The organism is Thauera sp. 27 (assembly GCF_000310125.2).
Lineage (GTDB): Bacteria > Pseudomonadota > Gammaproteobacteria > Burkholderiales > Rhodocyclaceae > Thauera > Thauera mechernichensis.
Genome location: NZ_AMXB01000028.1, coordinates 1 through 53541 on the forward strand (window position 1 = coordinate 1; position 53541 = coordinate 53541).

General features: G+C 60.1%; 67 protein-coding genes (1 of these 67 only partly in view). 14 read left to right on the top strand and 53 right to left on the bottom strand.

What is annotated here, in order from left to right; all coding sequences use genetic code 11:
• Together B447_RS14740 and B447_RS21875 are read left to right on the top strand one after the other, a co-directional pair.
• The coding region (locus B447_RS14740; RefSeq protein WP_002941983.1) for an RNA-guided endonuclease InsQ/TnpB family protein at positions 1 to 1030 on the top strand (1030 nt) is incomplete at its 5' end.
• Positions 1031 to 1504: 474 nt separating this feature from the next.
• Positions 1505 to 2749, top strand: a complete 1245-nt coding sequence (locus tag B447_RS21875) for a hypothetical protein (RefSeq protein ID WP_002941986.1) — start codon at positions 1505 to 1507, stop codon at positions 2747 to 2749.
• A 74-nt stretch (positions 2750 to 2823) separates the two neighbouring features.
• Here B447_RS21875 and B447_RS14750 read toward each other — a convergent pair whose 3' ends face one another.
• The 9 genes from B447_RS14750 to B447_RS22580 all read right to left on the bottom strand — a co-directional run bounded on the left by B447_RS14750 (position 2824) and on the right by B447_RS22580 (position 7876).
• Positions 2824 to 3021, bottom strand: coding sequence for a hypothetical protein (locus B447_RS14750; protein ID WP_002941989.1), 198 nt, complete (start codon positions 3019 to 3021; stop codon positions 2824 to 2826).
• 72 nt (positions 3022 to 3093) lie between these two features.
• Positions 3094 to 3996, bottom strand: coding sequence for a hypothetical protein (locus B447_RS21880; protein ID WP_002941992.1), 903 nt, complete (start codon positions 3994 to 3996; stop codon positions 3094 to 3096).
• An 84-nt stretch (positions 3997 to 4080) separates the two neighbouring features.
• On the bottom strand, positions 4081 to 4464 hold the full coding sequence (locus tag B447_RS21885; RefSeq protein WP_002941996.1) for a hypothetical protein: 384 nt from the start codon (positions 4462 to 4464) through the stop codon (positions 4081 to 4083).
• A 29-nt stretch (positions 4465 to 4493) separates the two neighbouring features.
• A complete protein-coding gene (locus B447_RS14765; protein WP_157384687.1) occupies positions 4494 to 4712 on the bottom strand; it encodes a hypothetical protein in 219 nt (72 codons plus the stop codon).
• A 529-nt stretch (positions 4713 to 5241) separates the two neighbouring features.
• Positions 5242 to 5517 carry an HU family DNA-binding protein gene (locus tag B447_RS14770; protein WP_002942001.1) on the bottom strand — a complete coding sequence of 92 codons (276 nt, stop codon included), beginning with the start codon at positions 5515 to 5517 and terminating at the stop codon, positions 5242 to 5244.
• 177 nt (positions 5518 to 5694) lie between these two features.
• The gene (locus B447_RS14775) at positions 5695 to 5997 is read right to left on the bottom strand and encodes a hypothetical protein (RefSeq protein WP_002942004.1); all 303 of its coding nucleotides are present in this window, start codon (positions 5995 to 5997) and stop codon (positions 5695 to 5697) included.
• Between the two features lie 12 nt (positions 5998 to 6009).
• Positions 6010 to 6807, bottom strand: a complete 798-nt coding sequence (locus tag B447_RS14780; RefSeq protein WP_002942008.1) for a hypothetical protein — start codon at positions 6805 to 6807, stop codon at positions 6010 to 6012.
• Between the two features lie 217 nt (positions 6808 to 7024).
• Entirely contained in the window at positions 7025 to 7585 is a 561-nt protein-coding gene (locus B447_RS14785) for a glycine zipper 2TM domain-containing protein (protein WP_002942009.1), read from the bottom strand.
• A gap of 120 nt (positions 7586 to 7705) precedes the next feature.
• On the bottom strand, positions 7706 to 7876 hold the full coding sequence (locus B447_RS22580; RefSeq protein ID WP_157384688.1) for a hypothetical protein: 171 nt from the start codon (positions 7874 to 7876) through the stop codon (positions 7706 to 7708).
• Positions 7877 to 7953: 77 nt separating this feature from the next.
• On the opposite strand from B447_RS22580, the gene B447_RS14790 reads away from it, so the two are divergent.
• Positions 7954 to 8235 (top strand): hypothetical protein, encoded by a 282-nt coding sequence (locus B447_RS14790; RefSeq protein WP_157384689.1) that lies wholly within the window; start codon positions 7954 to 7956, stop codon positions 8233 to 8235.
• Between the two features lies 1 nt (position 8236).
• Here B447_RS14790 and B447_RS14795 read toward each other — a convergent pair whose 3' ends face one another.
• A complete protein-coding gene (locus B447_RS14795; protein ID WP_002942020.1) occupies positions 8237 to 8698 on the bottom strand; it encodes a hypothetical protein in 462 nt (153 codons plus the stop codon).
• 1053 nt (positions 8699 to 9751) lie between these two features.
• Between B447_RS14795 and B447_RS22220 the strand changes: the two genes are divergently transcribed.
• Together B447_RS22220 and B447_RS22225 are read left to right on the top strand one after the other, a co-directional pair.
• A complete protein-coding gene (locus B447_RS22220; RefSeq protein WP_083491466.1) occupies positions 9752 to 10390 on the top strand; it encodes a 1-acyl-sn-glycerol-3-phosphate acyltransferase in 639 nt (212 codons plus the stop codon).
• Positions 10387 to 11292: an SLOG family protein gene (locus tag B447_RS22225; protein WP_083491467.1), complete on the top strand. Its 906-nt coding sequence runs from the start codon at positions 10387 to 10389 to the stop codon at positions 11290 to 11292. The genes B447_RS22220 and B447_RS22225 overlap by 4 nt, the downstream gene beginning before the upstream one ends.
• Here the strand turns inward: B447_RS22225 and B447_RS14815 are convergent.
• From B447_RS14815 to B447_RS14825, 3 genes are all read right to left on the bottom strand, one after another.
• Positions 11279 to 11722 carry a hypothetical protein gene (locus B447_RS14815; RefSeq protein ID WP_157384690.1) on the bottom strand — a complete coding sequence of 148 codons (444 nt, stop codon included), beginning with the start codon at positions 11720 to 11722 and terminating at the stop codon, positions 11279 to 11281. The genes B447_RS22225 and B447_RS14815 overlap by 14 nt on opposite strands.
• Positions 11723 to 11819: 97 nt before the next feature.
• Positions 11820 to 12248 (bottom strand): hypothetical protein, encoded by a 429-nt coding sequence (locus tag B447_RS14820; RefSeq protein ID WP_002942032.1) that lies wholly within the window; start codon positions 12246 to 12248, stop codon positions 11820 to 11822.
• Entirely contained in the window at positions 12245 to 13123 is an 879-nt protein-coding gene (locus tag B447_RS14825; RefSeq protein ID WP_002942035.1) for a SprT-like domain-containing protein, read from the bottom strand. The genes B447_RS14820 and B447_RS14825 overlap by 4 nt, the downstream gene beginning before the upstream one ends.
• Positions 13124 to 13325: 202 nt before the next feature.
• Between B447_RS14825 and B447_RS14830 the strand changes: the two genes are divergently transcribed.
• Positions 13326 to 13679 carry an H-NS histone family protein gene (locus tag B447_RS14830; RefSeq protein ID WP_002942037.1) on the top strand — a complete coding sequence of 118 codons (354 nt, stop codon included), beginning with the start codon at positions 13326 to 13328 and terminating at the stop codon, positions 13677 to 13679.
• Between the two features lie 43 nt (positions 13680 to 13722).
• On the opposite strand, the gene B447_RS14835 is transcribed toward B447_RS14830, so the two are convergent.
• The 20 genes from B447_RS14835 to B447_RS14945 form a co-directional block, all read right to left on the bottom strand.
• Positions 13723 to 14502 (bottom strand): EAL domain-containing protein, encoded by a 780-nt coding sequence (locus B447_RS14835; protein ID WP_002942040.1) that lies wholly within the window; start codon positions 14500 to 14502, stop codon positions 13723 to 13725.
• A 458-nt stretch (positions 14503 to 14960) separates the two neighbouring features.
• Positions 14961 to 16619, bottom strand: coding sequence for a single-stranded-DNA-specific exonuclease RecJ (recJ, locus tag B447_RS14840; protein ID WP_269745250.1), 1659 nt, complete (start codon positions 16617 to 16619; stop codon positions 14961 to 14963).
• A gap of 46 nt (positions 16620 to 16665) precedes the next feature.
• On the bottom strand, positions 16666 to 16791 hold the full coding sequence (locus tag B447_RS23005) for a hypothetical protein (RefSeq protein ID WP_269745251.1): 126 nt from the start codon (positions 16789 to 16791) through the stop codon (positions 16666 to 16668).
• 204 nt (positions 16792 to 16995) lie between these two features.
• Positions 16996 to 17463, bottom strand: coding sequence for a thermonuclease family protein (locus B447_RS14845; protein WP_002942047.1), 468 nt, complete (start codon positions 17461 to 17463; stop codon positions 16996 to 16998).
• A 283-nt stretch (positions 17464 to 17746) separates the two neighbouring features.
• Complete coding sequence (locus B447_RS14850) at positions 17747 to 17995, bottom strand: hypothetical protein (protein ID WP_157384691.1); 249 nt, start codon at positions 17993 to 17995, stop codon at positions 17747 to 17749.
• A 1512-nt stretch (positions 17996 to 19507) separates the two neighbouring features.
• On the bottom strand, positions 19508 to 19732 hold the full coding sequence (locus tag B447_RS14860; protein WP_002942052.1) for a zinc ribbon domain-containing protein: 225 nt from the start codon (positions 19730 to 19732) through the stop codon (positions 19508 to 19510).
• A gap of 15 nt (positions 19733 to 19747) precedes the next feature.
• Entirely contained in the window at positions 19748 to 19999 is a 252-nt protein-coding gene (locus B447_RS14865) for a hypothetical protein (RefSeq protein ID WP_002942055.1), read from the bottom strand.
• 11 nt (positions 20000 to 20010) lie between these two features.
• Positions 20011 to 20325: a hypothetical protein gene (locus B447_RS14870; protein WP_002942056.1), complete on the bottom strand. Its 315-nt coding sequence runs from the start codon at positions 20323 to 20325 to the stop codon at positions 20011 to 20013.
• Between the two features lie 214 nt (positions 20326 to 20539).
• Positions 20540 to 20785, bottom strand: coding sequence for a hypothetical protein (locus B447_RS14880; RefSeq protein ID WP_157384692.1), 246 nt, complete (start codon positions 20783 to 20785; stop codon positions 20540 to 20542).
• Positions 20786 to 21150: 365 nt separating this feature from the next.
• The gene (locus tag B447_RS22585; protein WP_157384693.1) at positions 21151 to 21297 is read right to left on the bottom strand and encodes a hypothetical protein; all 147 of its coding nucleotides are present in this window, start codon (positions 21295 to 21297) and stop codon (positions 21151 to 21153) included.
• 139 nt (positions 21298 to 21436) lie between these two features.
• Positions 21437 to 21715: a zinc finger domain-containing protein gene (locus B447_RS14890; protein WP_002942063.1), complete on the bottom strand. Its 279-nt coding sequence runs from the start codon at positions 21713 to 21715 to the stop codon at positions 21437 to 21439.
• A 19-nt stretch (positions 21716 to 21734) separates the two neighbouring features.
• Positions 21735 to 22094, bottom strand: a complete 360-nt coding sequence (locus tag B447_RS14895; protein WP_002942065.1) for a hypothetical protein — start codon at positions 22092 to 22094, stop codon at positions 21735 to 21737.
• Positions 22095 to 22498: 404 nt separating this feature from the next.
• Positions 22499 to 23806 carry an RNA-guided endonuclease InsQ/TnpB family protein gene (locus B447_RS14900; protein WP_002942067.1) on the bottom strand — a complete coding sequence of 436 codons (1308 nt, stop codon included), beginning with the start codon at positions 23804 to 23806 and terminating at the stop codon, positions 22499 to 22501.
• A gap of 602 nt (positions 23807 to 24408) precedes the next feature.
• Positions 24409 to 24810, bottom strand: a complete 402-nt coding sequence (locus tag B447_RS14910) for a hypothetical protein (protein ID WP_002942072.1) — start codon at positions 24808 to 24810, stop codon at positions 24409 to 24411.
• A 69-nt stretch (positions 24811 to 24879) separates the two neighbouring features.
• Positions 24880 to 26082: a DNA cytosine methyltransferase gene (locus tag B447_RS14915; protein WP_198291819.1), complete on the bottom strand. Its 1203-nt coding sequence runs from the start codon at positions 26080 to 26082 to the stop codon at positions 24880 to 24882.
• A 397-nt stretch (positions 26083 to 26479) separates the two neighbouring features.
• Positions 26480 to 26746 (bottom strand): hypothetical protein, encoded by a 267-nt coding sequence (locus B447_RS14920; RefSeq protein ID WP_002942079.1) that lies wholly within the window; start codon positions 26744 to 26746, stop codon positions 26480 to 26482.
• Positions 26747 to 27203: 457 nt separating this feature from the next.
• Complete coding sequence (locus B447_RS14930) at positions 27204 to 27620, bottom strand: hypothetical protein (RefSeq protein ID WP_002942084.1); 417 nt, start codon at positions 27618 to 27620, stop codon at positions 27204 to 27206.
• 78 nt (positions 27621 to 27698) lie between these two features.
• Positions 27699 to 27911 carry a hypothetical protein gene (locus B447_RS14935; RefSeq protein WP_002942087.1) on the bottom strand — a complete coding sequence of 71 codons (213 nt, stop codon included), beginning with the start codon at positions 27909 to 27911 and terminating at the stop codon, positions 27699 to 27701.
• On the bottom strand, positions 27908 to 28453 hold the full coding sequence (locus B447_RS14940; RefSeq protein ID WP_002942093.1) for a hypothetical protein: 546 nt from the start codon (positions 28451 to 28453) through the stop codon (positions 27908 to 27910). The genes B447_RS14935 and B447_RS14940 overlap by 4 nt, the downstream gene beginning before the upstream one ends.
• 78 nt (positions 28454 to 28531) lie before the next feature.
• Complete coding sequence (locus B447_RS14945) at positions 28532 to 29233, bottom strand: hypothetical protein (RefSeq protein ID WP_002942094.1); 702 nt, start codon at positions 29231 to 29233, stop codon at positions 28532 to 28534.
• Positions 29234 to 29396: 163 nt separating this feature from the next.
• Here B447_RS14945 and B447_RS14950 point away from each other — a divergent pair, with 163 nt between their 5' ends.
• A complete protein-coding gene (locus tag B447_RS14950) occupies positions 29397 to 30020 on the top strand; it encodes a hypothetical protein (RefSeq protein ID WP_002942098.1) in 624 nt (207 codons plus the stop codon).
• Positions 29977 to 30618 (top strand): hypothetical protein, encoded by a 642-nt coding sequence (locus B447_RS14955; protein ID WP_002942101.1) that lies wholly within the window; start codon positions 29977 to 29979, stop codon positions 30616 to 30618. The genes B447_RS14950 and B447_RS14955 overlap by 44 nt, the downstream gene beginning before the upstream one ends.
• On the opposite strand, the gene B447_RS21890 is transcribed toward B447_RS14955, so the two are convergent.
• From B447_RS21890 to B447_RS14985, 6 genes are all read right to left on the bottom strand, one after another.
• On the bottom strand, positions 30615 to 31037 hold the full coding sequence (locus B447_RS21890) for a hypothetical protein (RefSeq protein WP_002942104.1): 423 nt from the start codon (positions 31035 to 31037) through the stop codon (positions 30615 to 30617). The genes B447_RS14955 and B447_RS21890 overlap by 4 nt on opposite strands.
• 328 nt (positions 31038 to 31365) lie before the next feature.
• A complete protein-coding gene (locus B447_RS14965; RefSeq protein ID WP_002942107.1) occupies positions 31366 to 31788 on the bottom strand; it encodes a helix-turn-helix transcriptional regulator in 423 nt (140 codons plus the stop codon).
• 232 nt (positions 31789 to 32020) lie between these two features.
• A complete protein-coding gene (locus B447_RS14970) occupies positions 32021 to 33118 on the bottom strand; it encodes a hypothetical protein (protein WP_002942112.1) in 1098 nt (365 codons plus the stop codon).
• A gap of 1 nt (position 33119) precedes the next feature.
• A complete protein-coding gene (locus tag B447_RS14975; RefSeq protein WP_002942115.1) occupies positions 33120 to 33395 on the bottom strand; it encodes a type II toxin-antitoxin system RelE/ParE family toxin in 276 nt (91 codons plus the stop codon).
• Positions 33395 to 33661, bottom strand: coding sequence for a CopG family ribbon-helix-helix protein (locus B447_RS14980; RefSeq protein WP_002942117.1), 267 nt, complete (start codon positions 33659 to 33661; stop codon positions 33395 to 33397). The genes B447_RS14975 and B447_RS14980 overlap by 1 nt, the downstream gene beginning before the upstream one ends.
• A gap of 10 nt (positions 33662 to 33671) precedes the next feature.
• The gene (locus B447_RS14985; protein ID WP_002942118.1) at positions 33672 to 34400 is read right to left on the bottom strand and encodes a GIN domain-containing protein; all 729 of its coding nucleotides are present in this window, start codon (positions 34398 to 34400) and stop codon (positions 33672 to 33674) included.
• A gap of 294 nt (positions 34401 to 34694) precedes the next feature.
• Here B447_RS14985 and B447_RS14990 point away from each other — a divergent pair, with 294 nt between their 5' ends.
• On the top strand, positions 34695 to 36122 hold the full coding sequence (locus B447_RS14990) for an RNA-guided endonuclease InsQ/TnpB family protein (protein ID WP_002942120.1): 1428 nt from the start codon (positions 34695 to 34697) through the stop codon (positions 36120 to 36122).
• On the opposite strand, the gene B447_RS22590 is transcribed toward B447_RS14990, so the two are convergent.
• The 3 genes from B447_RS22590 to B447_RS15000 form a co-directional block, all read right to left on the bottom strand.
• A complete protein-coding gene (locus B447_RS22590) occupies positions 36102 to 36386 on the bottom strand; it encodes a hypothetical protein (protein WP_157384694.1) in 285 nt (94 codons plus the stop codon). The genes B447_RS14990 and B447_RS22590 overlap by 21 nt on opposite strands.
• Complete coding sequence (locus tag B447_RS14995; protein WP_002942122.1) at positions 36373 to 36771, bottom strand: hypothetical protein; 399 nt, start codon at positions 36769 to 36771, stop codon at positions 36373 to 36375. The genes B447_RS22590 and B447_RS14995 overlap by 14 nt, the downstream gene beginning before the upstream one ends.
• A 71-nt stretch (positions 36772 to 36842) precedes the next feature.
• Positions 36843 to 37766 (bottom strand): hypothetical protein, encoded by a 924-nt coding sequence (locus B447_RS15000; RefSeq protein WP_002942124.1) that lies wholly within the window; start codon positions 37764 to 37766, stop codon positions 36843 to 36845.
• 257 nt (positions 37767 to 38023) lie between these two features.
• Between B447_RS15000 and B447_RS15005 the strand changes: the two genes are divergently transcribed.
• A complete protein-coding gene (locus B447_RS15005) occupies positions 38024 to 38893 on the top strand; it encodes an HDOD domain-containing protein (RefSeq protein ID WP_002942125.1) in 870 nt (289 codons plus the stop codon).
• Positions 38894 to 39100: 207 nt separating this feature from the next.
• On the opposite strand, the gene B447_RS15010 is transcribed toward B447_RS15005, so the two are convergent.
• From B447_RS15010 to B447_RS15035, 6 genes are all read right to left on the bottom strand, one after another.
• A complete protein-coding gene (locus tag B447_RS15010; RefSeq protein ID WP_002942127.1) occupies positions 39101 to 39346 on the bottom strand; it encodes a hypothetical protein in 246 nt (81 codons plus the stop codon).
• Entirely contained in the window at positions 39339 to 42515 is a 3177-nt protein-coding gene (locus tag B447_RS15015; RefSeq protein WP_037982906.1) for a helicase-related protein, read from the bottom strand. Before B447_RS15015 ends, B447_RS15010 begins: the two co-directional genes overlap by 8 nt.
• Before the next feature lie 266 nt (positions 42516 to 42781).
• A complete protein-coding gene (locus B447_RS15020; protein WP_002942131.1) occupies positions 42782 to 43012 on the bottom strand; it encodes a hypothetical protein in 231 nt (76 codons plus the stop codon).
• A gap of 209 nt (positions 43013 to 43221) precedes the next feature.
• The gene (locus B447_RS15025) at positions 43222 to 43443 is read right to left on the bottom strand and encodes a hypothetical protein (protein ID WP_002942133.1); all 222 of its coding nucleotides are present in this window, start codon (positions 43441 to 43443) and stop codon (positions 43222 to 43224) included.
• A gap of 79 nt (positions 43444 to 43522) precedes the next feature.
• Positions 43523 to 44497 carry a hypothetical protein gene (locus tag B447_RS15030; RefSeq protein WP_157384695.1) on the bottom strand — a complete coding sequence of 325 codons (975 nt, stop codon included), beginning with the start codon at positions 44495 to 44497 and terminating at the stop codon, positions 43523 to 43525.
• A gap of 1268 nt (positions 44498 to 45765) precedes the next feature.
• Positions 45766 to 45960 (bottom strand): hypothetical protein, encoded by a 195-nt coding sequence (locus B447_RS15035; protein ID WP_002942136.1) that lies wholly within the window; start codon positions 45958 to 45960, stop codon positions 45766 to 45768.
• 235 nt (positions 45961 to 46195) lie between these two features.
• Here B447_RS15035 and B447_RS15040 point away from each other — a divergent pair, with 235 nt between their 5' ends.
• Positions 46196 to 47563 (top strand): replication initiation protein, encoded by a 1368-nt coding sequence (locus B447_RS15040; RefSeq protein ID WP_157384696.1) that lies wholly within the window; start codon positions 46196 to 46198, stop codon positions 47561 to 47563.
• Here the strand turns inward: B447_RS15040 and B447_RS15045 are convergent.
• Both B447_RS15045 and B447_RS15050 read right to left on the bottom strand, forming a co-directional pair.
• A complete protein-coding gene (locus B447_RS15045) occupies positions 47560 to 47910 on the bottom strand; it encodes a hypothetical protein (RefSeq protein ID WP_157384697.1) in 351 nt (116 codons plus the stop codon). The genes B447_RS15040 and B447_RS15045 overlap by 4 nt on opposite strands.
• An 86-nt stretch (positions 47911 to 47996) precedes the next feature.
• Positions 47997 to 48254 (bottom strand): hypothetical protein, encoded by a 258-nt coding sequence (locus B447_RS15050; RefSeq protein WP_002942144.1) that lies wholly within the window; start codon positions 48252 to 48254, stop codon positions 47997 to 47999.
• A gap of 355 nt (positions 48255 to 48609) precedes the next feature.
• Between B447_RS15050 and B447_RS15055 the strand changes: the two genes are divergently transcribed.
• On the top strand, positions 48610 to 49701 hold the full coding sequence (locus B447_RS15055; RefSeq protein ID WP_002942146.1) for an RNA-guided endonuclease InsQ/TnpB family protein: 1092 nt from the start codon (positions 48610 to 48612) through the stop codon (positions 49699 to 49701).
• Here the strand turns inward: B447_RS15055 and B447_RS15060 are convergent.
• The 3 genes from B447_RS15060 to B447_RS15070 all read right to left on the bottom strand — a co-directional run bounded on the left by B447_RS15060 (position 49679) and on the right by B447_RS15070 (position 52230).
• Positions 49679 to 50314 carry a hypothetical protein gene (locus B447_RS15060; protein WP_002942148.1) on the bottom strand — a complete coding sequence of 212 codons (636 nt, stop codon included), beginning with the start codon at positions 50312 to 50314 and terminating at the stop codon, positions 49679 to 49681. The two genes, B447_RS15055 and B447_RS15060, sit on opposite strands and share 23 nt — an antisense overlap.
• On the bottom strand, positions 50307 to 50657 hold the full coding sequence (locus tag B447_RS15065; RefSeq protein ID WP_002942152.1) for a hypothetical protein: 351 nt from the start codon (positions 50655 to 50657) through the stop codon (positions 50307 to 50309). The genes B447_RS15060 and B447_RS15065 overlap by 8 nt, the downstream gene beginning before the upstream one ends.
• A gap of 103 nt (positions 50658 to 50760) precedes the next feature.
• The gene (locus B447_RS15070) at positions 50761 to 52230 is read right to left on the bottom strand and encodes a hypothetical protein (RefSeq protein ID WP_002942155.1); all 1470 of its coding nucleotides are present in this window, start codon (positions 52228 to 52230) and stop codon (positions 50761 to 50763) included.
• Positions 52231 to 52317: 87 nt separating this feature from the next.
• On the opposite strand from B447_RS15070, the gene B447_RS15075 reads away from it, so the two are divergent.
• On the top strand, positions 52318 to 52767 hold the full coding sequence (locus B447_RS15075; protein WP_051018827.1) for a LexA family protein: 450 nt from the start codon (positions 52318 to 52320) through the stop codon (positions 52765 to 52767).
• A gap of 2 nt (positions 52768 to 52769) precedes the next feature.
• On the top strand, positions 52770 to 53541 hold the 5' portion of the coding sequence (locus tag B447_RS15080; RefSeq protein ID WP_002942159.1) for a Y-family DNA polymerase. The gene runs 533 nt beyond the window's last position; only the first 772 of its 1305 coding nucleotides appear in the window; it begins with the start codon at positions 52770 to 52772; its stop codon lies off the right edge, out of view.

Below are 53541 nucleotides of genomic sequence, written 5' to 3' on the forward strand. Positions count from 1 at the left end.
TGGCGCCTTCCAGCGCTTTTTCAGGAAGGAAGGCGGCTACCCGAAGTTCAAGCGCCGCGGCGACCCGATCGGCCTGCGCGAGACCGATGTGAAGTGCTTCTCGGTGGACGCGGCCAACGGGCGCATCCGCTTTCCCAAGGTGGGCTGGTTGCGCTACCGGGCGAGCCGCCCCATCGAGGGACGAGCGATCACGGCCACGCTGCGCGCCGAGGCCGATGGCTGGTACGTGTCGATCGCCTGCGCGTTCGAACCCAAGGCGCTCGAGCGCGGCCCGAAGGCCTGCGGCATCGATCGTGGGGTGGCGAACTTCGCCGCCTTCGACACCGGGCAGCGGATCGCGCCGCTCGATGCGCACAAGCGTGCCGTCCAGTGCTTGCGCCGCTACCAGCGAGCGGTGGCTCGCAAGCTCGAAGCGGCCAAGGTCGCCGCCGGCATCCCGAAGGGCAAACCCTTCCCGAAGGGGTTCCGGCTGCAGCCTTCGAACCGGCTTCGCAAGGCACAAGCCCGGGTGGCGAAGATCCACCAGGGGATCGCCCGCCAACGCGCGGACTTCCTGCACAAGCTCTCGACGCAGATCGCCCGCGAACACGCGCTCGTGTGCCTGGAGGATCTGAGGGTTCGATCGATGAGCGCCTCGGCCGCAGGCTCGCAGGAGGCGCCCGGCAAGCGGGTGCGTCAGAAGGCGGGCCTGAACCGCTCGATCCTCGATCAGGGCTGGACGATGTTCAAGGACCAGCTCGCGTACAAGCTCGAATGGCGCGATGGAGTGCTCGTGCTCGTCCACCCCGCTTACACCTCGCAGCGCTGCCACGCCTGCGCTCACACCCATGCGGACAACCGTAAGGGCGAAGTTTTCCGGTGCCGGTCCTGTGGCCACACCGACCACGCTGACGTCAATGCCGCGAAGAACATTCTGGCCGCGGGACACGCGGTTCTGGCCGGCGACGGCCAAGCGCTCGTGGAGGGAGAGGTGCAGTCAGGCCGCCCGGTGAAGCGAGAACCCACCGAAGGGGTAGGCCATGCGGCCTAGCCCAGCAGGAATCCCCGCCCTTCCCGCTGCGCGGCGAGCGAAGCGAGAGGGCGGGGAGGATGTCAATGGCAACGCCATGGGACCGCGAGCCAAGGATGGATCTGGCGTTGCGATAGTTCGTGAAGCTCGCCTGCCTCGAGGCAAGATCCAGCGCATGCTGGTGGCAACAGCCAGTGGAATTACGGATGGATTTAGCGAGGCGCTTGATACCGACGATCGTCGTCGGACGGATTTCTTTGCCGTTCATGTCAGGTTCCCGGCCCATATCCTGACGTCACCCGTCTACCGCCAACAGAGCCAAAGGGTCACTCATGAAGGCTGAAACCTTGAAGGCAGTGCTGTCAACAGCTTCGGTGAGACGGGTGCCCGGCACCTGCCAAGTGCCGTGGCACAATTATGCATGCCGTATGGTGCGCGCACAAGCCGCCACACTCACCCACTACTCGAACTGGTTTTCTGCGTATGACTCAACACATGAAGGTCTTCTGGTCCTGGCAGAGCGACACGCCCGCCAAGCTGAACAAGGATTTCGTCAAGGCCGCTCTGAACGATGCTCTCGCTGCAGTCTCTGACGAGCTGGACCTCTCCGAAGCTGACCGCCCCGAGCTCGACCATGACACGAAGGGCGAAGCGGGGCTGGTGGAGATCGTCGCAACCATTTTCAGAAAGATCGAGGAGGCCCAGGTCTTTGTGGCCGACATCACGTTCGTAGGGAAAACGGCGTCTGGGAAACACCTGCCGAATCCGAACGTGATGATCGAACTGGGTCATGCCCTGACGTCTCGGGGCGCAGAACGCATCATCCTTGTTGCAAACGAGGCCTTCGAGTACAGACCGGAGGATCTTCCGTTCGACTTGAGACATCGCCGAGGACCGATTACCTACAACCTCCCGGATGGAGCGACTCGAGAGCAGCGGAAGATCGAGCTGGCCAAACTCACACGGGCGCTCACTGACGCGCTACGCCTCAATCTTGGGGCAGCCGTGCAGCAGCGGACAGCAGCTACCCCGTTCAACTTGCATCCGGCACGGCCTGGCGATCGCTCAACCTGGCTTGAACCGGGAGCGAGGATCCGACACCAAGACGAAATGAGCCCCACCGGAGAGAGTGAATGGGTGATCGAAGACGGTGCTCGATACTACATGCGACTTGTACCAGCAGAATGGACATCGTCTGAGTCTTCAACTGTCATTCTCCGGCGTGCTCAAGAAATGTTTGCTCTTGGACCTTGGCGTAATGGTAACTACGGGGTGAACAAGGAAGGCTTCGTTCAGGTGGGAATACTCAACCACGAGGAACGCACCCTCATCGGCGTTTCGCAATGGTTCAAGAGGACAGGAGAAATCTGGGGCTTTAACGGAGCGGTTGCCGGCCCAAGCACGAGACCTGGAAGGAACGGAATATCTCGTGCGACTATGATGTACGAATGGGCGAAGTATCTCAAAAGGTGCATATCGTTCTTTGAGCACTGTGAAGCTCGCCCTCCCATAAGGGTTGAGGCTGGTGTTGTCGGCGTAGGAGATACCTATTGGACAGACTCATCCTGTGAACAGAAGAAGGCTATCGAGTCCGAGATGTACATCGAGCACGTCAGCCGTAGCTGGGACACCAACACCCAGCACGATTTCCTTCTCAGGCTCTACAACCGACTTCGGGATGCCTACGGCGTCGACCCCATTTCCAGCGTTGAGGAGCTTGCCAAAGAACTCGGCTGGTGAGGGTCACGGCGTATCTGCACTCCCATCGCGGTAAACGAGAAAGCCCCGACCTTTTTTCGGCCGGGGCTCTCATTTCAAACGTTCTCTTGCACCTGCGGCTGAGGCATGTTGCCCTCAACCCAGGTCGTAGTGGCGTCGATGCATGCTCGTTCGAACGCCATGTGGGCATCGGGCGGGAAGTCGCCCGACCTCACCTCCGGGAAAGCAGCTGCAATCGACGCCCAGAAGGCTTCCTGAGCGGCTGCGGCCGCATTTTCGATTCTCTCTTCCATGGTGCTTCCTATGTGATGCCCTTGGGACCGCCACGAGGGACGGTTCCCCTCGGGCGGATTTGTTGTGGTTGGTCAGACGATCCGGTAGCCGTAGGTCTGACTCAGCTCGTGGGCGTAGGCGTCGGCGAGCGGGCGTGTGGCGAAATCACCCACACACTCGACCCCACCTTCTTTCCGGTGCAGATACACCGACCAGAAGACCGGATTGACGTCATCGACCTCGAGCTCGGTCTTGCCCGTGCTGGGGTCACGGCCCACCACACGCACACCACGAATCTCGATCGCGTCGTAGATCTGCGGCGCATCGCCGATGATCGCCGTGGCATAGCGGGCGTTGCCCGGAAGCGCTTCTCCGAGAGCGACCAGTTCATCCTGGATACCCATGCGCTTTGCGTTCAGGGCGCCAAGCGCAGCTTCCATCTCAGGCTGAGCACCCAGACTCCCGATCGCCTCCCGGAGTGAGAACGCCGCCTTGTCGAGCGTCTCGAGCTTCTCGCGCAGCCGACCGATTGCCGCCAGGTGCGAGTTGCCCTCCTCCACCACCTCGAAGCCAACGAGACGGTAGAGATCGTTCCAGGCAGCGCCACACTCGGGGCAGGTCACCTCCTGGGTTGCCGTTTGGCCATCCACTTCGATACTGCCACCCTGCGGATCAGCGCAGCCGCACATCGGACATGTGCTGAAATCATGGCTGGCGTAGCGCCGCTGGGCATCATTGCCCTTGGCTGCTTCGGCCCGCAGTAGCCCCAGCTCGGACTTCATCGGCGAAACCGCAATGCCTTCTGCAACCAGCGTCTCGTTCAGGTGTGCCAGCGCGGTGGCCAGCTGAAGGCTGATTCCGTACGCCGCCACGGGGTCGACTTCGAATCGACCACACTCCGAGATGAGCGGATTGGTGATGTTGAGCTCATTAACGACGATGGCCACTTGTGGGCGACCGTCTTCGTTCTTCGTGACAATGAGATTGTGATGCATGATTTTCTCCTGGTTGATGCAGGAGAACCCGCCCGCAGAGGGACAGGCCCCCTACGGGTGGTCGAGGCGCCTGGGCGCCACGTTTTAAGCGATTCCGACTTCTTGGGCGGCCCTTGCTGCGCCGCGCAAAGACTTGGCGGGCAGAGAACCGAGAACCTGCGTCTTGCCGTCTCGTTGGAAATACTCCTGCGTCACGGACAACCACATCCGCTTGTTCAAGCTGAACCTGGTGTCCTTGGCGAGGAACGCCGCATCCTGGCACCGGACGGTGAACTCACCTGGCGCGATGCGGCTTGTCTGCTGGCTCGTACCGTAAGCCACCAGAACCTCGAGGGTTCCATCGGGGCGACGATTCTCTGCCAGCAGCAGTACAGGTCTGAACTTCGGACCGGGCGCGCAAGCGTGCTCGGATTCCGGCATCCAGGCCATGACAATGGCCCCAGGGAACGGGGCGAAGAGATCGTTCACGATTGCTCCTCGCCCCGATTGCTCAGGGCTTAATCTGTTGGTTTGTAGACTCCGGTCGCGACGAAGACCTCGGTGAGCGTCTTCGGCTTGAACCCCTCGGGCGGATCTTTCAATCCGTAGCCCCCGAGGTACTCGTTGATCGCGCGCTTGATCAGGTCTTCGGGCGCAATCCCGTGTTCCTTTGCAAGCGCGGCGATGTGGTCTGGGGTTGCGTCGTAGTCCGGGTACTCGATCTTCAGTGTCGGCATGGCCATCACCTCCTTCGAGAACAAGACTACGTCACTTCCCCTTTGTTGCAAGATGCAGCTTCCGATCACACTTCCCCCCGAACACGCTGGAAGAGGCATTCGACCTTCCAGCGGAGCTGGTCGATCAAGCCCCAGTTACGGGCCTTCGGGAGAACGACGGAGTCGGATTTCATGACGAGTGCGCACATGGTGAATCTCCAAGGTATGCCGGGAGACACCATGCCCCGAGGGACAAGTGCCCCCGAAGGTTGAAATGCTGATGTAGGTCAGCTTCCTGTCGTCGTGGTCCGCAATGGACACACAAAGAACGCTGGCGGCGCACGAAAGCGCACAGGGGTAGCCTCCTGACGAGGCAACTAGCCGTGTGCTCCTTCGAGCGAATGCGGGACAGGTGCTGCAGTTGATGGGCTGGGTTTGGCCAATGGCCCGGTTTTATCCAGCTACCGGCGCTCTAGCGAGCGGCTTTGATTGGAGATTCTAGGGGCATTTGGCGGACGTGCCAAGTCGGTCGCGTCCGCCACTTCGACGTTCAGCGGGACACAGCGTCCTTGAAACCCTTGCCCGCGGTGAACTTGGGCCGAACGCCGGCGGCGATGGTGACGGGCTGACCAGTCTGCGGGTTACGGCCTTGGCGCTCGGGGGTCTTGAGGGCTTCGAAGGTGCCGAAGCCGACCAGGGCCACCTTGTCGCCATTGGCCACTGCTTTTTGGATGTTCTCGATCACCGAGACCACGGCGGCCTTGGCTGCGGTCTTGCTCAGTCCAGCATCGGCCGCAACTGCTTCGATCAGCTCTTCACGATTCATAGACACTCTCCGTTCATTGACAGGCAACTTGCCAGCAACGCCATTTATACCGGAGCTTGGCGAACCTTCAAGCCTCGTAAAACACGGGTTTCTGGCACTTTTCCACGCTAAAGAGATAAGCCCGGCCACCCCTTTCGGGGAATGGCCGGGTCTAGTCGCTACGCGATCATTGGTGAGCTACTTCACGGTGCCCGAGAACGAACCCCGATCCTTGCCGTCCAGAAGCGACACGGTGACCCATGCCGACTTGTCGTGCGACCACCAGGTCAGACGTGGCTTGTCTGCCGACGGAACCAGCGCCTTCCAGGTTCCGGGCATCACGCCCTTGTTGCGACGAAAAAGCACGAACGCGATCTGAGCCGCGGCCTTGGCAGCCTGAGTCGCGCTGGGGAAGACGATCCCCGGGCTTGAACTGATGCCGCAGGGCGCCTCACCTTGCAGGGCCGATTTGGGAACTCCGAACTCGACGATGGCCTTCATGGCGCACTCTCCTCAAGCGTCTTCGCTTGCATACGGAGAAATGTGCCGCGTTCCGCACTCGCCGCATTCATCGTCCACCTGGCACTCCCACTCATCGCTCCACTCGCTGCTGCACCTTGGGCACTTGTAGTGATTGAGAAAGCGCTGGGCTTTCTTCTTTTCCTCTTCCTCGCCGAAGGTCGCCTCGATGGCTTCGCGCTTTTGCTGCTCACTCATCGAACCCCAAGCGACAGCGCCGATGTCCTGGTGCTCCCGGACACGGGCAAGCGCTAACGAAAGGGCTGCACTTCTGGCCTCGGAAGGATCGTCGTACGAGATCTCGGAACCTTCCCCGCGCAGGAAGTAGCAGAACCGTCCAGCCTGGTCTGCGTCTTCCCTGACTTCGATGGCGCCACCCGTCTGCAGCGCTTGTATGACTGAGGCTGGTTCAGCCGCCGTGCTCTGGTGTGCATCCACTGCGCGGATCTCGATCGCGTCGATGTTCGTTTCGACATCGAGATACTCGTTCTTCCAGGGTTCGAACGTTTCCTCCAGATACTGCTGGAAGTCGTCCTGGCCAAAAGGAATGAGGGGATCAACAGCGAACACGTACGGGGAGACTCCCGAATCGTGCGTGTGCAGACCGACGACGAGCGTCGGCGTGTTTCGCTCAAGCTCCAGGGCGGCCGCATAGAGCACCTCGAGAGTGGCCTTATCGACGACGACCTGCTCCTCAGCGCCCGGTACCTCGGCAGCCTCGCGGTACAGCTCACGGATCTGCTCGATCACCGGGAAGACGCGACGCGCCGGAAAGATCTTGTTGTTGCTCATGGTGGTTCTCCTTGGTCGTTGCGGAAAAGCACCATGCCCAGGGGGACAGGTGCCCCGCGGTGGGTTGTGGAATGCTAGGTTCGGCAAGATGCCCGGTCTGGTCCAGCTACCGCTTTGGCCAAAGGCCGACAAGACGTTTCCGGAAACGTGCTGGCGTTTTCGGAATAGCCCTCATTGGGCAAGGGCCCGAGCCCCGGAAGGGACTCGGGTTTGCCTGTCACATCAGACGCCCCATCTTCACGACTCGGGTCACCGAGCCGCTGACAAGACGAACGCGATCGCCAGGACGCAGCGATGCTGCATCCTGATCGATCTCTTGGGTGACGGCGATCACGTTGCCTCGGTCGAGAGCAACGATGATCTCCAACGCCTGACGCTCTTCACGACCGACGTGCTCACCGATCGCCTGACCGGCCAGCGCGCCCAGGGCGCCACCGACCAACGAAGCGATTTGCTTGCCGCTGCCATTGCCGACCTTTCGGGCAGCAATGGCACCCACAGCGCCGCCGAGACCAGCCCCGATGTACTGGGACGCTTGGCCACGGGTGCTGATCGTCACGACGCGCATATCCTCGACGCGACCCGTGACGACATGCTGGACGCTACGCGCGTCCGCCGTGCCATAGTCCGACCCACGGTAGGTGACCGATCCGCCGGTGTTGTTGCTCCAGTAGCCACCGGAGCTTCCTCCCCAGTAGCCGCCAGAGCCGAACTGCGCGAACGCAGAGGACGAACCCAGTGCGATGAGGGTGAGCAGGGTGAAGACGATCTTTTGCATGGTGTTTCTCCAGGATGATTGCGGAAACACCATCCCCGTGGGAAGGTGCCCCACGGGGTTGAAACCGCGCCTAAGACGCGGCGAAGCTGGCGGCGAGATGCCGAAGTTGAAACTTCCAGATCAGCGTGACATCGACCCGCGCACGTTCTGTGCCGGGACGAGGATTCGCCGACCGTCCAGTGGGAGGATCGAATACCCGAGGCCGTCGGCCTTGAGCACGGTGCCTTCGTGCATCACGCCGTCACCGGTGTGATACTTGACCCGCATGCCTTGCGGGAGTCGTCGGTTCATCGTCATAGTAAGTCTCCAAGTTGTTGCGCAGAGACCCCCTCCACCGCGGAGAAGGATTCCCCGCGCGGGATAGATGATTGACAGGGGTGATCTCCGTGGTAGAAGTGAGAAAAGGCCAGCTGCGCCTTACCCCTTACCAGGAGATCAACATGCCCCTTTGGATGAATCGGGATCGCGACAAGATCGCGGCCATTGGAGAACCTCCCAAGACACACGAATCCGGACTGGTTGTCCATAGCAACGATACGTCCGAGCCCCCCAAGAAGCTGGTGGATTTATTCACCAACATCCAGGCGGTTAGCGAGGACTACGAGCGTGAAGCCTCTCGCAGTCCTCAACACCTGAAGAGGGTGAAGTGATTTACCCGTTCACTGCTACTGTCGCATCGATGATCGGGCCCTCACTCACTCCTGAGTCGTAGCGCCTCCGTTGCTCGGAGAGCAGAACACCGATAAAGGCATCGAGCTCGCCCTGCACCGCTGCACTCTTCATGAAGTGAAGGCGCATCTCGCTCCCTCGCCGGACTGCAGCAATGAGTTCGATCGACTCGGCCCCACGAGCCCAACCGATCCAACCCTCCATTCGAAGCAGATCTACCTCAGCCCTGAAGCCGTTCAAGGTCTCTGCACGGAGGATCTTGTAGCGCGCCGCTCCCGTCGGGTCACGCAGCTCCGCCACACCGATACTTCCATACCCGCACATGCGCACATCACCGATCCAGGTGCGATCTTGCCAGAAGCGGTTATTGATAACGCTCACTCCATCGTAGAGACGATTGGTGATTTGATAGAACAGGCCAAAGAGTATCGAGGTGAGGTTCATGGTTTTCTCCAGTTTCCGCGCAACACCTGACGTGTCGCGAAGCCCCAATAGGGGTTGATTAGAAAAGATCGGCGAGATCGAGTACTTCGCCTTTGAACATCGGTACGTGCCGCTCACACACGAACCGATGAGGTGACAGGTACCGCCACTTTGGTAAATCAGAGCACAACACGAAGCCCGCGTTGTACATACAATCGTCCGTTTGTGGCGGTGCGTGCTTGCGGCAGTTGCCGCAGCGTGAGTCTTCATCCATTGACTTGCTCCTCAAGAGCCTTTGCCCTTTCGAGTTGCCAATCGGCCAGATCCTCAGCATAGGAGCGAAGGTCTGCGACTGATTCCCACATGGCAGTCTTGCCCAGACCGATCGGGCCGTAGTCCCATATCACAGGGATGGAGCCATTCAGCCGATCAGCACGGGCCGCCACGTATCGGTCAATCTCCTCTTGCGAAGGGGAGTGCCCGAGAACACTACCTACCCAAATGCGGTCGTCGCGTCGGGATATAACGATTCCCCGAACAGGTTGGATCCACTGATCGGGGGATCTACTGGCCCAGGGCCAGCGACGTGCGCCGACCTCGGCGCCAACCTCAACCCCAATGAATGCGGTATCCGTTGGGGCGAAGAGATCTAGCTGCATGGTGGGCTCCGCTCCTACCGGACGAAGATGTCGAACAGGACGCCTGCGACCAGCAGACAAGCACAACCGAAACCGATCGCGCTGTCCCAATGGTTGGGAGAATGGAAAAGCTTCTTCATGGTGATCTCCAGCAAAACCGGGACACACCACGCCCGCAGGGCAAGGAGTGCCCCGAAGGTCAAGGAAGAAGGTGCATTGCGCACCATTGAAAGGCTAGGCTAACCCCAGCTCAGTCGGCAGTGCCGACCGGAGGCCGACGCAATGCCGGCGCTTTACGACCGCAAGCAGCCGAGAAAGTCTTTGAACGATACCGGGGAGATCCCCGCGCTGTCAATCCGGCCGAAAACGAGCAAAACGGGCTGTTTTATGCCGATCAGCACCTTTCGCGTTCATGTGATGATGCAAGCTGCTCATCATGACGGCAAGACTCATGTCCGGACATCAACTTACCCTTGCTCGAGCCTTTCATGTGCGTCTTGGCGAGCACTGTTTGCGCCTGCTCGCTCGCCGAGCGCTGAGGCTTCAGGTGAAAGACCTACACAGGTGGCAAGCACATCGCGACGCGCTTGTCGTCGCCAACCATGTCTCCTATATCGATGGTCCGCTGCTTGCGTGCATCTCTCCACACGCTCTGACCTACGCGGTAACCGCTGACTTTGCCAAGCATCCTGTCTGGCGCCGGGCCCTTGATGTGCTCGTTCGTTGCGGCTTGGGCCGTTACGTGCCAGTTGATGCCGCCTCGCCGTTCGGAATGCGCAAAATCCTGCGAGAACTTCATGCCTGTCGCGGCGCGATGGTCTTTCCTGAAGGGGGTATCACGCGCGACGGACTACTGGGGCCGCTGCACCCTGGTGCGGCCATCGCTGCCATGCGTTCAGGGCGAGTCCTCCTGCCGGTACGTATCCATGGACTTGAACGCAGTGTCTTTGGCAAGGTGAAGCGTCGCAGGCTAACCTGGTTGCCGCCTGTTACGGTTGAGGTGGGCGAACCGATCAACCCAGCGGGACTCAATGCGCAGCAACTCCAAGCCAGAATAGCAGAGGCGCTGTCATGAGCGTTAAGGTCGACGCAATCCTGCCTTTTCCCGGCTACCGGGAGGTAGAGCCGGGCTACGGGTTCGGTCGAAACCGACCAGTGTTACACCCAAGCCTCGAGCATTTCTACCAGTCAGAACGGTTCCGCGGGTCCGACGAAGAACTGCGCGCCGAGATCATCGGCATGCCTACTGCCAAGGAAGCTCGAAAGCTGGCCCTCAAACACACAGAAAGATCACGGCGCGACTGGGCGCAGTGCCACGAACAGATCATGAACGCGGGGCTCTGGATGCAGCTTCGTGAGTACCCCCGATTGGGCTTCGAGCTACGAGAGATAGCCGACAACGCGCCGGTTGAATACCCCTACCGAGACCCCTATTGGGCTCCCCCTTCAGGACTGGGCACTTGCGGTGGGTTTGCCGAACTTGTGCATGCGGCCCGGCGAAAACTCTGCGGACAGACTGTCCGGGTCGTAGTTACAGGTGGGCGGGGATTCAGCAACGAGTTCCTGCTCAAGACCAAGCTCGAGGGGTTCTTCGCCAACCTCAGTCCTGACGTAATGCTAGTGGGAGGTAACAAGGGCGCTGAAGAGATGGCTGAGCGATGGGCGATCGAGCAGTGCTTGCCAGTACGGCACTTCTTCATGCGTGGCCGCGGAAGCCGCACCGAGCAGGAAAGACATTTTCAAAGCCTGGTTCGAGCTGCGACACACGTTGTTGTGTTCTCCCAGGGCGAGGCCAGCATTGAACGGTTCGTAGAAGTAGCAAAGCATTTCGGTCGGCCAACGCGGGTAGTAGTTACCGATCCGTCAGGCGCAGTCCTACGAAACAACGGTGCCACACGGGATCGCACGGAACGCGGCGCAACAGTGCATCCGCTTCAGCCGCGGCGTGTAGCTCAACGGCAACCTATTCGCCCCTGACGTCCCAGCCCTTGGCCGTTTTAATGGCATGCAGTGGCATGAAGTTCTTCGGTTTGCACTGATCCTGAACCTTGTCGTTCATGTACACTCGGTAGATCAGTCGATAGTGCTCCCCGGGCTTTCGTTCCGTCTTCTCGAAGACTTCGATCGCTTCGAGGCCGCCGCAGTTCTTGACGATCTCATGGTACTTACCAAAGGCTTGCTTTGCCCAGGCGATGTAATCGCTTTCACTCATCTTGCCCTGGCTGTCCGATGACCTGTACAAGCCACTGTAGTCGCCCGTGAGGATCATCGTCACATCCTTGCGGGCGACCGCTTCTTCCTCAGGCGCGTTTTGAACAAACAAAGCGACGGGATCGTTCTGTCCGCATGCTGCAAGCAGGATGGTGGTCGCAATGAGCATAAAGTCCCGTTTGTGCTTGGTTATCACCGGTTCCTCCGCAAATCACCCCAGCCGTGGGGCTCATGACTTCAACCTTCCGGTTGATTAGATTATGGACACGCTATCGCGCGATCTGGACTCCAGATTACCGCATGCGATCAGCTTTGCAATGGGAGGCGGGTGTATGTTGTACGTCCGCAGATGCGCTTATCACTAGGAACTGGTGCACGAGGCCCAACTCCATGCCTACTTCACCCGGGATCTGGCGAGAAAGTCCATCAATTAGCGCAAGCCGGTAGGCGAGACCTTCGCCGTCGATCTCGGACGTGCCCTTAAGGAAGAGATTGGGCCAGTTCGCCGCGGCCCGCTCGAGAAGCGAGACCTCCATCGCCTCGACTAAGTAGGGGAGTGCCGAGGTCGGATCTTCAGAGGCAAGCAACGCCGGATCCCCTCCTCTTTCCGAAACGAGCCGGCGAAGGACTTCCATTTCCGAAAGCTGCTCAGCACGGGTTCGTCGCTCAACGAACTTCTCCAAGGCATTCAGCAGCGGGATAGGAATCGTGGATGAGTTCATGCTCTCTTGAATTCCGTCTTGCATTTTCCGCAGATGATGTTCAGTGAAGGCTTCCCCCAAGCTGCATCTGCGCAACCCGGGCAGATGAACTTCGCACGCGTGGTGACACCCTTCTTCGTCTCGTCCGAGCCTGGTAAGACCACATCCAGGCCCTTGCTGGCGAGTGATGCGCTCAATGGGGATGCCGGTCGGTAGGACGGCAACTCACCCTCAACGCTCCCGTCCACGCCTTCAGTCACGCCTTTGAGCTCTTCGCCCCCGAGCGGCATGCCGTCCGTGCCGGTGATGTCCGCGAGAAGATCGTCCTCCCCTGCCCCACCCACATAGATTGGTAACTCCGCAGCGGTCGGAAACCGGTCGTACCAAGACAGCGCAAAGCCCGACTCAAGCAACTCCTTGGTCAGCGCCATGAATCGGCCATTGGGGTCGATGTAGTGAGTCATGTGCTCACCGACACGCTTCCCACCTGGGCGGCCATGGCTCGATGGGATCAGACCGACCTCTTCCATTTTGTCGGCCCACTCGGCGTTGTGATAGCCGCGCCGGCCGGGCTTGCCGAAACAGGCTTGCCACTGGTGGCATTGCTCATGCACCAGCGTCGATAGAATCGCCTCCACTGGTCTGACGGCGAACACGGACGGGTTCATCGCAATCTCATCGACCTGCTGGCCGCCCCGGTGGCCGAAACGCTTACGCGAGAAGAAGCCAAAGAGGCGCTTGTTCCGCTGGAATGTGAAGAGACACCCTGGCAGATCACCATTAAAAAGCCGTTGATTGTAGAAGTCGTATGCCTTGACCAGCTCGTCATAGGCGTCGACAGTCGGACTGAGCTTCTCGGTGCCCGGAATCTCACTGAACAGTTCTTCAGTCTGCATTAGCCTGTCCTTCATTGCGTGGGCGGATCGTGGCATTAGCGAGCACGCGCCTGCCATCAAATTTCGGGGGCTTGGCCATCTCGACCATGAACTCACAAAGCTCGGGCATTAGCCATCGCCCGGTGATATTTCAACTCGCATCGGATGTCCTATTTCCGCTAGAATGAAATCGCAGATCCGATTACTTGACTGGAGTCAACAGATGGAACTCAATGCCATGTCGCTCGTGGAGCTTCGCAAGCTCCAGACGAAGGTGCAGAACGAGATCAGCAAACGCGAAGCGAGCTCGAAGAAAACCCTGCTCAAGCGACTGCAAAAGATGGCCGCTGAAGAAGGCCTGAGCCTGGATGAACTCCTCGACAAGACCTCGCCTGCCAAGGCGGTGAAAGCCAAGCCAACCGCAGCCAAGCCTGCAAAGAAAGTGTCTGCAAAGCCGAAGTACTTCCACCCGACCGACAAGGCGAAGACGTGGACTGGCCACGGGCGTAAGCCGGCCTGGTTCGCTGAGTGGATTGCCGAAGGGAAATCGGCTGACGCTCTGCTCGTCAAAGCCTAAGTCGATCAGTGCGCCGCGGGGTGTCCTCACTCAGGCACCCCGTTCACCAAGCGCTTGCTGGTTTAGGGGCATCAAATAAGTACCCCTGAAAAAGGTCGCACCCCATCTCTTTGAGCAAGCAGAACTGCCCATCGGTCTCAACTCCTTCGGCAACAACTTCAAGATCGAGATCTTTGGCCAGTCCCACGACGGCGTTCACGATTGTATGCGCCTTAGCATTGTGTTCAATGCCGTAGATGAACTCCTTGTCGAGTTTGATCTGATCTACTGGCAAGCGTCGCAAGTAAGTGAGGGCCGAGTACCCGCTTCCTACATCGTCAAGAGCGACCTTAGCACCCATCTCTTTCATCTGGAGGATCTGCTTCTCGATCTGCGGCAAGTCCACGAGTGGCATAGATTCGGTCAGCTCAAGCACCAGCCGTCTAGGGTCGATCGAGCCGTCTTCGATTCGTGAAGCGAACCTGGATGCAAAATGTGGCGCATGCACCTGCACGGCACTTACATTAATTGAGATCGTAGCCTTGCCGAGCGTCTCGTGTCCTCGCCACAGGTCTAGCTGACGGCCTGCCTGACCGAGAACCCAAAGGCCGATGGGAATGATAGCGCCCGTCTTCTCGAGGGTGTGGATAAACTCCACAGGTCTGAGTTGCCCATGTAGCGGGTGGTTCCACCGCAGTAGCGCCTCAAGGCCTTGTACGCGCTGGTCGGCGCACACCTGACTCTGGTAGTGAAGCTCGAACCCATTCGGGCCCTCTCCCGATCCATCCGCCTCGCCCACCCCCTCAAAGCCGCACAATCCCTCTGTGCCGCGCACTGTCTCCATAATGTCCGTGCTCGGTTGTTTGGTCAGCTGACAAGGTTATGCCAGTGCCGAGCAACTCATCTCTTCACAAAACACGTCATTCAGGCCGTTATGCGGCAGGCGGGGTTGCAGTTTGATTTCCCTGTGGGAACCTGGACTCATTTCCGGAAATCAACACGGAGTTCTTGATGCCAACCCACGAATCCACAACCCGTAGACGCCATTCAAGCACTGAGCACGACAGAAAAGCGAACGCTCGCCAGCGTGTTCAGAGCTTTCGTTCCAACGGCACACGACTCGATCTGCTTGTCTCGGCCAAGTCCGGCCGGGACCTTGATCGTCTTTGCAAGCAGTTGTCGACCTCCAGAAGGCACGTTGTCGAAGCCCTGATCCGTCTCGCCTCGGCGAGCCCTGACGACGTAGCCCTTCGAGCCTGCCTTACCGGTCAGGGCATCCCCGAGGAGAGCTTCTGAGCCGTCTCAGTCGGAGATCACCCGTTCAAGCATGAGTTGAACGGAGCGTCGGCCGTTCCATTCGTTGATCTCGAGCTTGGCGTGAACGGTGAGATCCTCGGCATGTTCGATTACCTGGTTGAAGAGGATCGCATCCACGGGCCGGCCGTCGATGTTGAGCGCAAACTTTGTGTGCTTATCTTTGAGGATTCGTGTTGAGCGAACCCTAGCTCGCATCAGGAAAGACGGCGCCGGGAATCCTTGTCCCCATACACCACGCCGAATCCAATCAGCGTTCTCGACCGTGAGGTCTTCTGCGCTGAGCGGGCCGTCATGCTCGACCACCTCCTCCAGATCCGCCGGCTTCAATGAGGCGCGCACCTGGTCCTCAAATGCCTGGCGGAACTGGTCGAACATAGCCGCATTGATCGTCAGACCTGCGGCCATTGCATGACCGCCGAACTTCACAATGCAGCCCGGCAGGCGCCGATCGACAGCATCGATGGCGTCTCGCATGTGAAGCGCCAGGATCGAGCGGCATGAGCCCTTCAGGAGACCTTCCTCGCCAGCAGCGAAGACGATCGCCGGTCGCCTGAACCGCTCCTTCAGCCGGCCCGCGACGATGCCGATGACCCCTTCGTGCCAGTACGGGTTCGCAACCACGATGGAGAAGTCATCAGTCGCGGCAATGCCCTGCGCGAGCGCCTCAGCCTCTTCCTGAATATCGGCTTGCACGGCCTTGCGCAGTTGGTTGGTTTGCTCGAGCGCTTCGGCCAACGAAGCTGCCTCCTGCTCGTCATCGGTAATGAGACACCGAATGCCAACACTCGCGTCATCCATGCGGCCGGCTGCGTTGATCCGTGGCCCGATATAAAAACCGAGATCGATCGCACCGGCCGCCTCCATCGAGCGACCACTCACCCTGAACAGATTCCGAATTCCCGGGCAGGCGAACCCACGATGCAGCCGCGCGAGCCCGGTTGTGATCAGCACACGGTTGTTCCGGTCCAGCTGCACGACATCTGCCACGGTCCCCAGTGCCAGGATATCGAATAGGGTATTGAGCGGCGCATTTCCTCTCGCGTCGCTCTGCTCCCGATACCGCCGCCTGAGTTCGATTAGGACGTAGAACATCACCCCACAGCCGGCCAGATTCTTCGATGGGAAGGCGCAGCCAGGCTGATTGGGATTGACGATGGCTGCTGCCTTCGGGAGCGCGTCGCCGGCGAGGTGGTGATCGGTGACGACTACGGGAACACCTTTGGCGTTGGCGGCATCGATTCCTGCAAGGGCTGCGATCCCGTTGTCGACTGTTACGATAAGCGCGGGCTTGTGTTCGAGTGCCCGATCGACAAGCGCGGGGCTCAGGCCGTAGCCATCCGTGAAACGATTAGGCACCACGAACGAAACGCTCGCCCCGAACATGCGCAGGCCTCGCACGGCGATTGCGCACGCGGTGGCACCGTCAGCGTCGTAGTCGGCCACGATTACAATGTGCCCATTTGCTGCGATGGTCTCTTCGATGCGCAATGCCGCTACCCCGATATCCTTCATCGATGACGGGGCCAGCAGCATCGCGAGATCGTCGCGCTCAGAAGGATCGGCACCTCGCGCGGCCAAAAGGCGATCACGCAACGAAGCGTGGGGAGGCAGAGGGGTTTGGGGCGTTCGGCAATGGAGTCTCATGACACAAAACTACCGCACCTTGCTTGTTTCGCAAGAGCGCAGAGGCTCAGGACGGCAGCGTACCCGCGTTGTAGCACACCGGACTGTCGAGTTGGGGCGCTTCCTCGCTGGCAAGGTATTGCTCCACCAGGAGCCAACGCTCTCGTGCCCAATCGCCCTTGAATAGGATCACGCGCATGTCCTCCAGAACCCCCGAGGACTAACGTTTCGTGCGGCGAAATGCCCACGGCTCAATGGGCGCCTTGTTTTGCCACAACCCAACGCGCCGCTCGCGAGCCTGTGCCTCGAGGCCAATCAGCAGCGAACGCTTCGGCGCGCATTGACGATACACCCATTGTTCAGCTATCCCAGGGTAAAACAGCTAAATCAGGACGCTTTAACGGGAGGCCCGACGAAAGAGCCAGGGTTCGATCGGTTTGGCATCCCGCCAGAGACCGATTCGTTCGTCTCGAGCACGGGACTCCAGCCGGTAGAGCGGCGAGTTGCGCGGTGCGTACTGCCTGTAGACCCACGCCATGCCACGCTCGACCTGAGCGGAGTTGGCGTCAACGCCATCACAGATCACCGTTCCCACGGTGCGTCCGTAACGATCCTCGGTGGTGTCAAACACTTTCGCCTGCTTCCCGTAGCAAAGCTGCGAGAGGCTTTGAGATGAACGGGCTCCAAACGCCTGCGTCTTCTCAGGGGCATCGATGGCGGCAAGGCGGATTCGATGCTGGCGGTTTGCCCCATCGAGCACTGTCAGCGTGTCGCCGTCGGATACGCCAACCACAACACCGGTGAGTGCTGCATTAGCGTTTTGCGTGATAAGAGCAGAGAAGAAAAGGCCCGTCACGATCGTCATCACGGGAGAACGTCTTACACACATATGAGCCTCAGTGTCTGGATTGCTCGATCCACAAATACCAATACATGCGATGAGCGCAACCGTCACCGCTCCACGATCACTGCGTAGCATCGGCGCGAAGGAGTGAATAGCTGTGCCGCGGACTCTTCAGTCACAATTAGCACCAAGTCACTGCCAACGCCACCGGCTTTCTCTTTATCGCCTACTGGAAAACGTTGGGACTTGCCAGGCCTTCACCAACTCGTCTTTAAACCCGATGATGACTGTCCTCATTAAAGTACTACTCCACTTTGGCCTTGGGAGTCAGACCGTCAGAAATCATGGCAACAAAGAGCAGGAAGATAATAGGGAGGAACACACCAAGCAAGACAGTAAAACCTAAGACACTGTCTGATGCATCCAGTGGGCGATCAACTATGAAGGACCATCGCAAACCAAAACTCACCAGTAATTGAGCCAGGCCAAAAGCCACGGCGAAATTTATTATCGTCCCAATCCATATCCAGATTTCGCCCATACGTTTCCACATAACGATATCCCTTTGCGTGACTATCCTGGGTCACATGCTTTCAACACGATGATCCCCGGCGTTTCGCATCCGTGAATCATCATCGCCGCCCTTATCTATCCGATCAGTTTGCCGCCCAATGCCCGTACGGCATCTGCAAACGCCGCTTTTCGGTCTTGAGGAATAAGCGCTGTGCCTGAAAGCAAAACTTCGCCCTTTCGCCAATCTCGGAAAACGCGCTGCAGCGAATAGGAATACGACTGAACTCCAAGAGAGATATATCCAGTCACCGTTCAGGCGCATCGATACGCGAGAACAGCACCCGACGCACCCCCTCCGTAATGACACCTACTCCGCTATGTTCGATAATTCAGGCTCTCACAGTCTCGCCGTTACGCAAGCCACTTATATGTTCCGCTTGCAGAAATTCACCTGGGTGATGATCATCCGAGCATCATCAACGCCGGCAAGAATGTCTGATATATCCGGACAAGGGTGCCTCCCAATATTGAAGCCTGACATTTTTGCTCGAAGGTTGCGAGCCTTAACAAAAGCCTTCTCGTAGCCATGAGCGCGAGAACTGAAACGTCTCTTGACTTGGTGCGTTCGCCCCCCCTCCCCTGGCTCCATCCAGTACGCCACCCAGATTAAGTCATAACGAGGCTGTCCTTGTGCGTCGAGACGTCGGTCAATGAGCCGCGTGACCCCGGCGGGCAAAAGTCTCTTCGCGGTTTTGACGGTCGCTTTGAGATGCCCTAGCTTTCGCTGCTGGTCTCTCAGCGACTCTCGGGTAATCTGCGCAGCCGCAAGAGACGCCTTCTCACCACCGTACTGGGCGTCCGTGAAGTAGAGCTGAACGGGCTCCCCCGATGCCGCAGACGATGCCGATAAACTAAGTTTCCAACTGCACTCATCCTTCATGCGAGTGATGAACTTGAGCGGATCAGACGGTTGCTTTACTTTCACCGGGTGCCTACGTAAAAGGCCAGTATCATCTGGTCCTCTTTCGTTTCGTTAGTGTGGCGTTAGCGAATAATGACATTGTACGGATTCACGCGCGTTACCGCTCGGTCAGATCGTCGGCGACGCTTCACGAAGGAGGCAGTCCTCTACTCGCGCACAACCGCTGAGACGGCGTTTTCGGTCCTGAAGCTCATCCACTCGTCACAGTCGATCGTCGCAGCAACAGCAGACCTGCAGGCATCGATCGAGTACATGGAACGCAATCTGGCCAAAGCTGCCAGGGCACGGCGCCGAACGTAGGGGTCGGCCAACTACCTCTCCGCTGCTCTTAGTCCAGTACACCTTGCGTTATGCGTCTCCGTGGCCAACAGAGATCGGTGTGGTCATGGCCTTATCAGTTCTCTGTGTCTTCACTTAGTGCGGCAGTCAACGCCTCCGCCGCGTCGAAGCCTTGCTGCCACCAGAAAGCCTCTTCCGAATGGACGCGGTAAGGACAGGTTGCGCATACTGAGCTTTGGTCGCTTGAATACCTGAAGGCTGTGCATCACAGTCCTGTCCTTTCCCGTGATATCAATCAGCTTGAGTTGCCGCCACGACGGCCTTGATAAACGCCGGGCAGACGTCATTGAGACGCATTGCGCCAGGATCCGGGTAGCTAGGCCGCTCCAGCATTTCGGCGAGGGTGAGCAACCGGCCATCTTCGTTGTTCTCATAACCGCACTCCGGACAGCCGTGGTTGTCCACCGAGATCTCGCTGCCGCAGCCAGGGCAGATAACAATGTTCAGGTTTGGCATCGTGACTTTTCCAGGTCAGTCGCTATCGGTTACTCGCGGGGCGTCGATGAATCCATGCCACAGCTTCGCCGCCCACCAACCGATGGGCAGAAGGGAGGCACAAAGAAGTACGTCCGCAACCACTGCCCTGACTTCCTCCCCTGAATAAAGGCGGTAGCCGAAGCCTCCAGCGATGGCCGCCAGGGCAGCAATAAGGGCAGCCTTCGTCTCACCGGCCAAGACCAGCAGCGAAATGGCTATGAGAGCACCGCAAAGATAAATCGTCATGGCTACATTTCCTATGCGTCCTGGCGGGGTACTTCCACTTCCAGGTGGATGCGCGTATTTGCGTTGGTCAGAATTGCTGCGACCTGCTCAGGCGAGCTACCCTCAAGCGAAGACAAGTCCGAGGAGGCGAACCTCACATTGACGACCTCGTGGTCCTCCTCACCGAGGAAGCCGGCTTGCGCTGCCGCCTGTGGGACCGAGTTCGCAATCCACGACGCAGCCAGAGGGCCATACAGAGGCTCATTGGTCACGGGGTCGAACTTGGTCATGCGCAGGTACAACCCGGTTGATTTCTGCCGAACAACGGCAAACGACGCTACGCTCATGTGTGCCTTCATTTCCCGGTGACGTACAGCGCTCTGTAGGCAGCTACGACCTGATCCGCCAAAGGGAGTGCCGCAACGATTACCAAGATGATCACTGCGGCATACACAAGTAGTACCGACCAGTCCGTACCCTCCTCTTTGCTGAGCTTAAGTCTCCTGGATGTCCGAGTAATTGCGATACGCTTCAACTGTCTACCCCCCTTTTCCGTTGCGATCAATTCGCGCTGCTTGATAGCGCTTCCTGCACCTTCTTTGCTGCCAGATTAGTGCAAAGCCATAGGTCGCCGCCCTGCACATGCTCAACAACCGCAGCTTCGATGATTTGCCGGATTGTCTCCACATCGATTTCCGGAAGTTCATGAAGCACCTTCGCGGTACTGCGTTCGTGCGAGGGCATCGCCGTCAGACTTCCGTAGAACTGCCCTCGCGCCGTCTTGTAACCTGCTGGTTTGAGTTTCACGTTCCTTGCCTTACCGTTCGCCGCGCCGTTCGCGCTCGGCGTCAATTGCTTGTTGCGCGAGGGGCGTCCACGCCTCCAGAGGCTTGCGGTCAATGCGGACGCCTTTGACGTTTAGGACCAGACCCTCATGGATAGCGGCACGGCGAGAGTCGGACCACTTTAGCCCGCTTCCTCGGCAATACCAGCGGCCGGACCCCGTGGGCATGCACTGTACTTCGGTCAGCGGGACTCCCTTGTCCCACACCAGGTAATGCTGCTCTGCCAGTTGCTCGACAACAACCGTCCGGCCGCTCGCTAGCTTCACCTGGCGAAGGGTCGGATTGGTATGGATGCGTGGGCTGCTCGACATGCTCTCTTTCCCGGTATCACCAGCGCAGGCGCTCGATGGCCTCTTCAATAGCCGAGACCTTTGCCTCAAGGTCCTCGTAGTAACGCTGCGGCTGATAGGTCGCTTTCAAATACCGCTCGTATTCGGCCTTGAGCGCTTCTAGGCGTTCAATGGCTTCGTCCATTTCTTTCCCTTTATACCCGAGATGTTGCTTCGGAGTCGGCGTGTAATCTCTGCACTGGGGCGAATCCGTCCACCCGGGCCCCTCACACTTGAAGTAGTGGTTTGTCGTTTCAGCCAGTCGGCCGGCTATGTTCGTTCGGTCATAGCGGCATTTGCTCAAATGCGTCGATAGTCAGGAACTCCCACGTACCGCAGTCCATCCCGAGCGCAGATTCGATTCGCGCCGTATGTGGATACTGCGGGAACACAACACCGGCACACCGGTTTCCGACAGTCGCGCCACAGAAGGGGCACTCCACGTTAATCGCCACTTTGTACTGCCCGGTGCTTGTCAGAAGATGCGATCCGATCTTCTTGTTCCCATTCACCAGTTGTACTTGCATAGATTTCTCGGCGTGGGTCTTAGCTCTTTCGGCCATGCTGCCTTTTCCTTGGTGGTCACTCGGTATGGTGCTGCAGGTGGCTCTCCAGCAGGCGGTGAGCTTCCGCGACCGCTGCTTTCGCTTTCGCAATCGTGGGAAAGCCAGTCACCGCACTTTCTTGAACACCCATCACCTTGGCCGGCGAGCCTTCCGGAAAGGTCTCCGGGAACCAGACATAGCCGGTAATCCGCACATTGAACTGCCGCTTGTGCCCGAGCTGCAGGGGTCGCACCACAGCAAACTCCCGACCCACCATCGTCGCAACATGGGTCTTGAGGCCCCCTGTTGCCGCCGGAAGCCACACGAGTTCACCGGTTCGCGTGTTCCTCGCGGTCACGGTGTCCAACCAGCGGCCGATTGGACGAGTTTCGGACATGGTTCCTTTCCCGATCTATTTTGATGACTCATGCTCGCACGATAGACATTGAGCGCAAGCCCCCATGTACATGCGACCACCTAGTCATCTCCGTCTCTCGGCGGCGATCCGCTCGCGGGGCAGTGATCCAACTCACGGGAAGACGCCCCGCGTCGACGGTACGCACGCGAAAGGTCTGTTGTGTGCCGCGGCAGCAGCCCATCCTGTCGCAACCTCAGCATTCTTCCGCATTTCCAGCAAACCACGCGCCGGGCTGCTGCGACCGTCGTTTCACCGGTGTCCCCGCAGGAAGCCTCGGATTCATCCGTGGGGTTCATAACGTACTGCCTTCGGTTGTGTTGACATCCTCCCCGTCCTCTTGCTTCGCAAGCCGCGTTGCGGGAAGGGCGGGGATTCCTACCGGACTAGGCCGCATGGCGTAGCCCCTCGGTGGGTTCTCGCTTCTCAGGGCGGCCTGACTGCACCGTCTCCTCCACGAGCGCATGACCGTCGCCGGCCAGAACCGCGAGCCCCGCGGCCAGAATGTTCTTCGCGGCATTCACGTCCGCATGGTCGGTGTGGCCACAGTACACACACCGGAAGGTTTCGCCTTTGCGGTTGTCCGCATGAGTGTGACCGCAAGCATGACAGCGCTGCGAGGTGTAAGCCGGATTGACCAGCACAAGCTGACCACTGCGCCACTCGAGCTTGTAGGCGAGTTGATCCTTGAACATCGACCATCCCTGGTCGAGGATCGAGCGGTTCAGCCCCGCCTTCTGGCGCACTCTTTTGCCGGGCGCATCCTGGGTGCCTTCGGCCGAGGCGCTCATCGCGCGAATCTTCAGATCCTCCAGGCACACAAGCGCATACTTGTCGGCGATCTGCGTCGAGAGCTTGTGCAGGAAGTCCGCGCGTTGGCGCGCGATCTTCTGGTGGATCTTCGCCACCCGTGCCTGGACCTTGCGAAGCCGGTTCGAGGCCTGCAGCCGAAACCCCTTCGGAAAGGGTTTGTCCTTCGGGATGCCAGCGGCGACCTTCGCGGCTTCGAGCTTGCGTGCAACGGCACGTTGGTAGCGGCGCAGCCGAGCGAGTGACTTGCGGTGCGCATCGCGCGGGGCGACAAGTTGCCCATTGTCGAAGGCGGCGAAGTTATTCACCCCGCGATCGATGCCGCAGGCCTTCGTGCCGGTGCCCACGGGAAGGTGTGCGTTCGAGATCTCGCATGCGATCGACGCGTACCAACCGTCCTGTTCGGCGCGCAATGTGACCGTGATCGGTCGCCCTTCGATGGGCCGACTGGCGCGATAGCGCAGCCAGCCCACCTTGGGAAAGCGGATGCGGCCGTTGGCCGCGTCCACCGCGAAGCACGCCACATCGGTCTCACGCAGGCCGATCGGGTCGCCGCGGCGCTTGAACTTCGGGTAGCCGCCTTCCTTCCTGAAAAAGCGCTGGAAGGCGCCATCGAGCGCACGCACCACGTTTTGCAGCGCGTGCACCGGCACCTCGGCAAGATAGGCCGTCTCCGGGGCCTTGCGCCAGGTGGTGACCCACTGGCACATGCCCGCGAAGCCGGCATACTTCTCGCCACGCTCGCGTCGAGCCTGCTGCTCGGCCAGGGCGAGGTTCCACACCTTGCGGCTGCACCCTGCCCAGCGTCGTAGCACCGCCTCGGCCTTGCGGTTGCTCCGCAGCCGATACCGGTACGCACGATGGAAGCCCGCTCCCTCACTCATGCGATCAGGCTCTCACGTCCGGTCCGAATTTCAAGCCCCCAGTTCGCCTGCAGCGAGCGCGCTATCCTTCCCCGGCCTGAAGTGCCGTGGCTTGCCGCGCATTTCGGTCATTTCGAACCGTAAACGGAAAACGCCCCGCTGCGCCGGTGGCGGCAACAACGGGGCGTTTCTCTTGGTTCAAGCATGCTTGGCGTGAGCTCGCTTGCGCCTTGCTTCCCAACTGTTGATTCCTACAATGCCCACTATTATCGATACAACGATGCCGCCAAGCACCGCAAGACCGATGAGCACTCCTTGGAGATCCATTAGTGCCTCCTGGTGAATCGCTCAGACAGGACGAAGTACCCTGCCAAAGTGAATACAACATACACGGCCGGGCACATCAGGACAACCAGAAGCGAGTCCGGTAATCCTTGTGATTGGAGCAAAAGCTCCAGCGATTTCCCACCGAAATACCCGAACTGCGCTGCACCCAGAGTCTGGGACACCGCAGCAAGGTAAATGGCTCGCTCACGATTGAGTTTCATGCGCCTCCTTGGCTTGCGAGACCTTGGAGCCGCACCCTTTCGGGGCATGGCCCCGAAGGTTGTTTGTGTGTGCTGCTATCCGATGCTGTACGTCTGCACGGCTAGTGCAAATCGTCTCTGCTGCATCTTCGCCGCCGGGCTTTCCGGGTCGATCGGCATGCCCGTTGCCTGGTGGAGCACCGTCCGGTGCATCATCCGCCCCGAAACCCAAAGCGGGGTCTGGTAGATCTGCACCTGGCCAAGCTCAATCGCCTCGAAGAACGCTCGAAACTCGGCCTTGGTTGCGTCCCTCACCGAGATCTCGCTCACGACCCGAAGCAGCTTGCCGCCCTTGTCCAGACGGTACTGCTCGCCGGCGCCGATGATCTCGGCCTCCGTGATCCGCTGTCCGCACCATTCATGGCTGTGGTTCTTGAACGCCTCGTGGATTCTCTCGGCGCTGCCCCCCAGGCTGGGGCGGTTCTTTCGATCTTGCATTTCTCTCTCCAGCGAATGCCCGGGAGAGTCCTCGCCCGATGGGCGAGAACCCATCGGGCGAGTGATTGTTCAGGCCGCCATCAACAGCGCAGCCAGTTCGTTTTCTTGCACCTCTGCGACGCTGAACCAGCGCTTCAAGGTCCGGGCCAGAAGCTCGCCAACAGCCACGAACGCCGAGAACACGATCGACTGACCGAGAACCTCGTGCGCTGTGGTTGCGGAAAGACCTTCGACCAGCTCCGCAGGGATGCCCTTGCAGGCTGCATGCTCACGCGGGGTGAGCAAGCGAAGCAGCTCGGGCCGGCTCGGGTGCTGCACCTTCGGTTCGGTGCTTCGGTTCTTGGCGTAGCCAGTCCCGATCGTTCCAACCTTGGTCGACTCCGGGCCCACGATCTGCATCGCGAACCCCTTGCCGGCCGCAGCGTCACGCTCTTCCTTGGCTTTAAGGTAGCCCATCTCGGACCAGCACGGCGCATCATCCGCGACGGACTCCAGGATCTCGCCCAGACGCCGTTCCCGACGCTCAGGCTTGACCAGGCACGACCAGTCGAAGGAGATCCCTTCGGTGACCGCCACCATGCACATGCGCTGTCGGTGCTCGAGCTCGTTGAACTCGGCCCCATCGAGCACGGTTTCATGCACGACGTAGCCCAGATCGCGAAGCTGGTGCCGGATGATGAACATCGAGGCCGTGTTTGCGTACGGCACGACGTTTTCGAGCACCACCAGGGCCGGATTGACCTTGGCGATGATGGCCAGAAACGCCACCACCAGGTGTCCGACATCCGGGTGCGCTTCCGCGCACGAAGTGCCGTTCTTCGCCCGCCCCGAGAGGCTTGCGCCCGTGCATGGAATACCGGCAAAGAGCGCATCGACCTCGCTGAGCTTACTCATCGCCCAGGCATCGAACACGAGCTCCTGCATGGGCGCCCCGAGTGCGACCGTGTCCGGGCGCCAGGCGGGGTTAGCCGACGAGGCATGTTCGAGCAGTTCCGGACGGATGTCATTGGCGAAGGCCAGATGCGTCTGGAGGCCTTCGGCGCCGAACCCGCGGTGGAGCGCGAGATCAAGCACACCCCCGCCGTGCGAGAGCGACCCGACCTTGAGAGCCTCGCCCCGCTGCAGCTTCTGACGAAGCCGCTCGATACGCTCGACCTTTCGAGCCTCACTCGCCAGCGGCAGGATGTAGATCACGCCCTGGCCGGTGACGATTCGGACCTGCTCGAGACCCTTGAAGACTGACAGCGTCTCCAGCGAGTTGATGTCGATCACCGGGACTTCCTTGCCGCCGGCCTCCTTGCGGGAAACGCGACGAAGGCCGCCCTCCTCCCGTCGCAGGATGACCGCTTTTCGGTCACGTTCGACATGGACAGAGAACGACGAACCGGGCGTGAAACCGGCCTGCTCGGGCTGGCGACCCTGCAGCCAAACCCTCGGAATGCCACGGTTCGAGCCAATCTTCACTACTTGGTAGTTCTGCATGGTGTTTCTCCAGAAAAAACGGAGACACCACGCCCACCTTGCAGGGGAGTGATGTCCCCGTGAGGTGGGTTGTTGTCCTGTGCGGACGAGAGAGGCTGGGTTTGCTCGGTTGAGCCCGGTGGGTCCAGCTACCGGTTCGGCACGAGGCCAGAAAATACAATGACTATAGCGCAGCGCCAGGCCGGACTCAACGCATGTGCGGAGGCAAGTTTCGCGTAACGAACTCCTCGAGCTGGCGCGCGTAGGCAGCCTTTTTCGCCTCGATTTCGGCCGGACTCTCGAAGATGCGCTTGCCGGTCTGGTGGTGCTGCACCCACACGCGCCAGCCGTTCTTGGCCACCGTCTCAGCACCACTCAGTGCGTTCGCACGTGTCTGCGGATTGTCTGCGGCGCTCACCACCCGCCCGGTATTGCCGACAACGTACACGAGATTCCAGACCTTGTTCGAGCTCACTCTCTATCCTTTCGTTATGACCTGGACAAACTGTCCGATAGCACTTGTCTCGAACGGCTCAGGCGTCTGCTTCTCTTTCGCGATCTGTTCTGCATGCACGATCTCCGGTACCGAATCTGAGAGCTCGAACGGCATCGCCTCGTCGCAGCGTCCCGACTCGGCCAGCCGCACGAGGACGCGGCCCAGTACCTCGTTGTCCCCGGCAGCTTTGCAGCCTCGAATCGGATTATCCAGGATCGGGCTGAACCGAACGAAGAGATGCCGGCAGGAACGACACGGCTCGCCCAACTCCCTGCGGAGTCGGCCCTCGGTGTCGTCGGATAGGTACAGACTGGACATTGGTACGGCAACGGATGCTGATTCGATGCGTCCAGCGTACCGGCAGAGCCGCGTTCTTCAAGCCCACGAAAGCAAAAGGCCCGACTTACACGCATGCGCGCAAGTCGGGCCTTCGAGGCTATGCCTCTTGGTAATGGTTCAGCCGATCAGCAGCAACTGCCGCCTTCTCGTCCGGGATGTCCTCCCGGCACGTCCCAGGCTGGATCGCCTGCACTTCCTCGTCGGAGAGGACAACGAACGTGGCGTCGGCAAGCGGGACGTGATGCACGTTGAACGCGCCGTCGTTCGGGACTTTCCAGTCCTTCACCGACTTCACGATGCAGTGCCCCGGTTTCTCGCGCGCCTCGAGCACCGTTCCACTCCAGCGTCCGGTGTGGGTCATCGCGTCGATGCTGTGCTGCAGTTCATTCGCTGCAACTTCGCGCTCGCGCGCCGGGCCGCAGTGGGCAGCACCGCCGCCCAGTTGTCCGCCGTGCCCTTGCACGGAGCCGACGTAGCGCCGGCCGTCTGCGGTGGTGATACGGAAATACACCATGTTGCGGTTCCTCGTTGTTGCGGGGGAACCGACCCAAGGGCGCGGTTTGCCCCCTTGGGTTTTGGTTGGAAGTCGTACTCAGGACTGCCCGATGGCCGCCTCAAGCTCGCGGATCTCTCCCATCAGTTGCTCACGCTGCGACTGCAAGGACTGCAGGGAAAGCGCATACGCTTCGAGCGCGCCATCGCGCTCGATGATCCGCTGCTGCGCCGCGATCGCGTCCTCGCAGTAGATCAGGAGTTCTTTGGCCCAGGCCAGCCTATTGGCTTGACGATCTCTCTCTTCGCTCATTGCACTACTCCCTCGACCTCCAGGACATGACATCCGGGATAGGCGTCGATGACCTGTTCCTTGGCATGGTCCTCGGTCTCGGCCCAGCACTCGTAGGCTATGGGCGTTTGATCGAGCATCTCGGCGCCCGGTTGCTCAATGAGGAGCGCCCGGAAGAAGTTCAGACGGTACGGTGCCAGCATCCAGGTTGCATCATCCCCGGCGGTTACGGGTTTGTCCCCCTCGGTGCTCGCGAACTTTGTCGCAAGGTCGAGCGTGGACCAGCCGTAGTGGTTCGACCAGAATCCGGCGCCGTCACCCTTTTCCATTTCGGAACGGGAGAAGATCACCCAATCGCAGAAGGCATCGCCTTCCTTGTAGGTGCCGTTCTCGATCGAGTCGTTCATCTCCTCGCAAACTGCGCCGACATGATCGATTGCCCAGTCGATCACATTGCCGCCGTTCTCGATCCATTGGTTGCGGAGCATCTCGTTGATGCTGTCGGTCACGTTCGCCTCCTCGACTTCGTCGACGAGGATGCTGACGGTTACGATGCGTGCCATGGTGGTGCCTCCAGATAGGTTGCTGGGGGCGCCCATTCCCCCTAGGGGATTGGTGCCCCCGGTTGGGAAAGTTGCTGCTTAGTGGACTTCTTCGACCAGGTACAGCTTGATCGTTGGTGCGTCGAACTTCCGATAGTCGCTGTGCTTGGCCGAGCCAATGTTGTTGACGTCGCACGGATCGGTGCTTCGGCGTTCGAACCCCAACGCCTCGCAAGCGCGGTGCGCCCGGGTTGCGCCCTCAGCGCTGACATTGACCGTCACATAGACGATGCCGGCAGCGGGCGAGATTTTCACCTTCGCCCACATGAACGCAGCCTTGAGTGCATCGATTACCGCGTTTCCGGAAACACTCTTCTCGGTCTTTCGCACCGCACTGAGCTGCTCACGGTGGAAGGCGAGATCGTCTTTGAGTTTCTCGATCTCGGTCTTGAGGCGATCGCACTGCTGGGCGTGGTACTCCCCTGCATGCAGATCAAGCGTGACGCACTGGGGGGCGTACGAAGCATAGCCGCGGATCTTGGAAGAACGATCCGTGTGATGCTGTCGAAACTCGGCTTTGATGCCCTGCTCGGCCAGCGCCTTGATGAAGATCCCCGCATCGCAATCCTCCTCAAGGAACACCATGTCCTCGCGTTGGTAGCTGCAACGGGAAATCCGGTCCGCAACGCCGGCCTTCTGGAGGTCGGTGCGCTTGACCGCGAGCCACCCATGCCCGGGGTCGGCGTAAAAGTCGAACTTTCGGGTGCGAGTTACTTCGGGGGTCGCTTCGATGATGCTCATGGTGTGCTCCAAGAAAAAACGGAGCACACGAGCCCTGCGGGCTTGAATGCCCCGCGAGGGTTGATGAAGTCCTGAACGGACTTTGACTGCTGGGTTCGGCTCGTGAGAGCCCGGTGGGTCCAGCTACCGGATCGGCACAGAACTGCCAGAAACGTTTACGATTTTGCTCGATTTCGCCGGGCCTTGCAACGCGCTCCTCCTATGGCAGCATCGTCTGCATGGATACCAACGAACACACCCCCGGTGGCGTCTGGCCATCGGCGATCTCTTCACCCCGGAGCGTACGCACTGGCCCGACAATCGCTTTGAGCTTCGCTACTTCGACGGCAGCTTTCTGCTCCAGATCTGCGAGGCCAGCCCTTCCGAGAAGAGCATCGCGGCCTTTCGCCACGGCGCCATGCACATCGGGCTTCACTACGAGCAAGGGGTTATCTTTTTTCTCTTCCGGATCGATGGAACGTGGGCCTGGTCGGATCAGGCGTTTTCGATTCACCTCGTCAGCGAGGCGGATCGCGGTCCAGGCGAGCCCTCCGACAACGCGTTCGTGCCGCTCACGGTGGTGCTTGTCGACTCGAACACGGGGCGCGTCGCCGCGCTTCGCATGGTCACCATGAGTCCGCGATTTGCTAGAACCTTCCGCGGCCTCATCGATAAACAGCGCGCCAGCCCCTTCGACCCGGAAGCGCACAAGAGAACGATTGCCGCCTTGTACACGAAGTACAGGACCTCCAAAGACCTGGCCGATGCAGCGCTACTTCAGGAGCGTGCGGGCAGCAATCTCGTCTGAGGGGCACGACATAGCACACAAGCCCTTCACGCCCTGGAAAGGCGATCAGCGGCGCGCGGCGCTACTTCTTTTCTGTGCGCCCCCTATCCTTGCGCTCTCTGCGTATCTGGTGCCCGATATCAGGCTCTATGCGGCCGCTGCCGCTGCATTGAGCCTGCTGCTTGGGTGGCGCATCCGTTCTCGGGTGCAAGCGCGCCAGCACGGACAAGAGATCGAGGCGACGTTCTCAAGCCGCGCGATCCCCGAACTCGAAAAGGCCGGGTTCACCGTCGAGTCAGGACACTTGACCCGGTACGGAGACATCGATCTGATCGTCCGTCGGGCCGGATGGTGCGCCACCATCGAGATCAAGTCGTTCCGCTTCTGGCGGGGCCGGCTTCGCGATCAGGCCCGTCAACGAAAGGCACGAGTCCAAGCCAGACGCCAGAAAGAGGCGCTTGGCGCTGACCTCGCCGTCATCTGGCTGCCTAAGGGCTGGCCCACCTGGCTCACCCGCGTTATGAACTGGCTCTTGCCCGAGCGGAACCCCATCGTGGTGATGGGCACCGCGCGCTGGTTGGCGAAGGAAATAGCCCGCCATTCGCCACCGAGCCGTTAAGTGCGAACTATACTCGACTTGATGCCGACGGCCTCGAGACGATCGGCAAGCTCGTAGGGGTCGAGGTCGATACGCGGCGCCTCCATCTCATCTGGATAGCCATCGGCCTCGATCAGCGCCTCCCAGCGCGTTACGGCCTCATCAGGCACTGCCAACGCGTGCAGGATCATCTCTGCCCCGCCATCGATCCAGCCACACTCGGCCTTGAGTTCGTTCGACCAGTCGTGCTGGAACGCCTCGCGAAAGACAGCACGCCCAAGGCCGGCGAGATCATTGCGCACGCCCGCTTCGAGAGCGGCCCTCTCCCAGCGATCCCACGGATAGTCGCCTGCGGTGCCGGTGAAACAAGGCGCCGTGAGCACACGGTCGCGAAGGCGGATCAGGTCGACAGAGGCGATGCTGGAAACGAGAGGGATCATCTTGGCGTACTCAAAAGTTAGCGATCGCGAACAGAATGGTAGAGGGTGACGAGTTGAACAGCCCCCGATGTCTGGCTTGATGTGCCGCAAGCTCGCATTTTGACATCCTCCCGGCCCTCTCGCTTCGCGCCCCCCCGTTGCGGGAAGGGTCGGGTTTCCTGCTGGGCTAGGCCGCACGGCGTAGCCCCTCGGTGGGTTATCGTTTCACCGGGCGGTCTGACTGCACCTGTCCCTCCGCGAGCGCTTGCCCGTCGCCGGCCAGAACCGCGTGTCCCGCGGCCAGAATCCTTCCCCGGCCTGAAGTACCGGGGCTTGCCGCGCATTTCGGTCAGGCCTGAGCAAGCAGAAACCTGGCGAAGCTGGCTACCATCTCTCGCTGCGCGACCGGGAGCTGTTCACAGGTACGAAGAATCCCCTCCGAACAGGAAGAGACGCCGAGTCGCGCCGCTTGGTACTCGGACAATTCGTCCGCCAGGCGCGGTGAAAACTCAGCAATATCGCACCCTAGCCCTCGCGCAAACTTCATCGCGGCCGACACATTCAAGGGTGCATGCGCGTTGAGATACTGCCAGACCATCCCTTGGCTTCCTACGCCGTATTCAGCACCGAACGCCAGTTGGGACAGGGTCGACTTAGCCTGAAATATCCCTCGGAGGCGACGCGCTTCTTCTTCGTGCACAGGCAGGATTACCGGCTTCTTTCCCACCGCACGCATGTCCCCAGCAGTCGGCTTTGCGCTCACTTCGCTCATGTCTTCCTCTGAAGGCTCTCTCCAAGAGCATACAGCTGGAAACGGTGTCTTCAAGCGTTGCTTGTTGGGGGCAACGCACGAAACGGAATAAATCGTACCCTAAGCCGTCCGCCCGTCTTCACTTCACCAGGTAGGGCTTGTTGATGGTGGCGGCGAGGTCGGGGCCTCTGTAGTACGGCCGAATCCAGATCAGCTTGCGATCTTGGCTATCTGGACCGTGCGGCTGCCGGCGTCAATGGCCTCGTACCATGAACCTCACCAGTGGTTTCCCGCCACCACTCCCGTCTTCACCCCCTTCTGCCTCGCCTTTCTGGATCACGATGGGGCCTACGGAGGCGCCCACCTCCTCGTAATCGAGCGCGGAATACCGTCCTGTCGTTTGGAGCAGTTTCCGCCGTTTCGGTAGCGACGCGATACCGTTTGCCCTGTCCTCAATCTCTTTGCGTGGGCTCTCCTTGGCAGTCAGATCGGCCTTGTCGGACGACAGGTACAGCACGGCATTGAGGACAATCCGGAAGAAAGCAAGCCCATCGGTGTAGAAGGTATCGTCGTCCTGGTGCGCGATGGACGCTTCACTCAGATTCACGCACAGCCCACTACCGAGGTCGTTCGGCGTCAAGGTTTCCCAGTCAGTACGCAGTGCCTGCTCCAGCGTCCAGTTGTCGCCCAGGTACAGCTCGCGCTTGATCGCCAGATAGGACGTGTCTGGCAGCTTGGCATGCCATGCGCAGATGAGTAGTTTGCGACCGGGCAGGCCAGCACCGGCAGGATGCATGGTGAGGAATACGGAAACCGGCGCGGAATAATCCAGGCCGGTGATGTTCATGGCCCAGCGCCCTGCATCGCCCCTGATGTTGTGCATCGCGTTGATGACGGCACGGGACGTGAAGGTGAACAGGCACGTTGGAAACGGCAACTGGATCAGTGCCGCCTTCAGGTTGATCTCGGTGTTCGCTAGGTGCTCGGCCAGGTTGTCGCTGAAATGGAAAGTCTTCTTGCCGGCCAGGGCGAAGTTCACCACGCTGTGATACTCGTTGCTCACCGTGCCATAAAGACTGGAGAGGGATGCCTTCGCCTGTGGTGGCGCACTGGAAAGGAATGGCGACATCTCCTCGACACTAACGCCGGGATGGTCGGCCCCATAACCAAGGATCTCCGCATTCAGTCGTTCGATGTACTGCGGAAATCGGCTGTCGTAGTCGTCCACGCTATGAATAGCCAGTGGCGGGTTGGGGCCGCTCAACAAATCCGCTGCGTCCTGCTCCCCCTTCTCAACCAGGGTGGGGCGCAACTTGCGCACGAAGTCATAGTAGGTTGGTGGCAAAGCCATTTCAGCGGTCCTCTCGGTTATGCCACAGCCGCAGCACGTTGATGATCGAATCCTGAATTTCGTAGCGAACCTCGTACTCCCCGACCAGAATTCGCCGTACCTCGCGCGGCTCGAACTGGAAAAGTTGCTCGCCGATGCGTGGGTTGGTCAGCAGGATGGTCGGGGCCTTGGTCAGCGCCTGCACCGCCCGCGCAGCGGCGGGCTTGTTCACCGGAGCCAGAAATTCATACAAGCGCGCCAAATCGGAAAGCGCTTTGCTGGTCCACTTCATCTCCATCAGCGCGGTACCGGCAGCGGCTGGTCGGTGCCAAGGCTCTCCGCCCACGCTTGCACGGCTTGGTGGTCGATGACGCGGCCGGCGTCTACGTCAGCCAGCGCTTCTTGCGTCAGTCGGTCGCGCTCTTCTTCCTGGGCGATCCAGGCGGAAAGCGCCTGCTTTATGATCCAGCCGCGCGAGCGTTCAAGCCGTGAAGCCATTTGATCTACTTTGTCGGCCAGCGGAAGTGGTACGTGTGCGGTCAGCACCTTGGTTGCTGTGGTCATGTTGCACCTCCTATCGGAACTTGATCTTGCCGGAGCCGGAAACGCTGTGGACACGGTGCGGCGGATTGCCCAGCACGAGGATGACGCCAGACCCGGCCACGCGGGCGCGTACTTCGGAACGAATGAATGCCTCAATATCGCCAGACCCAGCAACCGACAGACTTGCGCGGTCTGCAATCAGCTCGCTGGCGTATACACCACCGGAGCCGGCGATTTCGACTTCCAGGTGTGCGACTTGCCCATAGGCGGTGATGTCGCCTGAGCCTTCGATTTCGAGGTCCAAGACCGCTTGCCGCAGATCGAGCAGGGTTACATCGCCGCGACCCTTGTTCTTTACGGCCGGTGCCTCGGGCAGTCCGACGCCTACTACCACCTTGCCTTGGCTGATGCTCGCGCCCATTGGCTTGCCGTCTACGATGTCGCCCAACACGAACGAGCCGGACACTGAGCCGTGGAAGACGATGTCGCGGCCGGCGACCATGCTGATGGTCATGCCTTCCCGCTCGATCACCAGCTTCCCTCCTTTGAAATAGGTCTTGACCGACTCGACCGCTTCAGCCGTCTCGCCGGCCACGATGAGCATCGGGTTGTCGCAGCGCCGGAACACCACATCGACCGAACCCTTGACGACGATCTTGCGGATCGACTGGAGCGGCCGCTCTTCCTTTACATAGTTTTCAATGCGTTTCCAGGCCGAGTCCTTTTGGTTGCTCGTCGCGGGGGGGCTGAAGATGTCCATCGGGCACGATCCTTTATGATGTGTTCTGATACCGATTCAATCATAGTGATTAAGTTTGAATCGGCAAGCGGGGTATCGTGCTGGACGACGCGTTGGTCGAGTTGCTGCGGCAGCAACGCATCATCCTTCCAACCGTCGTTGTCTTCGAGCGTGTGAGCAGCAAGGCTGCTGACCGAATTGCCCGCGCATTCCCCTTCCTGAACCCTTAGGGTTAGGAGGGGGTCAAGCGGGCGGCGTCCGTGAAGACACCAAACAAGGGCTTGATCTGCGAGGGGCCCGTGGTACGTTGGGTGAATGCAGTCCGGTTTTCGCTTTCGCCTCTATCCCACCACCGAGCAGGCATCCAGTCTGCTGCGGTGGATTGGGTGCCAGCGTTTCATCTACAACGCCAAGGTGAGCGAGGACCGCTATTTCCGGACCTTCGCACGCAAGTCCCTTCAGCACACCGGCCAGTTCGCGCCGCAAGACCAGCAGTACAGCCACTTCATCACCGAGGCCACGCCGTGGCTGCGGCAAGTGCCCTCACAAGTGCTCAGAAACGGTGCGGTGCGCTGGAAGCAGGCCTACAGCCGTTACTGGAAGAAGCTCGGAGGTAGGCCCACCCTCCAGAAACGCCATGGCGCTCAGGCGGTGTGGCTCACGAGCGAACTATTCCGGTTCGAGCAGGTTGTTGATTCGGAGACGGGCGCAGTCGGCTATCGGCTCCAAGTCGGCACCCGAAAGTGCCCGGTGGGCGTGCTGCGCTACGCCGCGCACCGGGCGCACACGATTCCCGCATCGATCACGCTCTCGGTCGATGCGGGGCGCTGGTATCTGTCGTTCACCAACGACGATGGCGTCCCGGAACCTTCGGACTCGGAGACGGCTGACTGGCTTTCATCTTTCAGCGAGGACGAGCTCAGGGCACGCACGGTGGGCGTGGATCGCGGTGTCGCGATTCCGTTTGCGTGTTCGAACGGAGCACAGTTCGATCTCACGCCTGTTCAGCGTGATCGCATCGCCAAGAAGCAGGCGGCCGCCCGGCGCTGGCAACGCAAGCTCTCGCGCAGAGCCAAGGGTGGGGCGAATCGTCGCAAGGCTGCGCACCGCATCGCCTGCCTGCGTCGCTACGAGAAGGACGTAAGGCGCGACTTTGCGCATCAGACGAGCCATGCACTGGTCTCCGACCCCAAGGCGCTCCTGATCGTGTTCGAGGCCTTGGGCGTGCAGCGCATGACCCGCAGGCCCACGGCGAAACAGATCGAACCCGGTCGCTGGGAGAAAAACGGCGAACGCGCCAAGGCAGGGCTCAATCGGTCGATTCTGGGCGCTGCCTGGAGCACGACCAAGACTTGCACCGAATACAAGGCACGGCGAGCGGGCAAGCTCGTCGTGGAAGTGGCACCTCATCACACGTCGCAGGCGTGCGCCCGCTGCGGGCACACTCACCCGGACAACCGGCGCTCCCAAGCCGAATTCGTCTGCCAACGCTGCGGCAACATCGACAACGCCGACTATAACGCTGCGCAGAACATCGCCCAGCGCGGCGTGAGGCTCCTCCTTTCGGGCGAATACAAACCGAAGGAGAAGAGGCGTGTGATGCGGATGCGCCAGAAACAACTAGGGGCGGACCGCTCCGAAGTCACGCTTGGGGAGATCACGGTAAGTCGCGGTGCTGGAAACGGCACTGCGCTCAGATCGATGAACCAGGAAACCCACACCTCAACCGCCCCAGGCGGTTGAGGTGGAGGGAGTGGTCAACATCACGGGCACCGCCATCTCCGCCGGGATCACCCGTCGGATGCCGATGGCACCGTTTACCCAAGACGTGCGCGGCACGCGGCAATGCTTGTCGTAGGTCACGTACCAGACATGCCAGAGAGACGTTCCCTGCGACGGCCCATAGCAGCTGGCCACCTCGAAGAAAACGTCACCAAAGCAGTTTTCCGGTTGGATGAAGTCGCCCGGCTTGAGACCCGCCGGGTACGGTGCATCAGAGCGTCTCATGGGCTTCACCCGTGTGCTCAATGCCCGGCAGATGCGTGCGCGGATCGATCCCGTATACGCAAGTCGGACCGCTTCCACATTCACCGCCGCCGCAGACCTGACCGCAGTAGTCGGTGATGCCTTGCTCTCGCAGTTCGCTTGTGAGCTGAATCCTGCGCAGCGCTTGCACCGTAGCGGCAGTGCGCGGTTCGGCCGTGTCGTACACGGCCTCGATTGCGTCTGCAAACTCACCGAAGCTCCAACGCCTGAGCACCCCCTTCGGAGGCACCTTCAGCAGGAAGCCGTAGGAGTTGAGTGCGCTTAGGACGATTTCGGCGTCCTCATCGGACGCGAAGTATTCTCCAACGCCGATGATGTCCATATGGACGACGATAGGCTTGTTCATGGGGTTCTCCATGTGGGTTGCGGAGAACCCCCTTGCGAGGAGGTTCCCCGCAAGGGTTTTGAGATGGTTGATCAGGCGGCTTGTGCCAGCTCGCCGTCCCGATGCGACTCGAGGTAACGCTTGATCCAGTCGTAGCGGGCCGCAGCCGGCTCTGCTTCGAAGTTTCGCTGGTAGTGCAGCCCGACCCACTCGGAGACGTCATCGAGGTCGATGCCGCGATCCGAGCAGAGTTCTTCCTCGGCGTCCTGGAAGAACGCGTACGTCGAAGCGAGCGACTCGTCTTCCGCCCCGCGGGGGAACAGATCGACGATCACGCCCTCGTCACCGGTGTCGGTGTTGCGTCGCACGTGCACCGAGATCGATCCGACGGTAATCCTGCACGACGGCGAACCGTCCTGCAGGACATAGTCCGAGCCGGACTCCTCCGGCTTGACCAGCACCAGCGCAGGCGTCTCACGATCCTGCACCCGCTCTTCAACATGGGCTGCTTTCTTGGCGAGGAGATCGCGCGCAGCTTCGATCAGCCCCATCAAGGCTTCGTGCGAGTCCTGATAGCCCTCAGAGGGCTCCTCACATTCGTTGAGTGCGGCGCCCTTATCGTCGTCCCAGTCCCACATGGACAGAGAGGCGACGTGATCGACGAACGCATCTTCCGGGGTTCCTGCCTCGTCGAAGCTCAACCCATGGAAATGTGCCAGATCGGCGCAGCGCTTCTGCTCAGTCCGGATCTCGACATTGGTGTGCTTGACCATCGCCGAGAAGCAGAACTCTTCGGCGAACACGACTAGCGTTTCGGCCTCGGTGCTGCCCTCAGCATCTCCCCAGTCCCAGTCGACACGGTAGTCGAAGAGTTCCAGGCAGTGCAGACCGTTGGCCTTGATCAGGGCCGAGAGGCGAAGGATTGACTGCGCAGATTCTCGGTCGATGATGAACGCTGCAGCCTTGGGAATGTCAGCGTAATCGGCATCGGTACGAACGGTGGTTTGGTAATGCATGGTGAATCTCCTGTGAGTGCGGAGACACCACGCCCCGACCATGGGGAATAGGTATCCCCGCGGTGGGTTGAGGTCCAGGAAGGACTGACGGCTGGGTTCGCTCAAGAGAGCTCGGTGGAACCAGCTACCGATCGACGAAAGGGTCTTCAAACGTTCCTATTCTGACGTGCTGCAAATAGCTTGTCCAGAACTTGTGTTATCGCATCAGAAACGTAAATCGCATAGACTTCACCCCCCCTGAAGGACGACTTCGAACAATGATCGCATTTGAAGAGCAGCTAGCCGCATTTACCGAGACGATCGAACGCGATCTTGGTAGAGGCGCTCTGACCTTTCCTACGGTCTTCAGCCTCTCACTTCGCGTCATGAAGCTCTCGGAGGATCCGTCAGTTTCGATCGAAGAGATTGCGCGCCTCGTTCGTACCGATCCAGTGCTTAGCGCCAAGGTGCTACGCGCTGCCAATAGCGTGCTCCTGAATCCGTCACAGAAAGAGATCTCAAGCGTCAGCAAGGCTTTGAACCGTATCGGCTCGACAACCTTCCGCTGCCTTATCTTCGCGGCCGCAGCTGAGCAAGTCGCTCGAGACCAGCGGACTAAGCGCATGCGGGTACTTGCGTCAGAGCTTTGGGCACATTCGGTTGATGTTGATTCCTGGTGCTATGCCACCGCCAAGGTACTCAAGATCTGCTCGCCAGACACTGCACTGATGACTGGCCTGATGTCGAAGGTGGGCCAGTTCTACCTCTTGGCGATGGCCTCCAAGTTTCCGGCGCTTGACGATCATCTGCTCAAGTTCGCCCACTTCGTTTCCCTCTGGGAAGGTCCGGTTCGACAGTCCATGCTCCAGGCCTTCGAGCTACCCACGGTCATCGTCGAGGCAATCAACGCTGGCCACGACCGTCCCATGGTCGCAACGCAACCCGCATCGCTCGCCGAGGTACTCACCTTCGCCGAGCATGCAGCCCAGACGGCCAACCCCCTCACCCGACTGCTTGGCGTGGAACAGACGCGAGTGCCTACCGCACAGCTTTCAGAGGCCAATGGGGCAAAGTCCTTCGAGGCAATCGTTCGCGCCGCGACCGCGACGCGCGACGAGATCCTCACCCTCCTCGCCGGCCACAAGTAACCGCCCGCAAACTCTGGATGGCACAATCCGGAAATGAAAAACCCCCTGCCGCCCGATCGGGCGTACAGGGGGTTCTTTGCTGTCCTGTCAGGACGCTTGCTTACCTCTTCGTTCCGCCATGCGGGCCGCGATCCGCGCCCGCGCCTCGAGTGCTTCGATCTGCCTTGCGGTCATATCTTCGCGCTTGTCCTGCTCGGGCACCGTCGCCTACTTGGCCAGCACGGTCGAGATGGCCCCGCCGGCCGACCACTTGACCGCCCCTTCGAGCATGGTGCTCTCGTGACGACGGTGGATCCGTCGATCAAGCCACACCATGTCGATGCCCGTTGCCGGGTTGTGTTCCCGCCCGAGGATTCGGGCGACGATCTTGCGGGTCTGACCATTGCGGGTCATCACCACGAACTCGTCGCCGATGGACAGCGACGGGGGATCGATTGCTGTCTTCTCAGACATTGACTACTCCCTTGAATGAATTTGCTTCGATGAGCTTGCGCACGTCGTGGCGAGCCACGTTGTGCAACTTGGCCATGTCGTCGACGAAGCGCCCGATGACACTGTCCAGATGCAAGAAGTCCGCATCCTCGGTGTCGGGCGTTGCCCAATCCAGACCTGCTCGCGCAGAGTCCCGCTTGAAGCTGACCAACTGGTCCTTGTAGATGTCGATGCCACCAGGAAGGTGGATGTAGCGCACCCGCACCTTGAGCTTTTGCTGCGGCCGCAGAAGGCGATGGATCGCCTGCTCTTCGGTCGTTGCCGACCACGAGCGCCCGAGCATCAGCACCTCGCTGGCCTGCCACAGGTTCAGACCCTTCTGCGTGGTGCCCAGTGTTGCTAGCAGTACCGGACAATCCCCGAACCGGAAGCGCGTGTTGAGCTCCTTGGTCCGCTTCTTGATCGGCTTGCCCCCGTGGAAGGTCATCGACTCCACACCTCGCTGCTCCAGGTGCGAATGCAACAACTCGACCTGGCGCGGGTTCTCCGCGTACAGGATCGTCTTCTTCCCCTCGGCCGTCAGCCGCTCGAGTTCATCGAGCACCCAACGTTGCTTGGTCGTCAGCGCCGTGTAGGCCCCGAACCCCTCCACCCCGTACTGCGGGAAGTCGGATGCGAAGGACACGGCCCTGATCCTGGCCAGGATCGCGATCAGGTTGTTCTTCCGACCGCTCCCCGACTTGACCTGCTGGTAGTAGTTGGAGAACTCCTCGACCACCTTCAGGTAGTAAGCCAGGTGGGCGTGATCCCAAGGTACTTCGATGATCTCGCGATCTTCCTTGATGATCTTCACCCAAGCCGAGACTTCCGGCTCTTCGACAATCCGCCGCTTGATGAGCGGCGCCACCATCGCCCGGTAGGCCTCCAGGTTCGCAATACGGGGGATTTCCCTCTTTGCGCCCTCTGTCAGGGTGTCTGTGAACTCCTTGGTCACCCACTCCGTACACACGAAGGTGTCGCGGAATGCATCAAGCCCACGTTGTGCGACGTTCATGGTTTTGCGCCACACTGGATCGAGCTTGCCTCGACGCCATCCCCACGGTTGCGCCGCGGTGCCGTCACCAGCCGTGAAGGCCTGGATGGGCGCCATGTCGCGCGGGTAGTTGGCGATCGGCGTTGCAGTCAGCACGAAGCGCTTTTTGGGCGAAACATGCTCGCAGGCACGGGCCTGGTCCGACGTCGGGTTGCACAACAGATCCCCCTCATCGAACACCGCTACCCCAATCCGCCGGCGAAGCTGCCCGGCGTAGGTCTTGCGCATTCGCTTTGTCCGGTTGGGACTTTGCGCATCGCGCCCGATCTCCATGCGCAGACGCTCGTAGGAGATGACGTTGATCCTGCGAAGCGCCATCAACTGCTCGGGCTTCGTGATCACCTGCCAGTCGGTCTTCGGAATCGGCAGCCCTTCGAGCTCGATCACCATCTCTTCGACCAGCCCTGCTTCGGTTGCGATCAGCCCATGCTTCGAGCCGTGCAACGTGATCAGCGCCGTCGCGAGACGAGCTTTGCCCAGACCCATGTCCCACGCTGCGATTGCCCCTTTCGGTTGCATCGCCAGTTCGATGAGATCGTCGTACTGGTAGCCCCACGAGAGGACCTTGTCCAGCCCCATCTGGGCCGCCCTTGACCGCCATTGCGCAGCCTGCTCGGGATACTTCGCCGGCAGACCCTCATGGACGACCGTCCAGCCGCTCTTGGCTGCGCCGGCGACCACTTCGAAGCGCTCGTACAGGTCTTCCGGCGTGAGCCGGAACGTGCGCCCCTTGACCTCGAACGCATACTGCCCGTCCTCAGCCCGTGCAAAGTGGTAGCACTGATCAATCGACAGTGCGGGCGAACCCCACACCTTCGGATCGGCCACCTGCGGCCGCCGTGGGCGTGCCTCGAGCGAATCTGCGTCTCCCGCTACGCCGTTCTCGACATAGATGACGTGTCGCAGGGGCGTCTTTTGGCGCAACGTTGCTCCTATTGCGCGCTTCAGATACCCGTAAATGCCCGGGTCGACGACGGGCGAACCGCCGGCGCTCCGAACCTCGGCCACGAACTCGTTGAACGAAGCCATCGGATCGTCCTGAGCAAGGTGCACTTCCAGATCCAGCACCCCCTGCCCTTCGTACTTCACCCCCTTGGGGAAACGTTGATCATCCCCAAGCAGCTTCATCACCGCTTCGCGCAAGATGGCGTTGTGCACCTTCGCCATCGTGAGCCCGCAGGCGTAGCGCAACTTGATCCGCCGTCCGTCGCGGACGATGCGAACCGTGTTGTTGCCAGTGACCGGCAGCGTGATCGAAGGACCTTCGTCCTCGACCCCCACCACGCCCAGCTTCGCAGCGCTTCGGTTGTAGAGCCGAAAGTTGCGTAGCTCGGGCAATGGATCGTCCAGCGATTGCAGCTTCACGCGGGGGGCCAGATTTGCCAGCCGGCCCATATGCCCCATGACCACGAGCGACACCTGCACTTCGGTGCCTTCCTCACGGAACGAACCCGACGGCAGATCGATCACGGCATGAAACAGACCACACATCTGCTCATCCAGGTACAGCGTAGGATTTGCGACGAGCTCGTCTACGAACGATCGCGGCAGCAGCGCCACGACGATATCGGCCGCATCCACCGCCTGAGCCAGCGCATAGGCATGACTCACGGCCGCGGTGCCCGGCCCATACTTCCCGTAGGTCGTGCAGGGGTAAGGCTTGAGGGTTGGTGACTCGAGATGCACCGAGAAGGGCGGATTGATGAGCGCGACGTCGACGTTGCGTGGCTGGATCGACTCCACCCCGCAATGCTCGAACTCACACTCGAACCCAGCCTCCACTGCCACTTCACCCAACCGGGCAAGCGGTGCGGCATCCACATCCACGCCAAGCAGGATGTGCTTTTGCGGGTCGGCGTACTGCAATAGCCTTCCCGAACCGCAGGAGTTGTCCATGATGGACTGCTTCCTCCATTGGCTCTCGGCGGCCAGCATCGCCGGCTCGACGATGCGCCACATCACGCGTGCAATCTCGTCGGGTGTGAAAAACTGCCCGAGATGCACTTTGCGAGCTGCAGCCAGCCCCGCCAGCGAACCCGGCCGGTCGGCCTGGCTCCCGCGTGACTGAATGCTCCTCAAAGGGTTGTACCAAGACATGGTGTGCTCCAGTTGAAGCGGGAGACACACCTTGTCCCCGGCCGGGACAAAGCATGTCCCCGCAGGGTGAGATTTCAAGGCCTCACGGCCCCGCTGTTTCGTCCTCGCTTACTGGCGAGGGGGCTGCTCCCAGGATCGCTGGGCGATCTTCGAGAGCTTTTCCCAGGGCACGCGAGGCGCCCCATCGTGATACCGCGGCGTGCGCTGAACATCGCGCTCGTACGCACGCTGGCCGGCAGACTTGGATCGAATCGTCATCGTCCGCCTCAGCCGTAGTAGAAGACATTCATCTGCCGCAGCGTTGCCGCGGCGATCTGCCCGCGTACGTCGTAGGCGACCTCAATTAGCGCCGAGGCGCGCTTGAGCACTTCGGCGCAGTCCTTTCCGACCTGGCAGTCGAAATCGAGCGAGGTGATGTCCTCGGCGAGTTCTTCGTCCAGAAAGAACGGCAACTGCTTCATCAGTTCGCCGACGGTCGTCGGGGTGGGTAAGGTCATCGTGGTTCTCCAGAATACAGGGTCACCACGACCCTCCCTGGCTGGAGAAGGTGGCTTCCCCAAAGGTGGGTTGATTATCCTGAGCGGACAGTGGGCTGGGTTCGGGATTGCTCCCCGGTCGGATCCAGCTACCGTTTAAGGTGCGAGGCACCTCAGAAAACACCTTCCCCCTGGCCCCCGGGGGGACAGGAGGCAGATGCCTTCGATGCTCAGGCAGCGATCGCTTCGATCTCGACAAGTTCAGCCTGGTGGGCGCGAACCGCGTCGTCCCAGGTTTCTTCTTCCGTGTCGAACTCCAGTGGGCCAACCTCAACATCGAGGCCCGCCAGGCAGAGCGTCCACCAGAACTTCCCGGCGAGCGCTTCTTCGCCCTGCTCGATCCGGTAGCCAAACTGCTCGGCTGCGATCTTCTGCTCTTCGTTGGTACTCATGGTTCTCTCCACGTAATGACCCAGAGCGCGCCATGCCCCAGACGGGGGGATGGCCCGTCCGGGTTGTAGTTGTGCTGCGTTACGGCTCGATCTCGAGGTAAGTGCCAAGGAACACCTGCAGCTGTTCAGCGAAATCCTGCCGAATCAGGAACTCGAACCGACTGGTATAGGTGACGATGATCACCTCCCCGTTGTCGCCGGCCGGATGCTTGGCCCGTGACTGGACCTCGTAGGTCCTGTCGCTGAACGTTCGGTTGAGTCTGTGCAGATCATGACTCAGTGCAATCCGGTCAGACCAACGGGCAATCTCGCTCAGCACGTTCAACGACTGGCTGATCGACTCGACGCAATCGAACGCGAGGCGGTTTTTCTTGTACTGCTTCTTGTCGAAGTCATCGAGCCAGACGGATCGATCAAGAACGATGTATCCGTTCTTGATCACGACCTTTTCGCCCTCATCGAGGTTGAACTTCGACTTGAAGCCCCTTGCGACTTGCTGCCAGGCGAGCTTCTCACCGAAGTCACCACCGTACTTTTGCTCCAGGTACGACCAGATCGCGACCGGGTCGAAGGCGTCGATGTTGTCCTCGTCGGACCGGAACCGCTCGTGGATATCGTATCCGTCGATCTTGAGCGAAACGCCTTCCGGTGCGAACACCTTCTCAGCGGTCCAGACCATCATCTTGCGGATCTCCGCGGCCCTCGACTCGAGCGTGCGGCGCACGTCGTAGCCCGTCATGTCCTCAAATGCCCGCATGTACTCGTTGTGGTGGCGATTCAGAATCCGGCGCTCCTCACTGCGAATTTCGCACTGCTCATTCGCCCAGTTCTCGAGTGCATTGCGGTAGCGCACCCAGAGAGCCTTGTACTGCTCGCCGACGGTCGGCGGGGTGTCATCCTCGGGGACTGCCTGGATGACCTCCGGGACCATCTCGAGTGCCTCCTCGTTGGTTTCGGACGCTATGTCCAAGGACGAGTACGCGGCCCCCTCGAGCCCAACTGCTGCGGCGAAGAGAGCTTCGAAACTGCTTGAGGATTGTTGAACTGCTTGCATGGTTGCCTCCATGAAAAAGGGGCAACCCATCCCGTTACCGGGCGAGAGTCGCCCCGGTTCGGGATCGTTTGATGTTCAGGCAAAGAGCTTACTTTTGCCTGTGGAGGGAGCGTTGCTTCCCTATGTGTTTTGTAAGTCCTGGACGGACTCGCAAGGCTGGATTCGGCTCTGTTGAGCCCGGTGGAGCCAGCTACCGGTTTGGCACGAAGGCCGATAACAGCCACATTGTCGTGCAGATCTCTCCACTCGTCCAGTAGGGGCGCAGTTTGGGAGCAACAGTGAGCGGTCGAGCTGCGATGGTTTGGGTTTTCATGTCTCTCTCAAAGAAAACGCCAATGGTCGTTTGTGTTTCTTTTATATGTCATTTGTTAACGCTTTGTTAACGTTTACATGAAGCTGAAACCCGCGTAGGCAAAGGGTTCTAGCGTACATCGGTGAGAGTTTACGGGATATCAGGTGAGAGATAACAGGATGAGAGGTGAGATCAAACGGGATGAGAGGTGAGAACTTTCGGGGGGAAAGGTGAGCGTTTACGGGATGGGGATTGGGATAGGTGAGAGTCTACGGGAATGAAGCTGTGGATAAGTCCAGGATTTTGCTGATCAATTGCGTACAGGTGAGAGTTTACAGGGCATCTCGTATCGATAGGTGAGAGCCTACGGGACTACTTGCTCTGATAGGTGAGGGTCTACAGGAGAAGTGCGTCGAATAGGTGAGAGTCTACGGGATAGGATTGCAGCGTATGCACCAAGATGGTGCGAACGGGAGGCCTGTCGGCGCCTATCACATGTGTGTGCTTTGCGCATTAGCATAAAACATCCCGTTGAACCATTTACGGAGTTTCGTTTGACGCTACACCGCTGACCTTCTCTCCCGTAGACTCTCACCTGTCGCAAGCATGGACCCCTGTAAACTCTCACCTATTGATGCCAGTAGGGGATGGTTCTCAGTGCTGAGTCCTGTAAACACTCACCTTTGGGCCTCGGCCGTGTCTCAGTGTGTGGGCCGTATCCTGCTAGTTCTCACCTTTCAGGCGATCAATGGGCAGTAACGGCAAGTGCGTCGGGGGAAGTCTCCCGTAGACTCTCACCTTTCCATCGGCCAAAGGACTGAAGCCGCAAGGGCTGCAAGAGCTCTCCCGTAGACTCTCACCTATTGGATGCGGCCTTACGCTCGGCTCCAGCTATCCTCCTCTCCTGTAAACACTCACCTTTCGTTGAGTCAGTGCCCTGATACGGCGTGGTGTTTAGCCCGACTCCCGTAAACTCTCACCTATTGCTGGCGGCCAAGGTCGTCACCCCACGATCGATACCGCAGGCCTTCGGGCCTCTCTCTAGCGCCGTGGCCTCGAACGCACAGGCGATCGACACGTACCAGCCATCGGCCTCGGTGCGCAGCGTGACCGTGATCGGTCGCCCCTCGATCAGTCGCCCCTCGATCGGGCGGCTCGCCCGGTAGCGCAACTAGCCCACCTTGGGAAAGCGGATGCGACTGTTGGCCGCATCCAACGAGAAGTGCCCAGGGCCGTGGCACCGCCTGCGTCGAACGCGCTATCCTTCACCGGCCTGAAGTACCAGGGCTTGCCGCGCTTTCCGGTCATCAGCGAAGAGTTTTTTCTTTGGTGAGCTAGTTGTGGCTTGCTCTCACCTCTCCAACCGGCCTATATTGCGTCTTCATTGCCCTGCCGGTGGTCTGGTTGTGTCTGAAAAGCCCAAGAAGTCATCCATCACGCACGTGAAGCCTGAGCCATATCGGCGCGGTGAGTTGCGCAAAGCTGTGGATGCCGTGTACGCGTATCCGCAGCAGGGCAAACTGACCTTGGTAGGTCGCAAGGCCTTTAACCTGCTCCTGGCAAACGCTATGGATCAGGGCGCTGACCGAGAATGGTACGAGATTGAGATCGGTGAGCTGGCCAAGGACATACGCTACGACTCCAATGACATCAAAAGGCTCGAGTCCACGCTCAACGAGATGCAGCGAACACTCCTGAAGTGGGATGTCCTCGAGACGATCAACGACCAGGAGATCCCCATCCGGGACTCGGTTCAACTTCTAGGTGCGGTGAGGTTGATCGGAGGCCTGACAGAAGATGGCAAGCGTAGTCCGATCGCTCGTCAGGTCCGTTATAAGTTCGATGAACGTGTCAAGCAGCGTCTTCTTGTACCAGAGGTCTATGCTCGGATAAACCTGCAACTTCAGGCCACCATCAAGAGCGCCTACACGCTCGCTCTCTACGAGCAGCTGATTCGGTACAGAGGGAACAATGGCTCAGATGGCTGGAACTATACCGTCAAGCTTCCATGGAGGGAGTGGCGTAATCTGATCCTGGGTGGCGACTATTCCGCTGGCTACGAGAACTACAAGTACTTCGGTCGGGACGTTCTGGCCAAGAGCCTGAAGGAGCTCAATGAGCGGGTTCTTGACTACGAGTTCGAGCTCCTGGTGTTCAAGGATGGTCGATCTATCAGTGATTTACAGTTCCGCCTCAGGGAGCGCGCCCAGGGGTCACTTTCTCTCGCGTCTGATGATCCGTTGATTGACACGGCCGGCATCTCCAAACGTCTTGAGGCGTTTGAGCTCAAGAAGACCGAGATCTCAAAGCTGCTCCGGGTCAACGATTTGCTTTTGCTTGAGGAGGCCGCGGATGAGACGGAGGCACGACTACGTCGGGGTGACCTGAACCCGATCCGGAACAAGCCAGCCTATTTCCTGAATGCGCTAAACAGGGTGAAAGACTACGCGCGAACAGGAGCTCCCTCTGATGCTTCACATGAGGTGGTCTCGAAGACGGTAGAGGCTGACATCGATTACCAAGCCGCATCGCAGGGTACGGAGCGAGCCGTGGCTCAGCAGGCTGAAATGGGTAGGACCTGGGCTGATATCGAAGCGGACCTCAATGCTCTACCTGAGGAGATCCAAACCGAGATCATCGATGCATTTATCGACGCTGAAACGAATCGCGCAGTGCTTGCCGCCTATGCCAAGCATGGATTCAAGAGCCCCATGGTCCGGGTTGCCTTTACCCCTTGGTTCGAGAAGGCGATGCGCGAGAAAGCAGGGCGCTAATCGCTCATTTCGATGAGCATGCCGCCGAGGAACAGCGTCCAACCCGCCACCTGCGTGCGAAAACGGAATCTGCGGTACATAGCTTCGTTATCACGCCGATCGAAATGGTCGACGATCAATGCGACCAGGTTGGCCGCCCCACAGAGCATGCCAGCGATCCCGAAAGCCAGCGCTATGCCCGTCATCGACATCCCACCCTGGTGTCGCCCCGGGACAAAGGCCTCGCCCACGAAAACGCTGTAGCCCGCATAGGCGACCAGCAACAGCGAAAAAAGGGCGCTACGTACTATCTCCCACTCGGAGTAGGCGTTCGGGACATGAATGCGGGGACTCTTGCGTCGTGGCATGTTCTCAGCAGATCGAAGAAGCAACCCATAGAGGATAGCCGCGGGCAAACCGTCGCACCCCTCCATAAAACAGCGCCGATGAGCCCTTATTCGTTGGCGCGCAGGTATGCGAGCAAGGACGCCGACTGCTTTTCGCTCCCATAGGCCATTTGCAGCAGAAGCTGCACGGGAAGCGGAATGTCCCGCTCCATCTTTTCGTAGCGGCAGCGGGTCGATTGCATCACGCCAACCTTTAGCCAGAAGACGGTCTGGTTCAGCCGAAGCTTCTTGCGCAGGGCAAGGGCCTCGGCGCCGTTGGTGATACGAAGCGTAGGCATACGGAGTTTCTTCTCGTTCTGGGTCATGTGACTTGACCTTTGAATTATCCGGTGCGCCGTAAAACCTCGTCCAAGCGATCTGTCGCGAAGCGACATTTAGGCGGAGCCGGCGAGCTTGGGCGGGGATATAAGGAGCGAGAGCCGAAGGCTCTTATTTTGGGGGGGCCGGTTTCCACCGATCGATCAGTTTGCGAAGCGCAGAAAGCCCTGCCGAGTCTATCTTTGCCCATTGATCTTTCGAGAGACGGATCGACCGTTGAACAAGAATGTCGTTCGGGTCTTTCTTCGGGCGTCCGCCTTGTTTTTTTGCAATGTCCATTTGACAATTATAGAATCACAAAAACCAGCTGCCAAGGTCATGTATTCGTGATTCCATAACCGCATGGACAAGCCGACGAAAACCCTCAAGGTCCGTATCAAGGACAAGCATGCTCCCTTGCTTCGGCAGTGGGCGGCTTCGGTGAATTTCGTGTGGAACTACATTAACGAACTGTCGTCCCGTTCGATCAAAGAGCGCGGCAAGTTTTTGTCGGCGTTCGACATTCACGCCTATACCACCGGCGCGTCGAAGGAGCTTGGGCTGCACTCGCAGTGCCCCCAGGTCATCGCAAAGGAATACGTCACGCGCCGAAAGCAGTTCAAAAAATCCCGTCTCGCGTGGCGCAAGACGAACGGCGTGCGTCGGTCGCTCGGGTGGGTGCCGGTGAATACAGGCATGGCGTCCTGGAAGAACGGGCAGGTCTATCACAATGGCCAGTATTTCGGCGTTTGGGACAGCTATGGCCTCGCCGGGTACAAATTCCGGTCAGCCAGCTTCAGCGAGGACTCTCGTGGCCGCTGGTACTTCAACGTCGTGGTCGACGTTGAGGAAAAGCTGTCACCAGGTCAGGGCGCGGTCGGTGTCGACCTTGGTCTGAAAGACCTTGCGACAACCAGTGATGGCGAAAAGCTCGAAGCCGGCCGCTGGTATCGCGAGGAACAGGCAAAGCTCGGTATCGCGCAGCGTGCCAACAACAAGCAGCGCGTCAAGGCGATTCACGCCAAGATTGCGAATCGTCGCAAAGATGCGCTGCACAAGTTTTCTCGCCGACTGGTGGATACCCATGGGGAAATCTACGTCGGCAACGTTTCAAGCAGCAAGCTCGTCAAAACCAAGATGGCCAAATCGGTACTCGATGCCGGTTGGGCCATGCTGAAAACGATGTTGGAATACAAAGGCGCTCACGCCGGTATCGTCGTCAGGGAAGTGAACGAGAGTTTTTCAACCCAAGTCTGTTCGTGCTGCGGATCAATCTCCGCCAGCAGTCCGAAAGGTAGGGCCGGCTTGCGAATAAGGGAATGGACCTGCGTGGCGTGCGGAAGCACTCACGACCGCGACATCAATGCGGCCAGGAACATCCTCGGGCGCGGACGTGCGCCTCTAGCTGTAGGAATCCCCGTCCTTCCCCGCGTCAGCGGGCAGCCGCAAGGCTGAGGGCGGGGAGGACGTCAAACCAAGTGGAGCTGGGCATGCTTGCGCGCACGGCGTCGATGCCCTCCTCCTTGATCCGGGCGACCAGGTCGGACAAGGTCCATGCACGGGATCGAGAGAAGTGCTCGCGTAGCACCGGCATGTAAGGATGCTCGGCCGCACGCGCCCGGGCGTACTCAGCCTGGAGCCGCTCGACCTCACTGCGCTTCTGCGCAATCTCCTCCTCGATACGAGCTGCCTCATCTTCTGTACGGACAAGGTGCATGGACGGCTTGTCGAACTCGTCCTGGATGACCAACACCACCTGGTGCTCCTGGCGGGGAAAGCGCTTCTGACGGGCGGCAGCGTAGCCAAGGGCGTCATCGAAGCGCGCAAAGCGCAGGTAGGGCTTACCACTGTCGAGTTTGCACAGCCGTTCTCGAGGGTTGTCGCCGACGACCCAGATCGTCTCCCACCATTGCATCGAATCTGGCTCATGCAGCGGGGCCGGCAACAGGCGGTCAGGAACGGAAATGTGCCCTTCGTCGGTCGAGAACACGTGGAAGGTTCTGCTCTGGCGCAGCTTGTAGCCCGAGACGGCGACCAGGTAGTGGCCTCGAACGCGGATCTCAGGCATGCGGGATGTCCACGCCGAACTGTTTGCCCAACGCATGCAGTCGCTCGGCAAATTCTGCCTCGGACGGCGGTTGTCGCCCGAACTGTCCGCAGATCTCCTTGGCGATGGCTAGAAAAATCGGTACTGCGGTCATCGGAATCCCGGCGATCGACCCATCGGCCGGCTGCCGAGCGAAGAACTCGGCGGCAGCTTTGCCTGTGAGCCACTGGACGGCAGCGACGGATGTCCATCCCGGCCCGAGGCGGCCGCGCAGGGTTTTCGACACCGCCGATGGGGAGGCTGTGGCATCGAGCATCAGGGTGCAAAGGGCCTGGAGGCAGGCCGCCGCCTTTTCGTTCGTCATTTCGTGTCTAACTCTAAATCCAATCGGGAAGGGTGCGCATGCAATTCGGCACGCTTAGATGGTGATCGCGCCGCTTCCCTCGTCCAATGCTATCCATCGCCGGCTAATGCCCCCAGGTGCGCTTGTTCGCCATGAGGTCCATGAGGCGAAATCCATCAGCGTCGGAGAACCCACTCTCGGATTGGCCGATGAGAACGTCCCACGCTGCGGGGAATGGTTGCACCGTGCTGTGCGCGACCACGATCTTTGATGTCGGCATGAGGTTCCGCATCATCCAGGCGTTGATCTCGGCAACGCATTGCTGAGGTCCGCCGCCCTCCAGTGTGGGGGTGAAGCCGATGTGACGGCCTCCCAATTCCTTGAGCATGCCGGCGACCTGATGGGCGTTGCACTTGCGGCGAATCTCGGAAGTCACGATGACGCTGCAAAGGCGCCCTGCCAGCACTGCAGCCAGCCTTTGCACTCGCTCATCGAACCCTTCTTGCTGCGGCCGCAGCAGCCCATCGAGGTCCAGGAATAGCACGGGGGCCAGTACGGGGTGGGTTGGCGAAGGCGTTTCCTTACTCAGGATGCGATAGGCGTTCGCTCTCTGAAAGCTGACCTCCGGGCTCTCGGACATCCACGATGGCAACCCCAGCCCATTGCGATCTTCGGTCCCTGCGCCGTCCGTACGGGTCAAGGTGCCAGCGTTGCGACGGATCTCTTCGAGCTTGGCTGCACGCGCGACGGCCAATTCGCGCTGCGCTGCCATCTTCTTCTCTCTCTCCCGTCTGCGCTGATCGTCGATCTTCTCCAGGTACGCCTCGTGGCGACGCCGCGCCTCGGCCTCATCGTTGGCAATCCGCTTCCGAAGCTCGGCCTTGGCTTCGTAGTCCTGGTCTGCTTTCTCCTCCAGGCGAGGGTTGAAAAGCCATGCCTTCGAGCGGGCGTTCTCGAGCACGAAGGTCCGTAGCTCTTCGGGCGTCCACGTGCTCCTCTTCGGATCGATGCTGATCTCTATGGTGGCGTTGCCGCGTGCGCGTATCTTCGCGAGCTTGTCCCTGTCGACCGGGTTGTGGACCGCGACTTCGACATAGAGCGTCTTGCCGGCGACGGTGGCGACGATGTCGGGGCGGATGTTCCCTTCGGTCTTCTCGAGTTGCACCGATTCGAACGTGACTTGGCGAGCCGGTGCGAACGCCTCGCCCGGGCCGCGCCTTCTCACTGGGTTCAGTTCGTGCGTGCGGTAGCTGTAGGGCGGGTGGCACACCTCGGCAGAGGTGCGCAGCGCCTCGACGAACTCGTCCGGATATCGGAGCACGTTGCACTCGGGCAGCTCCAGCCAGCCGGCATCCTCGATGATGCGCTTTACCCCCAGGTGCAGCGACGACTCGAACGCCTCGCTGCAGCCATAGCCCTTGGCGTGCGCGAAATGCCAGATCGTCTTGCCCGTCTTGCTCTGCCGCGCGATCAGCGGTGCGCTGCACGACGGGCAGGTGCAGGCGCAGGCAGCACCGTTCTCAACCTCTTCGATCGATGCGATGTTGCCGTGCTTGTCCAGAGCGAACGGAATCCGGTGGTCGGGCGATGCCATGCGTCTAAGTGTATCGCGCCGCGCACCTGGTTGAGCTTTTGTGGCAACTGTACGAAGATACAGCCCCTTTTATCTTGGCTGCCCCCCATGCTGCCCGCACCAGATCACCATGATGCGCCGCTACGTGCTGTCGAGAACCCCCCTTGTGTGCTCCTGCCGCTTGGGCTGACTCCTGTTTCCGCCGGTTTCCCCTCCCCTGCAGAGGACTATGCGGACAAGCGGCTGGACCTCAACCAGTACCTTGTCCGTAACCCCGTCTCGACCTTCTTCTTCCAGGTGCGCGGGGACTCGATGCAGGACGCCCAGATCTTCGACGGGGACATCCTGGTCGTCGACCGCAGCATCGAGGCGTGCCACGGGCACATCGTCGTCGCGTTCGTGAATGGCGAGCGCCTGGTTAAGCGGCTCTACAGGCGCGGCGGCCGTGTCGCACTCCTCGCGGAGAACAAGGCCTACCCGCCTTTGGTGCTCACGGAAGGCGCAGAGATGGAGATCTGGGGCGTGGTGATCGGCCTCGCCAAGCGCATTCCGGGTTGAGCATGTTCGCGCTCGTCGACTGCAACAACTTCTACGCGTCCTGTGAGGCGCTGTTCGATCCGCGTCTGCGCGATCGCCCGCTCGTGGTCCTCTCGAACAACGACGGCTGCGTGGTTGCGCGCTCCAAGGAGGCAAAGGCGATCGGCGTGCCCATGGGGGCGCCCTGGTTCAAACTGCGCGAGATGACCGAGCAGCACGGCATCGTCGCGCTCTCGTCCAACTACGCCCTCTACGCGGATCTCTCGAACCGTGTCGTCGAGGTGCTTTCCGCCTTCACTCCGAATCTCGAGGTCTACAGCATCGACGAGTCCTTTCTGGATCTGACCGGCTTCGCGGGGCTCGACCTTGTCCATTACGGACAGCAAATCCGCGCCCGCGTCCTCCAGTGGCTCGGCTTGCCGGTGTGCGTCGGGATCGCGCCGACCAAGACGCTGGCCAAGCTCGCCAACCACGTTGCCAAGAAGCGCTCGGGCTACGCCGGCGTGTGCGACCTCACCCGTCTCTCTGGCAAGGAGTTCGACACGCTGTGCGCGGAGATCGAGGTCGGTGAAGTGTGGGGCGTGGGGCGGCGCATCGAGGAGCGGCTCTCGCGCATAGGGGTGCGTTCTGTGCAGGATCTTCGCCAGTCCGATCCTGACAAGATCCGTGCTCAGTTCTCCGTCGTGCTCGAACGCACCGTGCGCGAGCTGCGCGGCGAGCCGTGTCTCGCGCTTGAGGAGGTGGCGCCGCCTAAGCAGCAGATCATGGCGTCGAGGTCATTCGGTAATCCGGTGT

Excerpts from the sequence above, each read along its gene's own strand:
- B447_RS21875 (WP_002941986.1), top strand. The coding sequence starts at position 1,505 with ATGAAGGTCTTCTGGTCCTGGCAGAGCGACACGCCCGCCAAGCTGAAC.
- B447_RS14750 (WP_002941989.1), bottom strand. The coding sequence starts at position 3,021 with ATGGAAGAGAGAATCGAAAATGCGGCCGCAGCCGCTCAGGAAGCCTTC.
- B447_RS21880 (WP_002941992.1), bottom strand. The coding sequence starts at position 3,996 with ATGCATCACAATCTCATTGTCACGAAGAACGAAGACGGTCGCCCACAA.
- B447_RS14765 (WP_157384687.1), bottom strand. The coding sequence starts at position 4,712 with ATGCCGACACTGAAGATCGAGTACCCGGACTACGACGCAACCCCAGAC.
- B447_RS14770 (WP_002942001.1), bottom strand. The coding sequence starts at position 5,517 with ATGAATCGTGAAGAGCTGATCGAAGCAGTTGCGGCCGATGCTGGACTG.
- B447_RS14775 (WP_002942004.1), bottom strand. The coding sequence starts at position 5,997 with ATGAAGGCCATCGTCGAGTTCGGAGTTCCCAAATCGGCCCTGCAAGGT.
- B447_RS14780 (WP_002942008.1), bottom strand. The coding sequence starts at position 6,807 with ATGAGCAACAACAAGATCTTTCCGGCGCGTCGCGTCTTCCCGGTGATC.
- B447_RS14785 (WP_002942009.1), bottom strand. The coding sequence starts at position 7,585 with ATGCAAAAGATCGTCTTCACCCTGCTCACCCTCATCGCACTGGGTTCG.
- B447_RS22580 (WP_157384688.1), bottom strand. The coding sequence starts at position 7,876 with ATGAACCGACGACTCCCGCAAGGCATGCGGGTCAAGTATCACACCGGT.
- B447_RS14795 (WP_002942020.1), bottom strand. The coding sequence starts at position 8,698 with ATGAACCTCACCTCGATACTCTTTGGCCTGTTCTATCAAATCACCAAT.
- B447_RS22220 (WP_083491466.1), top strand. The coding sequence starts at position 9,752 with ATGACGGCAAGACTCATGTCCGGACATCAACTTACCCTTGCTCGAGCC.
- B447_RS22225 (WP_083491467.1), top strand. The coding sequence starts at position 10,387 with ATGAGCGTTAAGGTCGACGCAATCCTGCCTTTTCCCGGCTACCGGGAG.
- B447_RS14820 (WP_002942032.1), bottom strand. The coding sequence starts at position 12,248 with ATGAACTCATCCACGATTCCTATCCCGCTGCTGAATGCCTTGGAGAAG.
- B447_RS14825 (WP_002942035.1), bottom strand. The coding sequence starts at position 13,123 with ATGCAGACTGAAGAACTGTTCAGTGAGATTCCGGGCACCGAGAAGCTC.
- B447_RS14830 (WP_002942037.1), top strand. The coding sequence starts at position 13,326 with ATGGAACTCAATGCCATGTCGCTCGTGGAGCTTCGCAAGCTCCAGACG.
- B447_RS14835 (WP_002942040.1), bottom strand. The coding sequence starts at position 14,502 with ATGGAGACAGTGCGCGGCACAGAGGGATTGTGCGGCTTTGAGGGGGTG.
- recJ (WP_269745250.1), bottom strand. The coding sequence starts at position 16,619 with ATGAGACTCCATTGCCGAACGCCCCAAACCCCTCTGCCTCCCCACGCT.
- B447_RS14845 (WP_002942047.1), bottom strand. The coding sequence starts at position 17,463 with ATGACGATCGTGACGGGCCTTTTCTTCTCTGCTCTTATCACGCAAAAC.
- B447_RS14850 (WP_157384691.1), bottom strand. The coding sequence starts at position 17,995 with ATGTGGAAACGTATGGGCGAAATCTGGATATGGATTGGGACGATAATA.
- B447_RS14860 (WP_002942052.1), bottom strand. The coding sequence starts at position 19,732 with ATGCCAAACCTGAACATTGTTATCTGCCCTGGCTGCGGCAGCGAGATC.
- B447_RS14865 (WP_002942055.1), bottom strand. The coding sequence starts at position 19,999 with ATGACGATTTATCTTTGCGGTGCTCTCATAGCCATTTCGCTGCTGGTC.
- B447_RS14870 (WP_002942056.1), bottom strand. The coding sequence starts at position 20,325 with ATGAGCGTAGCGTCGTTTGCCGTTGTTCGGCAGAAATCAACCGGGTTG.
- B447_RS22585 (WP_157384693.1), bottom strand. The coding sequence starts at position 21,297 with ATGGACGAAGCCATTGAACGCCTAGAAGCGCTCAAGGCCGAATACGAG.
- B447_RS14890 (WP_002942063.1), bottom strand. The coding sequence starts at position 21,715 with ATGGCCGAAAGAGCTAAGACCCACGCCGAGAAATCTATGCAAGTACAA.
- B447_RS14895 (WP_002942065.1), bottom strand. The coding sequence starts at position 22,094 with ATGTCCGAAACTCGTCCAATCGGCCGCTGGTTGGACACCGTGACCGCG.
- B447_RS14900 (WP_002942067.1), bottom strand. The coding sequence starts at position 23,806 with ATGAGTGAGGGAGCGGGCTTCCATCGTGCGTACCGGTATCGGCTGCGG.
- B447_RS14910 (WP_002942072.1), bottom strand. The coding sequence starts at position 24,810 with ATGCAAGATCGAAAGAACCGCCCCAGCCTGGGGGGCAGCGCCGAGAGA.
- B447_RS14930 (WP_002942084.1), bottom strand. The coding sequence starts at position 27,620 with ATGGTGTATTTCCGTATCACCACCGCAGACGGCCGGCGCTACGTCGGC.
- B447_RS14935 (WP_002942087.1), bottom strand. The coding sequence starts at position 27,911 with ATGAGCGAAGAGAGAGATCGTCAAGCCAATAGGCTGGCCTGGGCCAAA.
- B447_RS14940 (WP_002942093.1), bottom strand. The coding sequence starts at position 28,453 with ATGGCACGCATCGTAACCGTCAGCATCCTCGTCGACGAAGTCGAGGAG.
- B447_RS14945 (WP_002942094.1), bottom strand. The coding sequence starts at position 29,233 with ATGAGCATCATCGAAGCGACCCCCGAAGTAACTCGCACCCGAAAGTTC.
- B447_RS14955 (WP_002942101.1), top strand. The coding sequence starts at position 29,977 with ATGCAGCGCTACTTCAGGAGCGTGCGGGCAGCAATCTCGTCTGAGGGG.
- B447_RS21890 (WP_002942104.1), bottom strand. The coding sequence starts at position 31,037 with ATGATCCCTCTCGTTTCCAGCATCGCCTCTGTCGACCTGATCCGCCTT.
- B447_RS14965 (WP_002942107.1), bottom strand. The coding sequence starts at position 31,788 with ATGAGCGAAGTGAGCGCAAAGCCGACTGCTGGGGACATGCGTGCGGTG.
- B447_RS14970 (WP_002942112.1), bottom strand. The coding sequence starts at position 33,118 with ATGGCTTTGCCACCAACCTACTATGACTTCGTGCGCAAGTTGCGCCCC.
- B447_RS14975 (WP_002942115.1), bottom strand. The coding sequence starts at position 33,395 with ATGGAGATGAAGTGGACCAGCAAAGCGCTTTCCGATTTGGCGCGCTTG.
- B447_RS14980 (WP_002942117.1), bottom strand. The coding sequence starts at position 33,661 with ATGACCACAGCAACCAAGGTGCTGACCGCACACGTACCACTTCCGCTG.
- B447_RS14985 (WP_002942118.1), bottom strand. The coding sequence starts at position 34,400 with ATGGACATCTTCAGCCCCCCCGCGACGAGCAACCAAAAGGACTCGGCC.
- B447_RS14990 (WP_002942120.1), top strand. The coding sequence starts at position 34,695 with ATGCAGTCCGGTTTTCGCTTTCGCCTCTATCCCACCACCGAGCAGGCA.
- B447_RS22590 (WP_157384694.1), bottom strand. The coding sequence starts at position 36,386 with ATGAGACGCTCTGATGCACCGTACCCGGCGGGTCTCAAGCCGGGCGAC.
- B447_RS14995 (WP_002942122.1), bottom strand. The coding sequence starts at position 36,771 with ATGAACAAGCCTATCGTCGTCCATATGGACATCATCGGCGTTGGAGAA.
- B447_RS15000 (WP_002942124.1), bottom strand. The coding sequence starts at position 37,766 with ATGCATTACCAAACCACCGTTCGTACCGATGCCGATTACGCTGACATT.
- B447_RS15005 (WP_002942125.1), top strand. The coding sequence starts at position 38,024 with ATGATCGCATTTGAAGAGCAGCTAGCCGCATTTACCGAGACGATCGAA.
- B447_RS15010 (WP_002942127.1), bottom strand. The coding sequence starts at position 39,346 with ATGTCTGAGAAGACAGCAATCGATCCCCCGTCGCTGTCCATCGGCGAC.
- B447_RS15015 (WP_037982906.1), bottom strand. The coding sequence starts at position 42,515 with ATGTCTTGGTACAACCCTTTGAGGAGCATTCAGTCACGCGGGAGCCAG.
- B447_RS15020 (WP_002942131.1), bottom strand. The coding sequence starts at position 43,012 with ATGACCTTACCCACCCCGACGACCGTCGGCGAACTGATGAAGCAGTTG.
- B447_RS15025 (WP_002942133.1), bottom strand. The coding sequence starts at position 43,443 with ATGAGTACCAACGAAGAGCAGAAGATCGCAGCCGAGCAGTTTGGCTAC.
- B447_RS15030 (WP_157384695.1), bottom strand. The coding sequence starts at position 44,497 with ATGCAAGCAGTTCAACAATCCTCAAGCAGTTTCGAAGCTCTCTTCGCC.
- B447_RS15045 (WP_157384697.1), bottom strand. The coding sequence starts at position 47,910 with ATGCCACGACGCAAGAGTCCCCGCATTCATGTCCCGAACGCCTACTCC.
- B447_RS15050 (WP_002942144.1), bottom strand. The coding sequence starts at position 48,254 with ATGACCCAGAACGAGAAGAAACTCCGTATGCCTACGCTTCGTATCACC.
- B447_RS15055 (WP_002942146.1), top strand. The coding sequence starts at position 48,610 with ATGGACAAGCCGACGAAAACCCTCAAGGTCCGTATCAAGGACAAGCAT.
- B447_RS15060 (WP_002942148.1), bottom strand. The coding sequence starts at position 50,314 with ATGCCTGAGATCCGCGTTCGAGGCCACTACCTGGTCGCCGTCTCGGGC.
- B447_RS15065 (WP_002942152.1), bottom strand. The coding sequence starts at position 50,657 with ATGACGAACGAAAAGGCGGCGGCCTGCCTCCAGGCCCTTTGCACCCTG.
- B447_RS15070 (WP_002942155.1), bottom strand. The coding sequence starts at position 52,230 with ATGGCATCGCCCGACCACCGGATTCCGTTCGCTCTGGACAAGCACGGC.
- B447_RS15075 (WP_051018827.1), top strand. The coding sequence starts at position 52,318 with ATGCTGCCCGCACCAGATCACCATGATGCGCCGCTACGTGCTGTCGAG.